Consider the following 41,737-nt stretch of genomic DNA (forward strand, 5'->3'; position numbering starts at 1 on the left):
CGGTCATCGCGGCCGTCGTCGTCGGCATCGTGGTCGGTCTCGTCGCACCTGAGGTCGGTAAGAGCGTCGGTGTACTCGGCACCATGTTCGTCAGCCTGATCAAGATGATGATCGGCCCCATCATCTTCTGCACGATCGTGTTGGGCATCGGCTCGGTGCGCAAGGCCGCGACCGTCGGGAAGGTCGGTGGGCTGGCCTTCGGCTACTTCCTGGTGATGTCCACGATCGCGCTGACCATCGGGCTCGTGGTCGGCAACCTGATCCACCCCGGCAGCGGCATGCACCTGACCGAAAGTTCGGCAGGAAAGGGCGCCGAACTCGCGGAGAAAGCCCACGAGTCCGGCGGACTGATGGACTTCGTCCAGGGCATCATCCCGGAGACGCTGTTCTCCTCGCTGACTGCCGGAAGCGTGCTTCAGGCGTTGTTCGTGGCGCTGCTGGTCGGATTCGCGCTGCAGGGCATGGGCAGCGCCGGGGAACCGATCCTGCGCGGCATCGAGCACCTGCAGAAGCTCGTGTTCAAGGTGTTGATCATGATCCTGTGGCTGGCGCCGATCGGTGCCTTCGGCGCGATCGCCAACGTCGTCGGACAGACCGGCTGGACGGCCGTCACGCAGCTGCTGACCCTGATGCTGGGCTTCTACGTGACCTGTGTGCTGTTCGTGTTCGGCGTGCTCGGTGTATTGCTGCGTGCGGTGTCTGGTGTGTCCATCTTCAAACTGGTGCGGTACCTGGCCCGCGAATATCTGCTGATCTTCTCGACATCGTCGTCGGAGTCGGCGCTGCCGCGCCTCATCGCCAAGATGGAGCACCTGGGCGTCGACCGCAGCACTGTCGGTGTCGTTGTGCCGACCGGGTATTCGTTCAATCTCGACGGCACCGCGATCTACCTGACCATGGCTGCGCTGTTCATCGCCGACGCGCTGAGCGCCCCGATGTCCGTCGGGCAGCAGATCGGCCTGCTGGTGTTCATGATCGTTGCGTCGAAAGGAGCCGCCGGTGTGACGGGTGCCGGACTGGCCACGCTGGCCGGCGGCCTGCAGGCGCACCGCCCGGATCTGCTCGACGGGGTCGGACTGATCGTCGGAATCGACCGCTTCATGTCCGAGGCCCGCGCGGTGACCAACTTCTCCGGTAACGCGGTGGCCACCCTGCTCGTCGGCTCGTGGACGCACACCGTGGACAAGGCCAAGGTCGATGCGGTGCTGCGTGGGGACGACCCGTTCGACGAGCTCACCATGGTCGATGACCACTCCGCGGCGGCCGCCGAACCTGCGCGCGTCTAGCCTCACGGCAAAAGGCCCGGCCGGTACATCCGGCCGGGCCTCTCGCGTTGAACCGGCGCCGAGCCTGGCCCGTAACAACGGGCAGGACATCACCGAAAAGGTGTATGCGACAAGAAAGAAGACACGACCATGCGAGCATCAATCATCATGCTCGCCGCGTCGGGGGCGGCAGTAAGCACGATTCTGGCGCCGGCAGTGCCGGCATATGCCGATTCCGCGGTCGAGACGATCGGTCTGCTGGAAGCCGAGGGCTTCTACGTCAACATCGACCGGGTGGGCAGTGCGCCACTCGACCAGTGCACCGTCACGAGCATCCGCAATCCACAGACCCAGACCAGGCTCATTCGGGTCGAACGGTTCGGCAAGAACGGTGCGAAGGATTTCGATCTCGTACCCGTGGTGGTGCGCCGAACCATCACGGTGTCACTGGACTGCTCCAGGTGAGCGTCAGCGCTGGCAGTTGAGCGACACCGACACGGTCCGGCTGGTGACCGACGGCACCAGGATCCGATCGCCGCCCAGCCCCGGCCCGACGTAGGGCACCAACTGGCTGACCTGTTGAGGGTTGCGCACGCTGGTGACCGTGCACTGGTCCAGCGGCGCGGTCCCGATCTTGTCGATGGTGACGGTGTAGCCCTCGGACTGCAGCCGGTTGATCGTGTCCTGCGCCGTCTCCTCGGCCGAGGCCACCGCGGACGACGCGCCCACCACGCCCAACACAGCCAGCCCGACTGCCGCCGGCAGCGACTTCGTGCGCATCGGACACGTCCTTCCGTTGTGGTCAGTCCATCTTCCCCTACATACATCGTTCGGGAAATTCGAAACGTTCCCGCCGGCGTCGATGAAAGACCGCATAGCATCGCGCCCGTGAAGAGCACGATGCAGAACTGGCCGTTGACGATCACCGCGATCCTCCGACACGCCTGCGGGGTCAATGGCGACCGGACGGTGACCACCGCGTGCGGTGAGGGTCGCTATCGCACGATCAACTACCGTGAGCTGGGCGGGCAGGCGGCCCAACTGGCGCATGGTCTGCGCAGGCTCGGGATCGACGGAGACCAGCGCGTCGGCACCTTCATGTGGAACAACACCGAGCACCTCGCCGCCTACCTCGCCGTGCCCGCGATGGGCGCCGTGCTGCACACCCTGAACATCCGGTTGTCGGCCGAACAGATCGCCTACATCGCCAACGAGGCGGCCGATCAGGTCGTCATCGCCGACGCCTCCGTGGTGCCGTTGCTCGCCCCGGTCCTGCCCCTGCTGGAGACCGTGCACACCGTGGTCATGGTGGGCGAGGGCGACGTGGAGGCGTTGAAGGGTGTGACGGTCGTGCGCTGGGATGATCTGCTGGCCGGGCAGCCAGAAGAATTCGACTGGCCGGAGATCGACGAAAACTCCGCGGCGGCAATGTGTTACACCAGCGGCACGACTGGAAATCCGAAAGGCGTGGTGTACAGCCACCGTTCGAGCTACCTGCATGCGCTGAACACCTGCACCGCCAATGCGCTCGACGTCAGCTGTGGTGACACCGTGCTGCCGATCGTCCCGATGTTCCACGCCAACGCGTGGGGCCTGCCGTATGCGGCGCTCATGGCCGGCGCGAACGTGGTGATGCCCGACCGGTTCATGGACGGCGCCTCGTTGATCAATCTGATCGAAACGCAGCGTCCGACCGTGGCCGGTGCGGTTCCGACCATCTGGAACGACGTCATGCACTGTCTGGAAAAGAATCCCGGACATGACATTTCGTCGCTGCGACTGGTCGCCTGCGGCGGTTCGGCCGTGCCGCTCTCCCTGATGAAGACCTTCCAGGAGACCTACGGCGTACACATCCAGCAGGCCTGGGGGATGACCGAGACCTCGCCGCTGGCCACGGTGGCCAAGCCGCTGCCCGGGGTGTCCGAGGAACGGCAGTGGGAGATGCGGGTCAGCCAGGGCAGGCCGATGTGCGGCGTGGAGGTGCGCGTCGTCGACGACGAGGGTGCCGCGCTGCCCAGCGACGGTTCCGCGGTCGGCGAACTGGAGGTACGCGGCCCGTGGATCACCGGGTCCTACTACCTGGGCCGTGACGCCGAGAAGTTCGACACCGGTTGGCTGCGCACCGGAGACGTCGGCGTCATCGATCCGCAGGGCTACGTGACGCTGACCGACCGCGCCAAGGACGTCATCAAGTCCGGCGGCGAGTGGATCTCCTCGGTGGAGTTGGAGAACCATCTCATCGCCCACCCCGCGGTGCTGGAGGCGGCCGTGGTCGGGGTGCCCGACGAGCGCTGGCAGGAACGCCCGCTGGCCGTCGTGGTGTTGAACGAGGGCGCTTCGGCGGAAGCGGCTGAACTGCGGGAGTTCCTGGCAGACAAGGTGGTTCGCTGGTGGCTGCCCGAGCGGTGGACATTCATCGAGCAGGTTCCGCGCACCAGCGTCGGCAAGTACGACAAGAAGACCATCCGGGCCCGTCACGCCGACGGTGGCTATGAAGTGGTCACGCTGTAGTTCTCCGTTGGTCCGTCGTCCCCGCCATTGTCACGCTGGAGTGGCTCTCGAGCCCGAGCGTCACGCTGGAGTGACTAACCGCGCTGGCCCGACCCCGCCCTGTCACGCCAGAGTGGCTATCGACGTCGACAGCCACTCCAGCGTGACAACGGGGCAACGTGACAACGGGGCAACGGGGCAGGAGGGGCGACGGGGGCGCGTCGGACGGGACCGCTAGGCCCGCACTGCGATGGTCGACAGCAGATCGGCCAGCCGGTCCGGTCGGTCGACCATCGAGAACGTGCGGGCGCCGTCGATGACCTCGAGGCGGGCCCCCGGGATGATCGTCGCGAGGCGTTCACCGTCGCCGAGTTCGAAGAACACGTCGTCGGCCGACCACGCGATGAGTGTCGGCTTGTCGAATTCGGGCAGCCGCTCGGCCACCTTCGTGGTGACCTCGGTGCGCAACGACAGCGTGAACTGCCGGAGGTCCTCGGCGATCGCGGGATTCGACAGCGCGGTACGCACCCACTCGTGGGTGAGCGCGTCGATGTTCGAGTGCGCCAGCCCGGCGTATGCCCGCTTGCGCACGGCCGGGATCCGCACGGCCTGGGTGCCGACCCGGAACAGTGCCTTGGATTTCGCCGCCGCGATGAGCGGTTTGAGGATCGCCGGCGGAAAATGTTCGAACGCATCGCAACTCGTCAATACGAGAGCGCCGATCCGCTCCGGATGATGCACCGCGACCAGTTGCGTGACCACGCCGCCCGTGTCATTGCCGACCAGCACGACGTCGTCGAGATTCAGCGCGGTCAGGGTGTCGGCGACGATGTTCGCCACACCTGTGATGCTCCGGTCGGCGCCGGGCCGCAGCGGTTCGGGGTGGGCACCCAGTGGCCAGGTCGGGACGATGCAGCGGAGGCCCTGCGAAGCCAGTCGGGCGCTGACCTGCCGCCACAGCTGACCGCCCATCATGTAGCCGTGCACGAAGACGACCGGCCTGCCGTCGGTTGGTCCGAATTCCTCGTAATGGATGGTTCCGGCGTTAATCTCAATGGTCGACATGGATGACTCCCAGCTCGATACACATTTACAAACAGCGTGTCCGTAACTTACCAACAGGGTGTATGGAAAACAAGAGACGTACCCAGGAAGAGCGTTCCGCGGCGACCCGCGAGGCGCTGATCGCTGCCGCCAGGAGACTGTGGGGCGAACGTGGGTATGCCGAGGTCGGCACGCCGGAGATCGCCACGGCCGCCGGCGTTACCCGTGGGGCGATGTATCACCAATTCGCTGACAAGGCAGCGCTTTTCCTCGCGGTGGTGGAGGTGGTGGAGCAGGACGTGATGGGCCGTCTGGCGGCCGAGGTGGCGGCATCGGGTGCGACGACGCCGGCCGACGCGATCCGGGCCGCAGTCGACGGCTGGCTGGAGGTGTCCGGTGATCCCGAGGTGCGGCAGTTGGTCTTGCTGGACGCCCCGAGTGTGCTCGGTTGGGCGGGCTTCCGCGACGTCGCGCAGCGCTACAGCCTCGGGATGACGGAGCAGCTGCTGGCCGAGGCGATCAAGGCAGGCCAGCTCGCCAAGCAGCCGGTGCGGGCGTTGGCTCATGTGCTGATCGGTGCGCTCGACGAGGCGGCCATGGCCATCGCCACCGCCGAGGATCCGAAGAAGGCCCGCCGCGAGATCCGGCAGGTGTTGCGCCGTCTGGTCGACGCGATGTTCACCCCCTGAGCGCCGAAACGGCATTCCAGCAGGAAAAGTCCGAGTAGGAACCTGCTGGAATGCCGTTTCGCGGGAAAGCGGGAGGAGCCCTAGCGCTCGGCGCGTTGGTAGGCCGTCACGACGGCTGCGCCACCGAGGCCGATGTTGTGCTGCAGTGCGGCGGTGACGCCGTCGACCTGGCGCTTGTCGGCAGTGCCGCGCAACTGCCAGGTCAGCTCGGAGCACTGGGCCAGGCCCGTCGCACCGAGCGGGTGGCCCTTGGAGATCAGCCCGCCGGACGGGTTGACGACCCAGCGACCGCCGTAGGTGGTGTCGTTGTTGTCGATCAGCCGCGGGGCCTCGCCCTCACCGCACAGGCCCAGGGCTTCGTACAGCAGCAGCTCGTTGGCGGAGAAGCAGTCGTGCAGCTCGATGACCTGGAAGTCCTCGGGCCCGAGACCGGACTGCGCGTAAACCTGCTGTGCGGCTTGGACATTCATGTCGTAGCCGATGATGTTGGCGGCGCTGCCGTCGAAGGTCGACGCGAAGTCGGTGGTCATCGCCTGCCCGACGATCTCGACGGCCTGGCCGGCCAGGCCGTGCTTGTCGACGAAGGCCTCGCTGGCGACGATCGCCGCACCCGACCCGTCGGAGGTGGGGGAGCACTGCAGCTTGGTCAACGGATCAGAGATCATCTTGGCGGCCAGGATGTCGTCGAGGGTGTACTCGTCCTGGAACTGCGCGTACGGGTTGTTCACCGAATGCTTGTGGTTCTTGTAGCCGATCTTCGCGAAATGCTCGGCGGTGGTGCCGTACTTCTTCATGTGCTCACGGCCGGCGGCGCCGAACATCCACGGTGCGACAGGGAAGGCGAACTCGTCGATCTCGGCCAGCGCCTTGACGTGCTTGCCGAGCGGGGACTCGCGGTCCTGCGCACCCGCCTGAAGCGAGCCGGGCTGCATCTTCTCGAAGCCCAGCGCCATGGTGCAATCGGCCAGGCCGCCGCGAATCGCCTGTGCGGCAAGGTAAAGCGCAGTCGAGCCGGTGGAACAGTTGTTGTTGACGTTGACGATCGGGATGCCGGTCATGCCGAGCTCGTAGAGCGCGCGCTGGCCCGAGGTCGAATCACCCGAGCAGTACCCGACGTAGCCCTGCTGAACCTGGTCGTAGGAGATGCCGGCATCCTCGAGCGCCTTCGTGCCCGACTCGCGCGCCATGTCGGGGTAATCCCAACCCTCGCGCCGACCTGGTTTCTCGAACTTCGTCATCCCCACACCGACGACGAACACTTTGTTAGCCATGCAACGGAACATACTTCATCGCGAAACCGGGTCAACCGTCTTCAACTGGAGCTGTCGCAGCCGCACCACCAGCGCTGCCCCGGCCAGCACAGAGAACACCCCGAGCTGCCACCAGTTGGCCGGATTGCCGCCGTCGCGGTCCAAGAAATGATTGACCGCGTGCAGGGTGTTGGCCACCAGGAATCCCGTCAACACCACGGCGATCACGTCGCGCCACCAGAGCGCGAACAGCATGGTCACCGCGATGCCGATCTGGAAGACGCCGGCATCGTGCAGGAAGTGGACGTGGTTGGGCCAGTTCGCCCACTGCGCGAACGACGCCGGGTCGATACGCATCCACACCCCGGTCACCAGCATGCTCAACGCCGCGAGGACCACCACGATCTGAATGAATTTCATCTGCATCACCATCAGACGGCACAGGCCGCCGAGATGTGACAGTCACGTTTGGCCGGGCTGTCTCGTCCACGGAGCATGACCTACCTCGCGGACCATTCCCTGCTGCTGACCGTGCCGGCATTTCTCCCCGCGGTCCTGGTGGTGCTCGCCGTCTCGTACGCCGCGCGGCGGGGACGTACTTCCGCTGACGACGAGGGTGGTGTAGACCAGTAGAACGTGTTCTAGTTTCGCCGAGGAGGGGTCTTGACGCTCAAAGTCGTGCAGTGGGCAACCGGTGGCGTCGGCGTGGCCGCGATCAACGGCGTGCTGGAACACCCTGACCTGGAGCTGGTCGGCTGTTGGGTGCACTCGGACGCCAAGAACGGCAAGGATGTCGGCGAGCTCATCGGTACCGAGCCGATCGGGATCACCGCGACCAACAGCACCGAGGAGATCCTGGCACTCGACGCGGACGCGGTGATTTACTCGCCGCTGATCCCGAACCCCGAGGAGGTGGCCGCGCTGCTGCGCTCGGGCAAGAACGTGATCACCCCGGTCGGCTGGCTGTACCCGAGCGAGAAGCAGGCCGCACCGATGCGGGCCGCGGCACTGGAAGGCAATGCCACACTGCACGGCACCGGCATCGCGCCCGGCGGGATCAGCGAGAAGTTCCCGCTGGTGTTCTCGGCGATGGCGACGGGGGTGAACTTCGTTCGTGCCGAAGAGTTCTCCGACCTGCGCACCTATGACGCGCCCGACGTGGTGCGTCATGTCATGGGATTCGGCGGTACCCCCGACACCGCGCTGAGCGGGCCGATGCAGAAGATGCTCGACGGCGGCTTCATCCAGGCCGTCAAGATGGTCGTCGACCAGATCGGGTTCAAGATCGATCCACGGATCCGCGCCACCCAGGAGATCGCGGTGGCCACCGCGCCCATCGATTCGCCGATCGGCGTGATCGAACCCGGCCAGGTGGCAGGCCGCAAGTTCCACTGGGAGGCTCTCGTCGACGGCGAACCCGTCGTGCGGGTCACCGTGAACTGGCTGATGGGGGAGGAAAACCTCGACCCCGCATGGGATTTCGGGCCGGCTGGGCAGCGCTACGAGATGGAGGTCCGCGGCAACCCGGACTTCACCGTCATCATCAAGGGCTTCCAGTCCGAGGCCGGTGAGGAGGGCCCGGAGTCCGGCGTCGTCGCGACCGCCGCGCACTGCGTCAACTCGGTGCCCGCGGTGTGTGAGGCCGAGCCCGGCGTCGTCACCTACCCCGATCTGCCGCTCATCACGGGTAAAGCCCGCCGAACCTGAGCTTGTGTGCGAGATTTTCGCGAAAACTCGCACATGTCTCCAGATTCGGCGCGTAACCCCTCAGGGCCGCACCAGGATCCGGATCGGATTGCCCTCCTGGCGCTCCAGCTTGTCGATGCCCAGAGCAATATCCTCCAGCGACACGATCTCGCTGATCGAGCGGGAGAGGTCCAGACGGCCCAGCGACACCAGCGTCGCCAACGTGGAGATGTCGACGTTCTGATAGCCCAGGTGGCCGAGCACCTGCTTCTGGGTAAGGCCGAACAACGACGTCGGACCGATCGTCGGCTCCTGGGCACTCATCCCGACCGCGACCAGTCGGCCGCCGACGGTCAGTTGGCTCAGCGCCTGCTCGAACGTCGACTTGAGTCCCACCGCGTCGAACGCCACGTCCAGACCACGGCCGCCGGTGACGTCGGCGATCTTCTCGCCCAGTCGCTCGTCGGCGGCGTCGAATGCATAATCGGCGCCGAGTTCCAGCGCGCGCTCCAGCACCTCGGGCTTGATGTCGATGGCCACCACCGGCACCGCGCCCACCAACCGCGCCAGCTGCGCGATGTGCGTACCGACACCACCCAGTCCCCACACCCCGACCGACTCACCGATCCCGACCTTGCCGGTGCGCACCACCGCGCCGTACGGCGTCGATACCGCGTCGGCGAGGATCGCGGCCTGCTCCAGTGGCACGTTGTCCGGAACTCGCGTCAGCCCGACCGCCTGCGCCAACGTGTATTCGGCCCATGCCCCGTCATAAGCGAAGGCCATCAACCGGATTCGCATGCAATCGGCGATGTCGCCGCGAGCACAGTTCGGACATTCCATGCAGGGCCGGCCCGCCGCCACGATGACGCGGTCGCCCTCGGCCCAACCGGTGACGCCGGGGCCGAGCCGGGCGATGGTGCCCGACGCCTCGTGGCCCTGCGTCACCACCGGGGCCTGCGCCGGGAAGGTGCCGTTGATCAGGCTCAGGTCGGAATGGCAGATCCCGCAGAACGCCACCTTGACCAGAACCTCGCCCGGCCCCGGTTCCGGGATCGGAACATCCTCCACCACAACTCTTTTGGTGTCAGCGTAGAAGCGCTCGGCTCGCATGGTCGGCCCAAGATCGGATGTCATGGCGTCCCCTTCTACTACCCGGCTACTATCGGAAATCATGGCACTTCATCGGGTGGGCTGAGGGCATGTGCCGATTGTTCGGTCTGCACGCCGGGCGCCGGCTCGTGCCGGCGACCTTCTGGCTGCTGGACGCGCCCGACAACCTTGCCGAGCAGAGCAGGCACAACCCCGACGGTACCGGCCTGGGCGTATTCGGGGCCGACGGCGTCGGAGTTCTGCACAAGGAGCCCGTCGCGGCCTGGCAGGATTCCGAATTCGCCACGGAGGCGCACGATGTCACCGCTACGACGTTCATCGCGCACGTCCGTTACGCGTCGACCGGGGCGCTCGACGTTGCGAACACCCATCCCTTCCTCCAGGACGGCCGGATCTTCGCGCACAACGGCGTCGTCGAAGGATTGCCGGCCCTCGATGAGCGGCTGAAAGAACTGGGAGCCGCAGACCTGGTCAAAGGCCAGACCGACTCCGAACGCGTCTTCGCGCTCATCACCGCAGCCGTCCGGGCGAACGACGGTGACGTCGGCGCGGGCGTCGTCGAGGCCATCGGCTGGCTGGCCGACAACGTGCCGATCTACGCCGTCAACCTCCTGCTCAGCACGGCAACCGACATGTGGGCCCTGCGCTACCCCGATACCCACGACCTGTACGTGCTCGACCGCAGAAACCCGGCACAGCGCCGTCTCCGCCTGCGCAGTGCTCGGATCCGTGCCGAATCCGAGCACCTGACCTCCCAGCCCTCGGTGGTGTTCGCCAGCGAACCGATGGACGGTGAGGACTGGCAGCTCATCGCCCCCGGCGAGTTGGTTCATGTCGACGCGGACCTGCGGATCGACCGGCAGCCGGCATTTCCGGACCCGCCGCGTCACGTGCTGCACCGCGACGACCTGTCCGCGAAGGCGGCCGCGTCGCAACACGCGTAGCTGCCCCTCGAGGAGCCCTGGCACACTCGACTGTCGTGACTTCCAAACGCGCACTGGTCCTCGCCGGTGGCGGTATCGCAGGCATCGCCTGGGAAACCGGCATCCTGCAGGGCATCGCCGACGAATCCCCCGAAACAGCCGATGCATTGCTGGCCGCCGATGTGCTGGTCGGAACGTCGGCGGGTTCGACGGTGTCCGCGCAGATCAGCAGCGGGCTGCCTCTGGAGGAGCTGTTCGAGCGCCAGATCGGCGCGGAATCGGCCGAACTCGATCCCGGCGTGAGTATCGACACCGTCACCGACCTGTTCGTCAAGGCCGTGCTGACACCCAACACCACCAAGGCGCAGAAGCTGCAGCAGATCGGTGCCGTGGCACTGAGCGCCGCGACGGTCGATCCGGCCGTGCGGCGCAAGGTCATCGAAGCGCGCCTCCCGTCGCATGACTGGCCCTCTCGGGTGCTGCGGATCTCGGCCGTCGACATCGATACCGGCGAACTGGTGACGCTGGACCGGGACTCGGGAGTGTCGCTGGTCGACGCGGTGGAGGCCAGTTGCGCGGTGCCCGCGGTGTGGCCGATCGTGACGATAGCCGGCCGCCGGTTCATGGACGGCGGCATCGGCAGTGCGGTCAACATGGTGCTGGCCGCCGACTGCGACACCGTGGTGGCCCTGGTGCCGCAGGGCCGCTCGACACCGTCGCCATTCGGGACTGGCGCCGCGCAGGAGATCGACCTTTTCGCCGGACGATCGCTCGGGATCTTCGCCGACGACGAGTCCCTGGCCGCCTTCGGGGAGAACCCGCTCGACCCCGCCTGCCGGGTGCCCTCAGCACAGGCCGGACGGGCACAGGGACGGCGTCTGGCGGCCGAGGTCGCGAAGTTCCTCGCGGACTGATCAGCCGTCGAGTGCGCGCGCGGTCAACTCGCGGCCGACATCGATGACCTCTGCGGCACGGTGGAACTCCAGGCTGCGGCACACCGTGCGCGGCACCTCGATGAGCAGGTCGGGCGGATAGGCCGCCAACGTGTGCCGGGCCAGCGCGGCCTGGGCGATGTCGACGGCACGGTTCAGCACCTCGAAGCTGCCGAGACGCGGAACCTCGACCGGATCGGGGGCTTCGACAGGGGCGCTGGTGTCTTCGGCGGCGACAGGTTCGACAGCATCGGCCGCCTCATCGGACTCAACACCGTCCTCGGGTGGAAGCGAGGCCCCGAAACGGCTCAGCACCGCGCGGGCGGTCGGCCGGTCCAACACCGACCGCACCGAGGCAGTATCCAGCACAGCTGAAGTGCTGCGCATCATGCGGTTGAGCCACTCGGCGGTGGGACGTCGTTCCGGGTCATCGGGGGTGGCCGCGGCGGTGCCCGGGTCGCCACCGGACAGGCTGACCGCGATCGTCAGGTCGGCGTTGACCGCGGCGATCGGCGCCATCGGAAGAGGGTCGAGGATGCCGCCATCGCCGAGCAGACGACCGTTGAGGACGTGCGGCGCGATCACGCCGGGGATGGCGATCGATGCCCGGATCGCCGAATCCACCGGGCCGCGTTGCAGCCACACCGACTTGCCCGCGATGAGATCGGTGGCAACCGCGGTGTAGGGGATCGGCAGATCCTCGATGGTGGCCTCGCCGAGGATGTCGCGGACCGCGTCGAGGATCTTCTCGGCACGCAGGATGCCGGACGCGGTGATCGACGGGTCCAGCAGCCGCAACACCGCCCGCTGGGTCAAAGTCCGTGCCCAGTCGGAGAAATCGTCGAGCTTTCCCGCCGCGTGCAGGCCGCCGACCAGCGCGCCCATCGATGATCCGGACACCCCGATGACCTCGTAACCACGATCGCAGAGCTCGTTGATCACTCCGATGTGCGCGTAGCCACGGGCACCACCACTGCCGAGGGCCAGAGCAACACGCATATGACCATTCTGAAGCACCTGAGGGGGATGGTCACCACCTCGACCCGGATCCGCGGCGCCGCTACCGAAAGTCTTAGAACATGGTTTGAGACGAGTTCTCGCTGCGCCGTACGCAGGCGATGCCAATTAACATCAGTACGAGGATATTTCGGCCTGTCCTGTGCCGCTGAACGGGCAGGATGGCCATATTCGTGGGCTGGCATGATTGCACAGTCAGCCATTTCGAAGATGTGCAGATCGGCACTGCTGGGCCAGGCCCCGGATGCCTACCGTTCTGGCATCAGGTCAACCGACAACAGGAGAAGGCGTGACCACGATCGAACACACTGCGGCCGACCCCGCCCAGCTGGCCACCCCGGGAAATCCGTTCGACGACGCGCGTGCTCAGTTGCACGACGCTGTCACGATCCTCGGCTACGACGACGGCACGTACGAGCTGCTGGCCAACCCGCGACGTGAGCTCACCGTGGCAGTACCGCTGCATCGGGACTCCGGTGAGATGGAGCTCCTCATCGGACATCGGGTGCAACACAACGTCTCTCGCGGTCCGGCGAAAGGCGGGTTGCGCTATTCCCCCGACGTGACACTCGACGAAGTCCGTGCCCTGGCGATGTGGATGACGTGGAAGTGTGCGCTGCTCGACGTGCCCTATGGCGGCGCGAAAGGCGGCATCCGCATCGATCCGCGTCAGTACAGCCGCTCGGAACTGGAGCGGGTCACCCGTCGCTACACCAGTGAGATCAGTCCGCTGATCGGGCCGGACCATGACATCCCCGCACCCGATGTCGGCACCGACGAGCAGACCATGGCCTGGATGATGGATACCTATTCCGTCCAGAAGGGGCACACTGTTCTCGGTGTCAGCACCGGAAAACCGGTGAGCCTCGGCGGTTCTCTGGGCCGCGCCACGGCGACGTCGCGCGGGGTCGTTCATGTCGCGCTGGCCGCCCTGCGGTCCCGAGGCATCCGCGCCGACGGTGCCACCGCGGCGGTGCAGGGCTTCGGGAAGGTCGGCCGGCACGCAGCACGCTTCCTGGCGGATGCGGGCATGCGCGTGGTCGCCGTATCCGACCAGTACGGCGCCATCAGAGCAGATTCCGGCCTCGACGTCGCCTCGCTGGCCAGCCATGTCGACGCGACCGGTTCGGTGATCGGTTTTGCGGATGCCGACGCGACCACCAACGAGGATCTGCTCGGCGCCGACGTCGACCTGTTGGTTCCGGCTGCGGTCGAAGGGGTCATCCACGCGGGTAATGCAGCGCAGATCAAGGCGTCGATCGTCGTCGAGGGTGCCAACGGCCCCACGACGCCCGAGGCCGATCGGCTACTCGATGAGGCTGGAACACTGGTGGTTCCCGATATTCTCGCCAATGCCGGCGGTGTCATCGTGTCGTATTTCGAGTGGGTGCAAGCCAATCAGGCCTATTGGTGGGGCGCCGACGAAGTCGAGGCCCGGCTGGCCGAACGCATGCTGACCGCCTGGGAGCACGTCAGCGCCCACGCCGAGAAACTGCGCCTACCACTTCGAGCCGCCGCGACCTGCCTGGCCGTCGAACGTGTTGCCCAGGCCGGACAACTCCGCGGGCTCTACCCGTAGCGCCGATTCGGCCAGACCTGCCGCCACACGGAATGCATCCGTGGCAGGGTTGACCCGTGGCTGCGCCAACATTCGCGCGAAAACTGGGCCGTCCCAAGCCCCGTGATGTCATCGCCGGCCTGGTAACCGGTCTGTTCTCCATTCCGGAAGGCATGGCCTACGCCAGCATCGGCGGTTTCAACCCGGTCACCGGTATCTATGCCGGTGTCATGCCCGGCATCATCGGATCACTGTTCGCCCGCACGGTGCTGATGGTGACGACGTTGACCAGTGCGATCGCCCTGACGTCGCGCAGTGTGCTCAAGGAAGCCGGTCTCGACCCGGCAGACCCGGCCAACGTCGCCGCACTGGCCCTCGTGGTCGGTGTCGTGATGCTGTTGTTCGGTCTCCTACGGTTCGGCTCGATCATGAACTTCGTCTCCAACGCGGTGATGACAGGCTTCTCCACCGGCATTGCCTTGCAGATCATCGCCGGTGTACTCGGCGACTCGACGGGGTACAAGCCGCAGAGTGGCAACACCATCGGCAAGTTCATCGACTCGCTCGCACACATCGGGCTGTGGCACCCTGCGGCGGTAGGCGTGGCGCTGGGCACCGTGGCGGTATGGGCGGTGTTCCACTTCATCAAGCCGTTCGAATCCTTCGCGACGTTGCTCGCGCTCGTGGTGGTCACCGCGGTGGTGGCCGTCGCGCACATCGACGTCGAAACCGTCGGCGACATCGCATCGATCGCGAATGCGCTTCCGCCCGTGACCGTTCCGAACTTCGCTGCCATGCCCGAACTGATCGTCGGCGGCGTGGCAGTGGCACTCGTCGCGCTGGCCCAGGCCGCCGGAATCTCGGCGGCGGTGCCGAACCCGGATGGCAGCCGCACCAACATGAACGGGGATTTCCTGGCCCAGGGCGCGGCCAATGTGGCCGGCGGGCTGTTCGGCGCGCTGCCTGCCGGCGGCTCACTGTCGCGGACCGGGGTGGCGACCTCGGCGGGGGCTCAGACCCGGTGGGCCGGCATCTTCGCCGGGCTGTGGCTGGCCGTGCTGGTGCTGGTCGCGGGGTCGGCCGCCGAGATCATCCCGATGCCGGTGATCGGCGGGCTGATCCTGGTGATCGGCGCCGAACTGGTGGTCGGCCGGCTGCCCGACATCAAGCTGGTGCTGCGGGTCGCCCCGTTGTCGGCGGTGGCGATGCTGGTGACGTTCGCGGCCACCACCCAGCTGCCGCTGCACACCGCGATCCTGATCGGCGTGATCACCTCGCTGGTGCTCTACTGCGCCAAGGCGGCCGAGACCGCGCAGCTGATGGCGCTGACTCCGGACCCGGACGGCGGCTGGCAGCAGTCACCCGTACCCGAGCAGTGCGCGAGCAACGACGTCACCGTGCTGCACTACGCCGGGGTCGGGCTCTTCGCCGAAGTGGCCCGCATCGACGAAACCTGGCCGCGCGCCGAAGGCACCACCAATGCCGTCGTGGTGCTCAGCCTCCGGGCGCTGCCCGACGTGCCGTCGTCGGTGACGATCAAAGCCTTGCGGCGCTGGGCTGGCCAGCTGACGGCCAACAACGGCAAGCTCATCATCTCCGGAGTCAACCCCGGCACCGCCGAGGTGCTGCGGCGCGGGGGACTCGACGACTTGCTGGGCGATGACGGCATCGTCCCGGCCGACGACCGGATCTTCGGTGCGCTCGACACCGCCGTCGAGCATGGCCGGGCCTGGGTGGCTGCCCAGGGTAGTCAGGGGGATTTACCGCAGCGTGATTCGAACTGACGGCGCCTAGCTGCAGAGCTCGTCGGCCGCCGCCTGCGCCGCGACGATCACCGCGGCCTGACGGCCCGGCTCCAGCTCGGGCCACGCCACGTTGTAGGTGCCCGGACCAGGTACGGCTCCCGGAGCCTGCAGGCTTGCCAGGTAGGGCTCGATCTGTGCCTTGAGGTCCCCGCCCTTGCCCTCCATCCAGATCTTGGCGGCGTGACAGGCCTGGAAATACTCCTCTTCGGTGGACTGGGCGTCGGCGCCGACCGCCGTCGTGACCCCGCCGGGGGACGTCGCGATCTCGCCGGGCCTGACCGTCGGGGCCGCTGCCTCGGTGGTTGCGGTGGCTTGCGACGACGGTGCCGCCGACTCCCCGGACTGATCCTTGTCGGCCTGTGTCGAGCATCCGATGAGCAGGCTCAGACCGGCGGCTGCGACGGTTCCGGCGGTCAAGCGGGTGGTCCACGTGTAACGGCGCATCCCGCCAATCTATGCAACACTGGCGGCCATGACGGAAGGGACCGGATTCCAGGAGTGTTGTCGGGCTCGCTAGCGCGCCTGTCTGCCCTGTTCCGCCGTCATTCTTGGAGTTTCTCTGATGCTGTCCACGCTCGCGCCCGTTCCTGCCGTCTCGGCGCCCACCCGGCTGCGATTGCCCGACCTGCTGCACACCACCGACCGCGCTGCCGACGATGTGCTGTCGGGCCGCTACGACCGGTTGCTGCGCGGGCTGCCGAAGGACGACCGCTGGTACACCCGCTTGTCGGGTGATGACGAAGTCGAGGTCTGGCTGATCAGCTGGGTGCCCGACAAATCGACCGAAATGCACGACCACGGTGGCTCGCTGGGGGCATTGACCGTGGTGTCCGGTGCGCTGCGCGAAACCCGTTGGGATGGTGAGCTGCTCCGGAGGCGTCGTCTCACCGCCGGCGATCAGGCGGCGTTCCCGTTGGGGTGGGTGCATGACGTGGTGCATGCACCGGCGGCTATTTCCGGACCGACGCTGAGCGTGCACGCCTACTCGCCGCCGCTGACGGCGATGTCCTACTACGAGGTGACGCCGCAGAACACGTTGCGCCGCAACCGTACCGAGCTCACCGACGCGCCGGAGTGAATACCATGAGCCGCATCGACACCGTGCTGGAGCAGGCTCGTACCCGGCTGCACCGGCTGCCCGCTGCCGACCTTCCCGAGGCGCTCGACGCCGGTGCCGTCCTGGTCGACATCCGTCCGGCCGCCCAGCGTGCCGCCGAGGGGTCGGTACCCGGGGCGCTGATCATCGAACGCAACGTGCTCGAGTGGCGCTGCGACCCGACCAGTGACGCGCGGATACCGGAGGCCGTCGACGACGACGTCTACTGGGTGATCCTGTGCTCGGAGGGCTACACGTCAAGCCTGGCCGCGGCCGCGCTCGTCAACCTCGGACTGCATCGTTCGACCGACGTCGTCGGCGGCTATCACGCGTTGGTCGCGGCCGGCCAGGTGTAAACGCCCGGCGCTCAGGCGTTCTCGTTGCTGCTCAGCATGGGCCGCAGTTTCGCGGTCATCTCCGGTGTCCACCCCGGCGGCTGCAGAATCGCCGCCCAGGCGTCGGCCACATTCTGGACGTATACGTGGCCGTGCCCGTCGGGAACGTCGACGGCCACTGCCATGTCCGCCGAGACCTGAAGGAACGTCACCACCGGAATCCATTCCATCCGTCGGGATACGTCGTACCCACGGGGTTCCCGCAGCCAGTCCGGCTTGGCGAACAGCAGGTCGGGTGTCCACCACGAGATCGGGTCGGACGCGTGTTGCAGGTACACCGCGCGGGGGTGACCCCACGGCGCATCGGGGCGGTTCAGATTCTCGGCCTTCGCAACGAACCGGGCGTTCTCGCCGTTGTCATAGATCGGCAACCACTCCGGCGACCCGGCGTCGCGGTCGCGGGTCAGCGTCGTCCAGATCGTGTTCTTGAACGTCGGGCCGGAGAACAGCGCGCCGTCGGTGCGGGCGACGAGATTGTTCAGCGACAGGAACGGTGCCTCACCGCCGAATGATCCCAGGCTCTCCCCGAACACCACCAGCTTGGGCCGCTTGGTCTCGGGCATGGCCCGAACCAGGGCGTCGACCGCCTCGAACAACGCCTGCCCGGCCTGCCGCGCGTTCTCCTGGTCGACCAGGAACGACAACCAACTCGGCAGGAACGAGTACTGCATCGACACGATCGCGGTGTTGCCGTTGTACATGTACTCCAGGGCAGAGGCCTCGGCCTCGTTGATCCAGCCGGTGCCCGTCGTGGTCGCCACGGCGACCACCGCCCGGTCCAGGCCGCCGGTGCGCTGCAACTCTCGGGCCGCCAGGGCCGCGGTGGCCTTGATGCCGTCAGCGGAATGCAGACCCGCATAGGCGCGGATCGGTTCGATCGCGGGCTTGCCGGTGAACCGCGAAAGTTGTTGCACCGTAGGGCCTGCCGAGACGAACACCCGCCCCTGATGGCCGAGCGACTCCCAATCGGCCAATGACTGCGGGCCGCCTGAGCGCAGGGGCGACATCGGGGCGGCGAAGTCAGGATCGCTCTCGTCGTTGACCGCCGCGAAGGTCCGGTTGATGGTGTCCATCGCCACCCGGACCACGACACCGTTCAGCAGCGCGATGCTCAACGCCAGCAGCAACGCCACCACGACAACGGCCGAAACTCGTGGCGGCAGAAAGCGATCCAGCTTGAGATCCAGGAACCGCACCAGCTTACGGATCAACTGTCCGATCTCGACGAACGCGAACAGGACCACGAGCGACAGCACCGCGGTCAGCGGGTGATCCCAGAATGTCAGCCGGGGCACCCCCATGAAGTCGCGGATCTCGTCCTGCCAGACGTGGAAGTAGACGATCATCAGGATCTGGCCGACGATGCCGACGGTCAGCAGGGACAACCATGTCCACTTCGGTGCCCGCGGGCTGGTTTCCGCCGAACGCATGTAGCGGACCAGCCACACCCCGAACACGCCCAGCCCATAACCAGTGGCGCCGGCCGCGCCGCTGACCAGACCCTGGAACAGCGGCCCGCGGGGCAGCAGCGACGGAGTGAGCGAGAACCAGACGAAGACCAGACCGACCGCCGTCCCGAAGAACGTGTAATGACGAGCCCACCAGACAGGTTTGTCTGCCTCACCTGACTGGACTTCGGGTGCGTCGGCCTCGGGTTCGGCGGTCTCGGTCACCCGTCGACTTTAGCGATGGGTGAAGTTGGCGGCGCGCTTCTCCGAGAACGCTGCCATGCCTTCCTTCTGGTCTGCGGTGGCGAAGGCCGAGTGGAACAGCCTGCGCTCGTAGAGCAGTCCCTCGGCCAGGCTGACCTCGAAGGCGCGGTTGACCGCTTCCTTGGCCATCCGGGAGGCGGACAGGGACATCCCGGCGATGGTCGCGGCCACGGCCAGGGCCTCGTCGATCAGCGAGTCCGCCGGCACCAGACGGGAAACCAGGCCGGCACGCTCGGCCTCGACGGCGTCGATGGTGCGGCCGGTCAGGATCAGGTCCATCGCCTTGGCCTTGCCGATCGCCCGCGTCAGCCGCTGGCTGCCACCCATGCCCGGCAGCACACCCAGCTTGATCTCGGGCTGACCGAACTTCGCCGAATCAGCGGCGATCAGGATGTCGCACATCATCGCCAGCTCACAGCCGCCGCCGAGTGCGTAACCGGCGACCGCGGCGATCGTCGGGGTGCGGGTGGCCGCGAACTTCGACCAGAGCTCGAAGAAGTCGGCCGAATACACGTCGGCGAACGACAGCTCGGCCATCTCCTTGATGTCCGCGCCGGCGGCGAACGCCTTCTCGTTGCCGGTGACGATGATGGCGCCGACACTGGGGTCGCGGTCGAGTTCGGCTGCGGCCGTGGTCACTTCGGTCATCACCTGGGTGTTGAGCGCGTTGAGCGCCTTCGGCCGGTTCAGCGTGATGGTGGCGACCCGGTCGGTACGGGTCACCAGGATCGTCTCGAACTCACTCATTGGTTGTCCTCCTGGAAGGTCAGATCGGGGTCGGCCGGAACGAAATACGCTTCGACATCGGCGGGGGTGACCGCTGCGATCGAGGCGGGGGACCACTGCGGGTTGCGGTCCTTGTCGACGAGCTGAGCGCGGATGCCCTCGACGAAGTCATGCGATTTCACCGACGCGCACGAGGTCCGGTACTCCTGCTGCAGCACGTCCTCCAGTGTCTCCAGCTTGGCGGCCCGGCGCACCGCTTCCAGCGTGACGGCCAGGGAAACGGGGGAGCGGGTCTCGATGAGGTTGGCGGCATCTTTGGCGGCGGTGCCACCAATGTGGCCGGCCGGCCCTGCGCCGTGGCCGCGCAGCGCGGTGAGGATGTCGGCCACGGTGTCGCCGGCGTAGCACTCGTCGATCCAGCCGCGCTGCTCGACCAGCGGGCTGGCGGGCGGTTCGACGGCGTAGGCCGCGAGGGCCTTCTCCACGCCGTCGCTGACCACGGCCGCGGTGAACTCGGCGACCTGGTCGTGCGGCACATAGTGATCGGCGAAGCCCATGGCGATCGCGTCGGCCCCGGAGAACGGGGCCCCGGTGAGCGCGGCGTGCAGCCCGAGGGCGCCCGGGGCGCGCGAGAGCAGATAGGTCCCGCCCACATCAGGGATGAAGCCGATGCCGACCTCGGGCATCGCCATCTTCGTGGTGTCAGTCGCGACGCGGATGTTGCCGTGGGATGCGACGCCGACGCCACCGCCCATGACGATGCCGTCCATCACCGCCACATACGGCTTCGGGTAACGGCCGATATAGGCGTTGAGCAGGTATTCGTCGTACCAGAACTGTCGCGCGGCCTCGCCGCCCTCACGGGCGCTGTGATAGAGCGCCACCACGTCACCGCCTGCGCACAGGCCGCGTTCGCCGGCGCCGGTCAGCAGAACTGTGTGAACCGCATCGTCGTTCTCCCACGCATGCAGCGCTTCGGAGATGCCCGCGACCATCGCATCGTTGAGCGAGTTGATCGCCTTGGGCCGGTTCAGCGTGAGGATCCCGACGCCGTTGCGGACACTTACTAGGACGTCCTCGTTTTCTGTCACGAGATGCAATCTAGTTCGGTCCCCCAGTTGTGGTGCGCTACGGGTAGGGTTTGCCCCAAGATCAAACCTGTCAGTTTCCTGGGAGTCATTTCGCCTCCACGGGAACCCGCCCGGAACATTGATCGTTGAGCTACTAGTTCGTACTCGAACACATCTCATCAGAGAGGACCCGACGGTGCGCGAAACCAGCAACCCGGTATTCCGCAGCCTGCCCAAGACGCAGGGCGGATACGCACAATTCGGTACCGGAGCCAGCGGCTTCGGTGCACAGCAGGTGCATGCGCAGCCCTACGCGCAGGAGTACCTGGAACAGCCGCAGACCGGCGTTTCCCGTCCGCTGACCATCGATGACGTCGTCACCAAGACCGGCATCACGCTGGCCGTCGTGTCGGCCGTCGCGGTCGTGTCCTACTTCCTCGTGGCCGGAAACACGGCCCTGATGATGCCGTTCACCCTGATCGGCGGCCTCGGCGGTCTGGTGATGGTGCTCATCGCCACCTTCGGTCGTAAGCAGGACAACCCGGCCATCGTGCTGACCTACGCGGCGCTGGAGGGTCTGTTCCTCGGCGCGGCGTCGTTCCTGTTCGCCAACCTGGTGTCCAGCGGTGGACCGAGCATGATCTTCCAGGCCGTGGTGGCCTCGATCGGTGTGTTCATCGGCATGCTCGTGGTCTACAAGACCGGCGCCATCCGCGTGACGCCCAAGTTCACCCGGATGATCGTCGCCGCGATGTTCGGTGTCCTTGCGCTGATTCTGGTGAACTTCGTACTCGCGATGTTCGGTGTGGGCGGCGGCGAAGGCCTGGGCCTGCGTTCCGGCGGCGGCCTGTCCATCGCGTTCTCGCTGTTCGTGATCGCCCTGGCGGCGTTCAGCTTCCTGATCGACTTCGACGCTGCCGACCAGATGATCCGCGCCGGTGCTCCGGAGAAGGCCGCATGGGGCATCGCCCTGGGCCTGACCGTCACCCTGGTCTGGCTGTACATCGAGATCCTCCGGTTGCTGTCGTACTTCAACAACGACTAGCAACCCTGCCCCGAGAAAGGCGTCCGCGATTGCGGGCGCCTTTTTCTTTTGCGCTGTGGTCAGGTTGGCTCTGCGCTGAGGGCGTTGGCTACTCGTACTTTTGCGCCGTGGATGCAGAGTGAATTGTGTGCCTGGTCGTGGCGGGCTTGACTCTGCGCTGAGGGCGTTCGCTACTCGCACTTTTGCGCCGTGAGCGCAGGGTGAACCAGCACTGGGTCAACCAGCGCGGGTTATCCCCACAGCGAGCTTCATGCACAAGGTCAGGCCATGGCGTGGCCTGGGCTGAGTCGGGTGTCGGCAGCTCAAACCAGCCTGGCGCCACGGACATCGGCAGCGATCCCTTCGTCGGCAGCGAGGCTCTGGCAGGTGGCGCACTGAACCGCCATGAATTGCGCCGCTACTACCGGCCGCTGATGCCAAATGTGTACCTGGACAAACGGATTGCTCCGAATCTGCGGCGCCGAACGCAGGCAGCATGGTTGTGGTCACATCGAGAAGCGGTGGTCGCGGGGCTCACGGCATCCGCCTGGCATCGGGCCAAGTGGGTCGATGACGACATTCCCGTCGAGTTGATCTGGGCGAACGCGCGGGCGCCGAAACGGGTGATCACCCGTGCTGACCTGCTGCTACCGGGGGAGTCGCAACGGCGCGACGGGCTGAATGTGACCACACCGGAGCGGACGGCCTTCGACATAGGCCGGCGCGGACCCCTGAGGGAGGCGGTGGCTCGGCTCGACGCGCTGGGCAATGCGACGGAGATAAAAGCAGCTGATGTGTTGGCACTGGCGGATTGTCACGCCCATGTACGTGGTCTACGCCAGCTCGAGACGGCCCTGGACCTCTACGACCCAGGGGCACAGTCGCCGCAGGAAACCTGGCTTCGGTTGATGATCATCAACGAGGGATATCCGCGGCCGCAGACGCAGATACCGGTGCTCGGTCAGAATGGCCGACCGCGCTACTACCTCGACATGGGCTGGGAGGAGCACACGCTCGCGGTGGAGTACGACGGAATCCAGCATGCCGATGCGCTCGGCTACGACATCGTCCGTCACGAGTACATCAGCCAGGCCGGCTGGACCACGATCCGAGTGGCGGCGGGCCATCGTCGGCCGGAAATCATGTGGCGGCTGCGCCGTGCATGGGATCAGGTTGCGCCGCCATTGGCTCTGCGGTGAGGGCGCGAGTTACTCGCACTTCTGCGCCCTCAGCGCAGAGCCAAAGCTGAAACTAGGAGAGACGCTCCACGACCATCGCCATACCCTGGCCGCCACCGACACACATGGACTCGATGCCGAAGGTCTTGTCGTGGGTCGACAGGTTGTTCAGCAGCGTGGCGGTGATGCGGGCACCGGTCATGCCGAACGGGTGGCCCAGCGCGATCGCGCCGCCCGAGACGTTCAGCTTGTCCTCGTCGATGCCGAGCTCACGAGCCGAACCGAGCACCTGCACGGCGAACGCCTCGTTGATCTCGACCAGGTCGATGTCCGAGATCTTCTTGCCGGCCTTGGCCAGCGCCTTCTTGATGGCCTCGATCGGGCCCAGGCCCATGATCTCCGGCGACAGGCCGGACACCCCGGTGGAGACGATGCGGGCCAGCGGGGTCAGGCCCAGCTCCTTGGCCTTGGTGTCGCTCATGATGACGACCGCGGCCGCGCCGTCGTTCAGCGGACACGCATTGCCCGCGGTGATGGTGCCGTTGGGCCGGAACACCGGCTTGAGCTGGCTGATCTTCTCGTAGGTGGTGCCGGCGCGCGGGCCGTCATCGGTGGAAACCACGGTGCCGTCGGGCAGCGTGACGGGAACGATCTCGCGCTCGAAGAACCCGCTCTTGATGGCCTCCTCCGCGCGGTTCTGCGAACGCACGCCCCAATGATCCTGGTCCTCACGGCTGATGCCGGTGAAGGTGGCGACGTTCTCGGCGGTCTGGCCCATGGCGATGTAGACGTCCGGGATCAGGCCGTCTTCGCGCGGGTCATGCCACTTGATGTCGCCCTCGGCCTGCGTGAGCGTACGGGCCTGGGCCTCTTCGAACAGCGCGTTCTTCGAATTCGGGGCGCCGTCGGCGGCACCGACGCCGAAGCGCGACACCGTCTCGACACCGGCGGAGATGAACACGTCACCCTCGCCGGCCTTGATGGCGTGGAAGGCCATCCGGGTGGTCTGCAGCGACGACGAGCAGTACCGGTTGACGGTGGTGCCGGGCAGGAAGTCGTAGCCGAGCTCGACGGCCACGGCGCGGGCGATGTTGTAGCCGGCCTCACCGGCGGGCTGGGCGCAGCCCATCATCAGGTCGTCGATGTCGCGGGGATCCAGCGAGGGCACCTTGTCCAGAACGGCCTTCACCATCTGCGCGGCGAGGTCGTCGGGGCGCATGGTGGCCAGCGACCCCTTGACGGCGCGGCCGATGGGCGAGCGGGCGGTGGCAACGATGACGGCTTCAGGCATGACGGCTCCTGCTGATCGAATGGCTTAGAAAACTCAGTTGAAACTAGCCCGCGTGCATCACGATGGGTGCGGGCACCCCGGTTGAGCGGCGCCAAAGCCTGCTGACACCGCCCAGGCGGGTCAGCAGTGTCCTCGTGTCGGCGGCTCCCGATTCCAGCGCCTCGTCGCCGTCCCAGTCGCCGAGAGCAGTGCACACCGCCGGCAGCAACTGCTTGGCGGCCAGTGCGTACCCGGCTGCCGACGGATGGAACATGTCCTCGGAGAACAGCAGGTCAGGGGCCTTGTAAAACTCTGGAGCCAGCAGATCCGAGAACGGCACCGGAACGCCGCCGGCGGCGCGTACCGCGGCGGCCTGGGCGCGGGCCAGTCGCAGGCCTTGACGGCGGGCGAACGCGCGCAGTGGCTGGGGGATCGCGCTGATCACCCCGAAGTCGGGGCAGGTGCCGACCACGACGACGGCACCTGCCGCGCGTAGCCGGCGCACCGCGTCGCCGACCCGGCGGGCCGACGGACCGATGCCGTTGGGTTTGGTGATGTCGTTGGCGCCGATCATGATCACGGCGGCATCCGGCGGTGGGCCCGCGACGAACATGGCGTCGATCTGACCGGACAGCCCTTTCGAGGTGGCGCCGACGATTGCCTTGGTGCTCAAGCGAATCCGCTTGTCGAATTGCTCCGCCACGCCGCGGGCGATGAGCACCCCGGGTACTTCGTCGGGCACTCGGCAGCCGTATCCGGTGGCGGTGGAGTCGCCGAAGATCATCAGATGCAGGTCGAAGGGGACTCCGCGTTCCCATTTCTCGACGGGCCCGCCGCCGGGCAGATACACGCCGTCGGCGCGGGGAGGGATGTCCCAGGACTTGGGGATGACCTGACGCGCCTGGTTGGCCTGCCCGCTCAACAGGTTGCGGGCTCCGATATAGGCCGATCCCGTAGAAGCCAGCGTCGCCGCAGCGGCGAGGGCGATGGTCGACCGGCGCGGGACGCGCACGTGAGGAGCACTTCGGCTTGGACCCACGAGATCAGTTTAGGCGGATGAGACAGGTTGTCCGCGTGGCGGCGCAGCGTGCCGATCACAGTGCTGTATCAAGTCCGGTATCAATTCAGTTTATTTGACTGTTGAACTGTTTACGGATGTCAAGCTAAGTTACCCGGGTTGTCTGAGTGACGAAGCTCACCTAGCACTACAAAGACGTAGGAAGTGGTGACGATGACTGCACCGAGCAAGGTATCCAGGTCGCATCATGCTGGCATAAGCCCAGCTAGGGCCCACCGCGGGCGTAGGTTCCCGATCAGTGACGGCGCGCCCGTCGAGGTGGTCGAGGACGGACCGAGCCTGGCGGGCCGATTGGCTTCGCTGGCGGCCACGCTGACAATCAAGCCGACCTTGGCGATTGGTAGCCATGTACCGCATCTGCCGTGGCCATTCGGGTTGGTCAATTTCGCCGCCCGGCTGATCCGGCCGGTGCCCGGGACCATCAAGGCCACCATCGCGCTGCCCCATTGCACCGCGCAGCTGGTGCGGGCCGACGGCGTACTTCCCGCCGACGGGAAGCGCAGCGTCATCCTGTACCTGCACGGCGGTGCGTTCCTCGCCTGCGGGGCCAACACACACTCGGGGATCGTCACGGCGCTGTCGGAGTACGCCGACAGCCCGGTGCTCGTGGTCGATTACCGGATGGTTCCCAAGCACTCGGTGGGCACTGCGATCGAGGACTGTTACGACGCCTATCAGTGGCTGCGGCTACGTGGATATGAGCCGGACCAGATCGTCCTGGCCGGCGACTCGGCGGGCGGCTACCTGTCGTTGGCACTGGCCGAGCGCCTGGTCGACGAGGGCGAGATGCCTGCCGCGTTGGTGACCATGTCGCCGCTGTTCGAGATCGACAACGAGTCACGGGCCAACCACCCGAACATCCACACCGACGCGATGTTCCCCGCCAAGGCGTTCGACGCGCTCGTGGAGCTCATCGAGCGCGCCGCCGGGCGCAAGGGCGAGGAAGTCTACGAACCCCTCGACCACATCGAGCCCGGCCTGCCGCGCACGCTGATCCACGCATCGGGCTCGGAGGCTCTGCTCAGCGATGCGCGAAAGGCCGCGCACATGCTGGCCGCTGCCGGGGTTCCCGTCGAGCTGCGGATCTGGCCCGGTCAGATGCACGTTTTCCAGCTCGCGTCGCCGATGGTGTCCGAAGCGAAGCGCTCGTTGCGCCAGATCGGCGAATACATTCGAGAGGCCACCTGGTAAGCGTTTCGCGGGCCTGAGACCATTGACGTATGCGCATCGCCAGGCACATCAGTGAGCTCATCGGCAATACCCCGCTGGTAGAGCTGAACTCAGTTGTCCCCGAAGGCTCGGGCAAGGTCCTGGCCAAGATCGAGTACCTGAACCCCGGCGGCAGCTCCAAGGACCGCATCGCGGCCAAGATGATCGACGCCGCCGAGGCCAGCGGCGAGCTCAAGCCGGGCGGCACCATCGTCGAACCCACGTCCGGCAACACCGGCGTCGGGCTGGCGATAGTCGCCCAGACTCGCGGCTACAAGTGCATCTTCGTCTGCCCCGACAAGGTCAGCGAGGACAAGCAGAATGTGTTGCGCGCCTATGGCGCCGAGGTCGTGGTGTGCCCGACGGCGGTGCCGCCGGATCATCCGGACAGCTACTACAGCGTCTCCAACCGCCTCGTCGAGGAGATCGACGGCGCCTGGAAACCCGACCAGTACTCCAACCCGATGGGGCCGGAGAGCCACTACGAGACGACCGGTCCAGAGATCTGGGCCGACACCGACGGCAGCGTGACGCACTTCGTGGCCGGGGTCGGTACCGGCGGCACGATCACCGGAACGGGCCGCTACCTCAAAGAGGTGTCGGACGGCAATGTTCAGGTGATCGGTGCCGATCCGGAGGGCTCGGTGTACTCCGGCGGGACCGGACGGCCCTATCTGGTGGAAGGCGTCGGCGAGGACTTCTGGCCGTCCGCCTACGATCCGTCGGTTCCCGACGGGATCATCGCCGTCTCCGACGCCGACTCGTTCGACATGACCCGGCGGCTGGCCCGCGAAGAGGCGCTGCTGGTCGGTGGATCCTGCGGCATGGCGGTTGTCGCCGCACTCGAGGTGGCCCGCACGGCCGGACCAGACTCGGTCGTCGTGGTGCTGCTGCCCGACGGTGGACGCGGTTACCTCTCAAAGATTTTCAACGACGCATGGATGTCGTCGTACGGATTCCTGCGCAACCGGCTCGACGGTTCGATCGAGCAGTCGACGGTCGGCGATGTCCTGCGCGGCAAATCCGGGGCGCTGCCCGACCTGGTACACACGCACCCTTCCGAGACGGTGCGCGATGCGATCGGCATCCTGCGCGAATACGGCGTCTCGCAGATGCCGGTGGTCGGGGCCGAACCTCCCGTGATGGCGGGCGAGGTGGCCGGCAGCGTGTCCGAGCGGGAGCTGCTGTCGGCGGTGTTCGAGGGCCGGGCGAAGCTGGCCGACGCAGTGGCCGAACACATGAGCCCGCCGTTGCCGTTGATCGGCGCGGGAGAGTTGGTCTCCACGGCGGCGAAATCGCTGCGGGACTGCGACGCGGTGATGGTCGTCGAGGAGGGCAAGCCCGTCGGTGTGATCACCCGCCACGATCTCCTCGGATTCCTGTCCGAGGGCAGCGGCCGACACTAGTCCTCGATCCAGCGTATTCAGCGAATTGCCAGGGTAAGGTTGCCTCGCTCTTGTCCAGCAACCTGTTCCAGGAAGGCGTCAATGACTGAATACCCGCCCCCACCTCCTGGTGGCTATCCGCCTCCGCCTCCTGGTGGCTATCCGCCACCTCCCCAGGGTGGTTTCCCACCGCCTGGAGGGCCCCAAGGCGTTCCGCCGGACAACAATCTGGTCTGGGCGATACTTGCGACTGTTTTCTGTTGTCTTCCGCTGGGCATCGTTGCCATTGTGAAATCGGTGTCGGTGTCGGGACTCTGGGCGCAGGGCCAGTACCAAGCCGCGCAGCAGGCCGCCGATGACGCCAAGAAGTTCGCCATGTGGGGCGCCATCGCCGGCGTCGCATTTAGCGTGGTCTGGATCCTCTTCCTGGTAGCGACAGGTGCGTTCTCGGCATCGGTGTCGTCGTACTGATCTCGATCGGTGTCTGAACTCCACGTTGCACCCCGCCTCGGTGCGCCGCTCGGTGTGGCTGCCTTGGCGGGGTGCGCGTGTCTGGCCGTGTGGGTAGCGGATCCCACGACACCCGGTGGATTGCTACCTACATGTCCCACAAAGCTATTGCTGGGCATCGACTGCCCGGGCTGCGGCAGTCTCAGGATGATCTACTCAATGCTTCATGGGGATCTTCTTGCAGCGCTTCGGTTTAACGCTGTCGGAGTGATCGCTCTCGGGTTGATTTTGTGGGCTTACCTGGCGTGGACATATGGCCGAATTCGCGGACGGCAGATCGCCAGTTGGCAACATCACCGGTGGTCGGCGATGGTGGCGCTGGTGGTGACCATGGTGTGGTTCGTTATTCGCAATTTGCCATTTGAACCGTTTAGCGCGCTGCATGTCTGACGCTTCCGATGCGCCGCCGCGACGACCGGTCCTCTGTGCCCGGCGAATACGCTCGTGTTGTTCTGCCAAAGGGCGTTGGCGATGCGTAATCTGCCTGTGGAGCAGTCTGTCTGTATAGGTGCTGGCAGAACGTAGCGTCCGCCCGCGGAGCGCTATCCGAGATGAGGAGAGCTTTCGACGTGACCGATCAACCGCCCCCGCCCGGGAACTACCCGCCGCCGCCGGAGGGTGGCTATCCGCCTCCGCCCCAGCACGGCGGTTTCGCACCGCCGCCTCCGCCGCAGGGTGGTGCCTATCCGCCGCCGCCTCCGCCGCAGGGTGGCGGCTACCCGCCCCCACCACCGCCACAGCAGGGTGGCTATCCACCGCCTCCCGGTGGCTACCCGCCTCCGGGCGGCTACCCATCGCCGGGCGGTTACCCGCCGCCCAGTTACGGGGCCCCTGGCTACCCGCCTGCGGGCGCACCCGGATTCGGCGGTGCGCCGTACAGCGTCGGTGACGCCTTCTCGTGGGCCTGGAACAAGTTCCTCAAGCATCCGGCCGAGCTGATCGTGCCGACGGTGGTGTACGCCTTGATCGCTGGCGCCGTCTACGGCGTCTTCTACGGCATCGCCTATGCGATGTCGCCGGACTCGACCAGTAGCTACGAGTCCTATCAAGATGGCTTCAGCTACTCGGCCTCGAGCGACTTCGGGACCGGGGGCAGCATCGTCATGTTCATCGGCTCGATCGTGCTCTTGGTAGTCAGCGGCTGGATCGCAGCGGGGTACACCGCCGGTCTGCTCGACATCGCCAACGGCCAGCCGGTCACCATCGGTTCGTTCTTCAAACCGCGCAACGTCGGCAACGTGATCCTCGCGACCGTGATCGTCGGTGTGATCTCGTTCCTGGTCAACCTGGTGCTGTTTGCTCCCACATTCCTACTGGGCGCATGGGCGTTCGTGGCCTTCCCGTTGTCGTTCGTCGCTTCGATAGTCCTCGCCGTCCTGTTTCTGTTCACCACGGTCGCAGCGGTGGACCGCAATCTCAGCGGCGTCGATGCGGTCAAGGCGAGCTTCGACCTCGCGAAGGCCAATTTCGGCACGGTGCTGCTGACGGCGCTCGTGATGGGTGTCATCGCCTTCATCGGCGCGATTCCCTGTGGCCTCGGCCTCATCGTGGCGGTTCCGTTGATCCTCCTCATCGAGGTGTACGCCTGGCGTCGGCTCAGCGGCGGCCCGGTGGCACCGCTGACCCCATAGGCAGAACAACCGACCTCAGCGCCCACGGCGCGTACGGCAGAAATGCCTGCGCCGTGGGCGCTTTGGCGCATGACATCATTTGCGCATGACATTTCAGCCGCCGCCCGGCCCCGGATACATCGCCGGCCCCAATACCCCGGGGATGAATCCGTACCCGAGCCCGTACCCCAGTGCGGCGCAGGGCAGTCCGCACAGTGCCGGGCCCACCGGCTATCCGCCGGTCGGCCCGTCGCCCTACCCGGCACCGGGACCGTCGTCGCAGTGGAACTACGGCCAGCCGGCGACGAATCCGAATGCCTACACGCCCTGGTTGGACCGGGTGCTGGCCTCGGTGATCGATCAGATTCCGTTCCTGGTGATTTTTTTCGTGGGATACGGCGTCCTCATGGGTATCGCGGCGGCGGTCGCGTCGTCGGTGGATTCATCCGGTGAGCCGTCCGGCGGTGCCGTCGCATTTCTGGTGCTGGGAATGTTCGTGCTGTTCGCGGTGACGTTGGCCTTTCCGGTGTGGAACTTCGGGTACCGCCAGGGCAAGACCGGGCAGAGCCTCGGGAAGCAGGTCATGAAGTTCAAGGTGGTCAGCGAGAAGACCGGCCAGCCGATCGGTTTCGGCATGTCGCTGGTGCGCCAGCTCGCCCATGTCCTCGACAGCTTCTTCTACATCGGCTACCTGATGCCGTTGTGGGACGGCAAGCGTCAGACCATCGCCGACAAGGCGCTCACGACGGTGTGTGTCCCTGCCCCGGTGTCTGCTCCACCTCCTTCTCCGACGGCGTTTCCCGGCCCGCAGGGCGGTCCCAACCCGTACGCGTACCCGCCCCGATAGGCTCGACACGTTATGAGTGAACAGCGCAGGTGGCACGGTCTGGCCACAAAAGCCATCCACGCCGGTTACCGACCCGACCCGGGCACCGGAGCCGTCAACACCCCGATCTACGCCAGCTCGACCTTCGCCCAGGACGGCGTCGGCGGTCTGCGCGGAGGATTCGAGTACGCCCGCACCGGCAACCCGACCCGGCAGGCTCTGGAAGCGGCGCTGGCGGCGGTCGAGGAAGCCGCCTACGGGCGGGCCTTCGCCTCGGGCATGGCCGCCACGGACTGTGCACTGCGCGCGGTGCTGCGGCCGGGCGACCACGTGGTAATTCCCGACGATGCCTACGGCGGCACGTTCCGCCTCATCGACAAGGTGTTCTCCCAGTGGAACGTCACCCACACCCCGGTCCCGCTGAGCGATCTGGACGCTGTGCGTTCGGCCCTCACCCCGCGGACCCGGCTGATCTGGGTCGAGACACCCACCAACCCGCTGTTGAGCGTGGCAGACATCCCCGGAATCGTCCAGCTCGCGTCGTCCTCCGGGGTCAAGGTGTTGGTGGACAACACGTTTGCCTCGCCTGCGCTGCAGCAGCCGCTGCTGCTCGGGGCCGACATCGTGCTCCACTCGACCACCAAGTACATCGGTGGGCACTCGGATGTGGTGGGCGGCGCGCTGCTGACCAACGACGAGGAACTCGACGCGGCATTCGCATTCCTGCAGAACGGTGCCGGTGCGGTGCCTGGGCCATTCGACGCGTACCTGACCATGCGCGGGCTCAAGACGCTGGTGCTGCGCATGCGTCAGCACAGTGAAAACGCTGCACTGATAGCCGAATTCCTCGACGGGCACCCAGCCGTCGAGACCGTGCTCTACCCAGGCCTGGCCAGCCACCCCAACCACGATGTGGCGGCGCGGCAGATGTCGGGCTTCGGTGGCATGGTGAGCCTGCAGCTACGTGGTGGGCCCCGAGCGGCACGTGAATTGTGCTCGCGCACTGAGCTTTTCATTCTCGCCGAGTCGCTCGGCGGCGTGGAGTCGCTGATCGAGTACCCAGGGGCCATGACGCATGCGTCGACCGCGGGCTCGCAGCTGGAGGTGCCTGACAACCTGGTGCGGCTGTCGGTGGGAATCGAGCATGCCGCCGATCTGCTGGCCGATCTTGAGCAGGCCCTCGGCAAGTAACGCCGCGGTTAGGACATCAGGGCCGGACGTAACGCAGACGTCGTCACTGCCAGATTCATCTCCGGCAGTGCCGACGCGGTCTCGTCCACCCAGATGCCCGTCGCGATTTCGGTGGACCGGGCATGCACCCAGCGCCAGCCCCGGTCGTTGAGGCTGAGGATCGCGCCAAGGCCGTCGACTGCATGCAACAGGCAGATGATCGCGGCGATCGCGGGTACCGGGTTGTGCCCGTCGAACAGCGCCGCCAGCAGCGCTGCCCGCGCCTGGCTGACCCGCTCCCGGCTGGTCAACGGCCAGCAGTACGCCGGCTTACCCGGGAAGCCTTTACCGGGCATGCGGACCCGGCGGACCAGACCCATCCGTTCGAGATGCTGTTCCAGGTTGGTCTGGGAGTGCCTGCTCAGCTTGGCCAGTGCGGTGTCGGCCGGAAGCGGCCGGCGTTGCAGAAGTTCGAATGCTGGGTCACCGACCGGATCGACGGGCCAATCGCCGGCCAGCGCGACCAGGTGGCCGGCCTCGATCGGTTCATCCGCCATGGCAGGGCGGATCCGGCAGGCATACGCCAGATCCAGCAGTACGGCCGCGCTGAGTACTTTCTCCCTGCGATGCCGATCAAGTGCGGGTTGCGCGGCTGCGTTGTCCAGCAACAGCAGGAACAGGTCTTCGGCGATTTGCGCCATTTCCCCGACTGTACTGCTTGCCCCGTGCCGACCCGTCAGTCGTGATAGGGCTCGGCGCTGACCAGCGTGACCTTGACGGTGTTGCCGTTCGGCACGGTGTAGGTGCGCGACTCGCCGACCTTGGCGTCGATCAGTGCACTGCCCAGCGGAGAGTTGGGGGAGTACACCTCGAGCTTGCCGTCGCTGATGCCCTCCTGGCGGGTGGCGATCAGGAACGTCTCGGTGTCCTTCTTGTCGTCGTCGTAGTACACCTTGACGACCGAACCGGGCAGCGCGACACCCGACTGCTTGGGTGCCTCACCGACCTTGGCGTTGTTGAGCAGCTCCTGCAGCTGGCGGATGCGGGCCTCCTGCTGGCCCTGCTCCTCGCGGGCGGCGTGGTAGCCACCGTTCTCGCGCAGGTCGCCCTCTTCGCGACGGTCGTTGATCTCGGCGGCGATCACCGGCCGGTTGGCGATCAGCTGATCGAGCTCCGCCTTCAACCGGTCGAATGCGTCCTGAGTGAGCCAGGTGACCTGTGTATCGGTCATGTTCTTGTGCTCCTTCTGTCTTGCTTGCCCTCGCGGCGCTCTTGCGCCTTCCCTCGCGTACGAAGTCCGTCGTTTCCGGGCCGGGGCATGCGCATGTATTGCCGCGGACGTACGCACCTAACTGAGTGCTAATGCAGCAATACACGGCCCCAGCGAGGAACCGTGTATCGCACAATCGTACCACCGAGTAGCCGGCGAATCTTCATGTAATGGCTGTTCGACGTTTGTTGCGAACGTCAAATTCAGGGCGCTACCAGGTAGGACGGCACATCCGTCCCGCAACCGTAGACATCGCCGATCACGGGGGGTCGGCTGGATTTCACTTCGGCCGTCACCTGCACCACCCGCTGATCGGACGGACCCACCAGGATTTCGCGTCGCCCGGTTTCGCTCCCGTCGATCGAGCGGGCCCGAACGATGCACACCACCGGCGTCGACGGATCAGGCCGGGTCACCCCGATCGTCACGGACACAGTCTGGTTGTCGATCAGCTCGTAGGCCGAGAGCTCGCCTTTCACCTCGCCGGTGCCCAACCGCTGGAAGGCCACGACCGCCAGGATCACACCGGCCACCACCACCACGCCGACCAGCGCGAACGTGATCCATCGCCGGGTCCGGCGGGACAATTGGCGGGATCCGTAGCGGGCGGCGGGGCGTTCGATCATCAGAACTGGAACTATAGGGCCAGACGAAACCGTCACCGCAGCCCAGGGACCGGGCTGAAGGTTTGGGTACAGGGATTAGGTAAGAGGACGCCGTAGTTAGATGAAAGCGAAATGAGTGAACTGCGGTTGATGGCGGTGCATGCCCACCCGGACGACGAGTCCAGCAAGGGTGCGGCTACCACCGCGCGCTATGCGGCCGAAGGTGTGCGCGTCATGGTCGTGACGCTCACCGGCGGCGAGCGCGGAGACATACTCAATCCGGCGATGGACCTGCCCGAGGTGCACGGCCGGATCAGCGAGGTGCGCCGTGACGAGATGGCCAAGGCCGCCGAGATCCTCGGCGTCGAGCACCACTGGCTGGGATTCGTCGACTCGGGTCTGCCCGAGGGCGATCCGTTGCCGCCGCTTCCGGACGGCTGTTTCGCGCGTGTGCCGCTTGCCGAGCCGGTCAGCCGCCTGGTCCGGGTGATCCGCGAGTTCCAGCCGCACGTGCTGACCACCTACGACGAGAACGGCGGCTACCCGCACCCCGACCACATCCGGTGCCACGAGGTCTCGGTGGCGGCCTACGAGGCGGCCGCCGACTACCGGCTGTACCCCGACGCCGGGACCCCATGGAACGTCTCGAAGCTGTACTACAACCACGGCTTCCTGCGTGAGCGCATGCAACTGCTGCAGGACGAGTTCGCCAAGTACGGTCGGCAGGGCCCCTTCGGCAAATGGCTGGAACACTGGGACCCGGACCACGACCCGTTCGCCAACCGGGTCACCACCCGTGTTGAATGCTCGGAGTACTTCAGTCAGCGCGACGACGCGCTGCGCGCGCACGCGACCCAGATCGACCCGAAAGGCGATTTCTTCCATGCGCCGATCGAGTGGCAGCAGCGGCTCTGGCCGACTGAGGAGTTCGAGTTGGCGCGGTCGCGTGTCCCGGTGAATCTGCCGGAAGACGACCTGTTCACCGGGATTGAGAAATGATCGACACTTTGACCGCAGTGATCACACTGCTCGCCGACGAGCCGCGAAATACCGGGCCGGAGTTCGGTAAGGCAACTCCGCTCGGCTTGCTCGTCACGGTCGCGCTGCTGATCGGCACCTTCGCGCTGGTCTGGTCGATGAACCGCCACCTGCGCAAGCTGCCCGAGTCCTTCGACAGGGAACACCCCGAACCCGACCAGGCCGCCGACGAGGGCACTGCCGACGGTGCCGGTGACGGCGACACGGTCGAGAACATCGCCGATGACCACCAGAGTCAGCCCCGTGAGCCGGGTAGCGGGTAACACGCTCGGCGGGTCCACCAGCCCGTACCTTCGCCAGCACGCCGACAACCCGGTGCACTGGCGAGAATGGACGCCCGAGGCGCTCGCAGAAGCGGCCTCCCGGGACGTCCCCATCCTGCTGTCCATCGGATACGCGGCCTGCCATTGGTGCCATGTGATGGCGCATGAATCGTTCGAAGATGCAGAGGTCGCAGCGGCCGCGAACGACGGGTTCGTCTGCATCAAGGTCGACCGCGAAGAACGTCCCGACCTGGACGCGGTCTACATGAACGCCACCGTCGCCCTGACCGGGCAGGGCGGCTGGCCCATGACCTGCTTCCTCACCCCGGATGGTCGGCCGTTCTTCTGCGGCACCTACTACCCGAAGCTCGGATTTCTCCAGCTGTTGGACGCCGTCGCCGAAACCTGGCGGGACCGGCGCGACGAGGTCGAGCGCGCCTCCGATCAGATCGCCACCGAGCTGCGCTCGATGTCGGCCGGGTTGCCCGGCGGCGGGGCGCCGGTGGGGCCCGAGTTGTGCGATCACGCGGTGGCGGCCGTGCTGAATGACGAGGACGTGTCTCACGGCGGCTTTGGCGGTGCGCCCAAGTTCCCGCCCTCGGCCTTGTTGGAAGGGCTGCTGCGCCACCACGAACGCACGGGGTCGGTGGCGGCGTTGTCGGCTGTCGAGCGTACGTGCGCGGCGATGGCCCGCGGTGGCATCTACGACCAGCTGGCCGGAGGATTCGCCCGCTACAGTGTCGACCCGCACTGGGTGGTGCCGCACTTCGAGAAGATGCTGTACGACAATGCGCTGCTGTTACGGGCCTATGCGCATCTGGCCCGGCGGACCGATGATCCGTTGGCGCGCAGGGTGACTGCCGAGACAGCTGGGTTCCTCATCGCGGATCTGGGTGCCGGTGCCATGTTCACCTCCTCGCTCGACGCCGACGCCGGTGGGCGCGAAGGGCTGACCTACGTGTGGAGGCCGGCCGAACTGCGCTCCGTCCTGGGTGAGGACGACGGAGCTTGGGCGACTTCACTTTTCGGGGTCACCGAGCGTGGCACCTTCGAACACGGCGCCTCGGTGCTGCAACTGCACCGCGATCCGGACGACACTGCACGCTTCGAGTCGGTGCGCACGACGCTGTTGGCGGCCCGCGCGTCGCGTCCTCGGCCGGCCCGCGACGACAAGGTGGTGACCGCCTGGAACGGCCTGGCCATCACCGCGCTGGCCGAAGCCTCGGTGGCGCTCGAAAGCCCGGAATTGCTTTCTGCGGCAGTCGAATGTGCGCGCAGGCTGCTGGATCTGCACGTGGTGAACGGCCGGTTGCGCCGGGCCAGTCTTGGGGGTGTCGTCGGGGAGAGTGCGGCGATCCTGGAGGATCACGCGGCGCTGGCCACCGCATTGCTGACCCTGCACCAACTCACGGGATTCGGACTGGACGAGGCAGTGCGGCTCCTGGATGTCGCACTCGAACATTTCGCCGACCCCGATCAGCCGGGCCGCTGGTTCGACACCGCCGACGACGCCGAGCAGCTGATGGTGCGTCCCGCCGACCCGATCGACGGCGCGACACCGTCGGGCGCGTCGCTGATCGCCGAGGCCCTGCAGGCGGCGGGATACCTGACCGGCTCGCAGCGCTATGTCGATGCGGCGCAAGCGACTTTGTCTTCGGCCACGCCGATCCTGGCCCGCGCGGCCCGCTCCGGCGGGCACTGGCTGGCCGTGGCCGAAGCCCAGGTACGCGGACCGATCCAGATCGCGGTGGCCGGGGATCCGTCGTCGCCGCTGTTGTACGCTGCGCGCCGGTTGGCGCCCGGTGGGGCGCTGGTGGTCGGCGGTGCCCCAGGGACGGCCGACTCGTCGCCGTTGCTTCGAGGACGCGACCGGGTGGACGGCGCCGACGCCGCGTACGTGTGCCGCGGGACGGTCTGCGACCTGCCCGTCACCACGGTCGAAGCTCTGGCTGTCTCGCTGGGCGGTCAACCGCCGGACGGCGGAAGTGGCGCCGTGTAGCCTCGCGGCCATGAGCCACGATGCTGCAGCCCTGGAGTCCTTCGTCAAGCGCTATCTCGACACCGTTGCGGGCGGGTCCGCTGCCGAGGTCGCCGCGCTGTACACCGATGACGCGACGCTGGAGGATCCGGTGGGCAGCGGTGAAGTGCACATCGGCCGTCAGGCGATCGAGGGCTTCTACAAGAACCTGACCGCGGCGGGAGCCGAGATCACGACCGAGCTGCTCAAGTTCCGTCCCGGCGGACACGAGGCGGCCTTCCTGTTCGCGATCGTCGTCGGCGGGGCGATGCGTATCGAGCCCATGGAGGTCATGACGTTCGACGCGGAGGGCAAGATCACCGGCATGAAGGCCTACTGGTCGGCGGCTGACATCACGCAGCTTTAGCAGTGTCTGCGGAGCCCCGCACCGCTTCGGTGGTGCGGGGCTTTTTCGTGGGCTCAGAAGACCGCGAACCACATGGCGATGTAGTGGCAGATCGCCGCTACCGCCGTGCAGGCGTGGAAGAACTCGTGATGGCCGAATGTCGTCGGCCACGGGTTGGGCCACTTGAGCGCGTAGAGCACGCCGCCGATGCTGTACAGCGCGCCGCCGACGATCAGCAGCACCACCGCGGCCACGCCGGCACCGTTCATGATCGGCCCGATGAACCAGGCCGCGACCCAGCCCAACAGGATGTAGAGCGGCACGCCCAGCCAGCGTGGTGCCGACGGCCAGAACATCTTGAGCAGCACGCCGGCGATCGCCCCACCCCAGACGATCCAGAACAGCACCATGCCTTTGGATTCGGGCAGTGCCAGCAATGCGAACGGGGTGTAGCTGCCCGCGATGAAGATGAAGATCATCGAGTGGTCGGCGCGTTTCATCCATTTGCGCGCGTTCGGCGACTTCCACGTCACCCGGTGATACGTACCGCTCACGGCGAACATCGCCACGATCGTGAACGTGTAGAGCAGCGTGGCCAGACCTGCGCGGGTGGACTCCAGCGACCACGACACCGAAACCAGGGCCGCCCCGGCGATGAACGCGATGACCGCCGAATACACATGGATCCAGCCCCGTGCACGCGGCCTACCGAGGAACTGGGCGACGCCTTCGGCGACCGCTTCCGGAAGATCTTCAGCCGGCCGGTTCAGCGCGGCCGCAGAGCGGTAGGGCTTGGTGCTACCCGTCGGCGCAGTCATGTCACCTCCATTGAGAACCGTGGTGTACCCCGACGCTCACAGTAGTCTGGACTCTCGTGGACATCATTCCCCCGCGGCTCAAGGAACCGGCCTATCGGCTCTACGAGATGCGGTTGCGTCAGGAACTGGCGCAGTCCAGATCCGAACTGCCACGCCATATCGCGGTGCTGTGTGACGGGAATCGCCGCTGGGCGCGTGACGCAGGTTACGACGATGTCAGCATCGGCTACCGGATGGGTGCCGCCAAGATCGCCGAGATGCTGCGCTGGTGTCAGGCCGCAGGCATCGAGATGACGACGGTCTACCTGCTCTCGACCGAGAATCTGCAGCGCGATCCGGAAGAGCTGTCGGCCCTGCTCGAGATCATCACCGACGTGGTCGAGGAGATCTGCGCCCCGACGAACACCTGGACGGTGCGTACCGTCGGTGACCTGGAGTTGTTGGGGGAGGAGCCGGCCCGGCGACTGCGCGAGGCCGTAGAAAGCACGGCATCGAACGCGCCCGGTTCATTCCATGTGAACGTCGCCGTCGCCTACGGCGGCCGCCAGGAGATCGTCGACGCCGTGCGCTCGCTGCTGTCGAAGGAACTGGCCAATGGAGCCACCGCCGAGCAACTCGTCGAAGCTGTCACCGTCGAGGGCATCTCGGAGAACCTCTATACATCGGGCCAACCCGACCCGGACCTCGTCATCCGCACCTCAGGTGAGCAACGGCTCAGCGGATTCCTGTTGTGGCAGAGCGCATATTCGGAGATGTGGTTCACCGAGGCGTATTGGCCGGCCTTCCGGCGCGTCGACTTCCTGCGGGCCCTGCGCGATTACACCGCCCGCCACCGCAGATTCGGCAAGTAGTGCCAAACTGAACCTATGGCTGCGCTGTCGGCAGTGGTTTTCACGCTCAGCTGGTGGCTGGGTCTCTACCTGCTCGCCCGCGACCCGCGTAAGCCCGTCCTGGTTCTCGCCGCGCTCGGGCTGACCAGCTTCGCTCTCGTGGTCGCGCTCGACGCGGTCCGGTTGGTTACCGGCTCGGAAATGCTCAGCCGCATCGAGATCTACCTGGTGGCGTTGCCCGGCATCGCCTGGTTCGCGGTCATGGTGGAACTCGCGCGCCCGGCCGACACGTTCCGATCGCGCGCCGGTGAGATCGCGGCGATCTTCGCCGTGGCCGTCCTGGCCTTCGCCGGGGCGGGGTTGGCCGGCAGCGTCGACGGGCCGTTGCGGACCGGCCACTGGGTGATGTTCGCGGTGATCTCGCTGTCCTCGCTGGGCGCCATGGTCAAGGCCGTCCTCGGCGGCGCCAAGCCCGGGTCGGTGGTGGGGTTCATCATCGTCGCGACACTGTTCTTCGCCCTCGGCAACGCGATCCTGGTGATCCCGCTCGGGTTGGTGCCGAGCTGGCTCGCGCTGGCATCGACCGGATTCGATGTCGCCCTGCTCGGCGTCGCGGTCGCGATCTGGGATGCCTTCGACGAGGGCCAGGCGCTACGCGCGGACATGCGCCGCTCGATCATCGGCACGTTGGTGATCGCAGTTCCGTTCGCCGCCCAGGCCCTGATCGGCATGGTCGTGCTCGACGCCGGGACCGGCCGCACCGTCATGACCATCCTGCTGTTCACCAGCCTGGCCGTCGCCGTCGCGGTGGAGGTGCTGGCCGGTCCGCTGGCCGGCCTGCTCGACCGGCTCGCCTTCTCCAGGTCTCCGGACCTGCGCGCCGATCGTGAAGCCCTGCGCCAGACGGAGGCCGCGCTCCCGCTGCGATCTCCTCACCCGTTGGGCGGTATCGACGACGACGCCTTCGCCCGGCTCACCCGACGCGCACTCGGCCATTACGGCGATCTGTCCAAGCTGGTCGCCAGCCCGCTGACGTCTCTGCCCGCCATCGACGACCGTCTGGCTCGACGCGGGGCACCGGATCAGCCGCTGGAACGCGCCAACGAACTCAAGGCGCTGCTGGCCGATCGCATCGCCGCGCTCAAGCCGCGCGACAGCGGCGACTTCGGCACCACCGAGCAGTGGCGCCACTACAACTCGCTCTACTTCCCATATGTCGTCGGGGTCCGCGCCTATGCGCAGAACGCCACCGCCGCCGGGCTCGACCCGGTGGCTCGGCAGGCCTGGCAGTGGTTGGTCACCGAGGTGCCGCAGCGCTCCCTGCACAACTGGCAGAACGCGGCGGCACGCGTGATCGCGGCGGATCTGCGCGGCGATCTGGTCACTGCCAACGACTGACGCCCGCACCGCGCTGACCTGGGCTTGGCAGTGCTTGGCAGTGTTTGGTGTCGATCTGGCAGCGGCTGGTGAGCAGTGTCGGAGGTGTTCCACCAATCGACACCCTCATCGCCGAGGAGCCCGACATGACCGCCACCCTGAACCAACCATTGGCCGACCCCACCGCCGGATCGGCCATCCACGATTCCCTGCTGCGGTTCGCCCTGCGCGCCGATGCCACCGTCTGCGCCGGCGTCGGACTGCTGGTGGCCATGGCTGCCGATCAGCTGGCCCGCATCGCGGGCGTGTCGGCAACCGCCGGCTGGTTCGTCGGCGCGGCGCTGGTCGGCTACGGCGCCCTGTTGTACGTGCTCGCCGCCGCCCCGCGCGTGCGGCGGGTGGGCATCGGCGTCCTCGCCGGCAACGTGGCCTTCGCAATCACCACGGTCGTCGCCATCGTGGCGGGCTGGTTGGCGTTGACCGGTGCCGGAATCGAACTGGTTCTCGGATTTGTCGGTGCCACCGCAGTACTGGCGTGGCTGCAATACCGCGGAGTGCGCCGTCTGGCGTGACTCCCTCCCGAGCCGGTGCGGGGTGCCCGCCGGAAGAGGTTACGGCGTGTATCCCCGCACCGTGCTCCACCGCTCGAAGTGAATGCACGACAAGTAATCACCATCAGAGAAGGAGAATCATGTCCGCCATCACCTCCGCCGGATACGCAGGCACGACGAAGGCAACCGATTCGCTACTGCGGCTGGCCATGCGGCTCGACGCAGTCCTCGTCGGTATCAGCGGGATCGCTCTGCTGGCTGCGGCCGGATATTTCGCCGATCTCACCGGGCTGCCGAAATCCGTCGAGTACGGCGTCGGCATCTTCTCGGTGGTCTACGGAATCGCCGTGTTCGCCCTCGCCGGCATCGAACGGGTGCGCCCCGCCGGTATCGGCACCGTGATCGCCAACGCGGCCTGCACCGTCATCGCTCTGGTGGCCGTCTTCACGATGGCGCTGACCACCGCGGGCGTCGTGGTCGTCATCGGCGCCGGCCTCTACACGCTGGCGATGGCCGAGCTGCAGTACGTCGGGGTCCGGCGGATCCCGGCCTGACCGTAAGCCGGTACAGCGCCCAGAGCCTGGGCTCTCG

The 41,737-nt window shown here is 66.6% G+C and carries 45 protein-coding genes; 29 read left to right on the forward strand and 16 right to left on the reverse strand.

Annotation, left to right across the window (positions count from 1 at the left end; translation table 11 throughout):
- Both A5779_RS30615 and A5779_RS30620 read left to right on the forward strand, forming a co-directional pair.
- The coding region (locus tag A5779_RS30615; protein WP_064887527.1) for a cation:dicarboxylate symporter family transporter at positions 1-1,286 on the forward strand (1,286 nt) is incomplete at its 5' end.
- Between the two features lie 129 nt (positions 1,287-1,415).
- On the forward strand, positions 1,416-1,730 hold the full coding sequence (locus A5779_RS30620; protein ID WP_064887530.1) for a hypothetical protein: 315 nt from the start codon (positions 1,416-1,418) through the stop codon (positions 1,728-1,730).
- Between the two features lie 3 nt (positions 1,731-1,733).
- Here A5779_RS30620 and A5779_RS30625 read toward each other — a convergent pair whose 3' ends face one another.
- Positions 1,734-2,045, reverse strand: a complete 312-nt coding sequence (locus tag A5779_RS30625; RefSeq protein WP_064887532.1) for a hypothetical protein — start codon at positions 2,043-2,045, stop codon at positions 1,734-1,736.
- Between the two features lie 108 nt (positions 2,046-2,153).
- On the opposite strand from A5779_RS30625, the gene A5779_RS30630 reads away from it, so the two are divergent.
- Complete coding sequence (locus A5779_RS30630) at positions 2,154-3,776, forward strand: long-chain fatty acid--CoA ligase (protein WP_064887534.1); 1,623 nt, start codon at positions 2,154-2,156, stop codon at positions 3,774-3,776.
- Positions 3,777-3,989: 213 nt separating this feature from the next.
- On the opposite strand, the gene A5779_RS30635 is transcribed toward A5779_RS30630, so the two are convergent.
- A complete protein-coding gene (locus tag A5779_RS30635; RefSeq protein ID WP_064887536.1) occupies positions 3,990-4,820 on the reverse strand; it encodes an alpha/beta fold hydrolase in 831 nt (276 codons plus the stop codon).
- Between the two features lie 62 nt (positions 4,821-4,882).
- On the opposite strand from A5779_RS30635, the gene A5779_RS30640 reads away from it, so the two are divergent.
- On the forward strand, positions 4,883-5,488 hold the full coding sequence (locus tag A5779_RS30640; RefSeq protein ID WP_064887538.1) for a TetR/AcrR family transcriptional regulator: 606 nt from the start codon (positions 4,883-4,885) through the stop codon (positions 5,486-5,488).
- An 80-nt stretch (positions 5,489-5,568) separates the two neighbouring features.
- Here the strand turns inward: A5779_RS30640 and A5779_RS30645 are convergent, their stop codons facing one another.
- Together A5779_RS30645 and A5779_RS30650 are read right to left on the reverse strand one after the other, a co-directional pair.
- The gene (locus A5779_RS30645) at positions 5,569-6,759 is read right to left on the reverse strand and encodes a lipid-transfer protein (RefSeq protein ID WP_064887540.1); all 1,191 of its coding nucleotides are present in this window, start codon (positions 6,757-6,759) and stop codon (positions 5,569-5,571) included.
- A gap of 15 nt (positions 6,760-6,774) precedes the next feature.
- Complete coding sequence (locus tag A5779_RS30650) at positions 6,775-7,158, reverse strand: hypothetical protein (RefSeq protein ID WP_236734934.1); 384 nt, start codon at positions 7,156-7,158, stop codon at positions 6,775-6,777.
- Between the two features lie 75 nt (positions 7,159-7,233).
- On the opposite strand from A5779_RS30650, the gene A5779_RS34175 reads away from it, so the two are divergent.
- Together A5779_RS34175 and A5779_RS30655 are read left to right on the forward strand one after the other, a co-directional pair.
- Positions 7,234-7,371, forward strand: coding sequence for a hypothetical protein (locus tag A5779_RS34175; RefSeq protein ID WP_165609848.1), 138 nt, complete (start codon positions 7,234-7,236; stop codon positions 7,369-7,371).
- A 30-nt stretch (positions 7,372-7,401) separates the two neighbouring features.
- Positions 7,402-8,445: an NAD(P)H-dependent amine dehydrogenase family protein gene (locus A5779_RS30655; protein ID WP_064887542.1), complete on the forward strand. Its 1,044-nt coding sequence runs from the start codon at positions 7,402-7,404 to the stop codon at positions 8,443-8,445.
- A 60-nt stretch (positions 8,446-8,505) separates the two neighbouring features.
- On the opposite strand, the gene A5779_RS30660 is transcribed toward A5779_RS30655, so the two are convergent.
- Positions 8,506-9,561 (reverse strand): zinc-binding dehydrogenase, encoded by a 1,056-nt coding sequence (locus A5779_RS30660; protein WP_064887544.1) that lies wholly within the window; start codon positions 9,559-9,561, stop codon positions 8,506-8,508.
- A gap of 65 nt (positions 9,562-9,626) precedes the next feature.
- Here A5779_RS30660 and A5779_RS30665 point away from each other — a divergent pair, with 65 nt between their 5' ends.
- Positions 9,627-10,481, forward strand: coding sequence for a class II glutamine amidotransferase (locus tag A5779_RS30665; protein ID WP_064887546.1), 855 nt, complete (start codon positions 9,627-9,629; stop codon positions 10,479-10,481).
- Between the two features lie 35 nt (positions 10,482-10,516).
- The gene (locus A5779_RS30670) at positions 10,517-11,374 is read left to right on the forward strand and encodes a patatin-like phospholipase family protein (protein ID WP_064887548.1); all 858 of its coding nucleotides are present in this window, start codon (positions 10,517-10,519) and stop codon (positions 11,372-11,374) included.
- Here A5779_RS30670 and A5779_RS30675 read toward each other — a convergent pair whose 3' ends face one another.
- A complete protein-coding gene (locus tag A5779_RS30675; RefSeq protein WP_064887550.1) occupies positions 11,375-12,391 on the reverse strand; it encodes a patatin-like phospholipase family protein in 1,017 nt (338 codons plus the stop codon).
- A 307-nt stretch (positions 12,392-12,698) separates the two neighbouring features.
- Between A5779_RS30675 and A5779_RS30680 the strand changes: the two genes are divergently transcribed.
- Both A5779_RS30680 and A5779_RS30685 read left to right on the forward strand, forming a co-directional pair.
- A complete protein-coding gene (locus tag A5779_RS30680) occupies positions 12,699-13,988 on the forward strand; it encodes a Glu/Leu/Phe/Val family dehydrogenase (protein WP_082941920.1) in 1,290 nt (429 codons plus the stop codon).
- A gap of 56 nt (positions 13,989-14,044) precedes the next feature.
- On the forward strand, positions 14,045-15,751 hold the full coding sequence (locus A5779_RS30685) for a SulP family inorganic anion transporter (RefSeq protein ID WP_064887552.1): 1,707 nt from the start codon (positions 14,045-14,047) through the stop codon (positions 15,749-15,751).
- Positions 15,752-15,757: 6 nt separating this feature from the next.
- Here the strand turns inward: A5779_RS30685 and lpqV are convergent, their stop codons facing one another.
- The gene (gene lpqV / locus A5779_RS30690) at positions 15,758-16,216 is read right to left on the reverse strand and encodes a lipoprotein LpqV (protein WP_064887554.1); all 459 of its coding nucleotides are present in this window, start codon (positions 16,214-16,216) and stop codon (positions 15,758-15,760) included.
- Positions 16,217-16,334: 118 nt separating this feature from the next.
- On the opposite strand from lpqV, the gene A5779_RS30695 reads away from it, so the two are divergent.
- Both A5779_RS30695 and A5779_RS30700 read left to right on the forward strand, forming a co-directional pair.
- On the forward strand, positions 16,335-16,850 hold the full coding sequence (locus A5779_RS30695; RefSeq protein WP_064887557.1) for a cysteine dioxygenase: 516 nt from the start codon (positions 16,335-16,337) through the stop codon (positions 16,848-16,850).
- Between the two features lie 5 nt (positions 16,851-16,855).
- Positions 16,856-17,224 (forward strand): rhodanese-like domain-containing protein, encoded by a 369-nt coding sequence (locus A5779_RS30700; protein WP_064887559.1) that lies wholly within the window; start codon positions 16,856-16,858, stop codon positions 17,222-17,224.
- A gap of 11 nt (positions 17,225-17,235) precedes the next feature.
- On the opposite strand, the gene A5779_RS30705 is transcribed toward A5779_RS30700, so the two are convergent.
- From A5779_RS30705 to A5779_RS30715, 3 genes are read right to left on the reverse strand one after another with little or no spacing between them, the layout of a single operon-like run.
- Complete coding sequence (locus A5779_RS30705) at positions 17,236-18,936, reverse strand: alpha/beta hydrolase (RefSeq protein WP_064887561.1); 1,701 nt, start codon at positions 18,934-18,936, stop codon at positions 17,236-17,238.
- A 9-nt stretch (positions 18,937-18,945) separates the two neighbouring features.
- Positions 18,946-19,722, reverse strand: a complete 777-nt coding sequence (locus A5779_RS30710; protein ID WP_064887563.1) for an enoyl-CoA hydratase — start codon at positions 19,720-19,722, stop codon at positions 18,946-18,948.
- Positions 19,719-20,792, reverse strand: a complete 1,074-nt coding sequence (locus A5779_RS30715; RefSeq protein ID WP_064887564.1) for an enoyl-CoA hydratase/isomerase family protein — start codon at positions 20,790-20,792, stop codon at positions 19,719-19,721. Before A5779_RS30715 ends, A5779_RS30710 begins: the two co-directional genes overlap by 4 nt.
- A 175-nt stretch (positions 20,793-20,967) precedes the next feature.
- Between A5779_RS30715 and A5779_RS30720 the strand changes: the two genes are divergently transcribed.
- Entirely contained in the window at positions 20,968-21,816 is an 849-nt protein-coding gene (locus tag A5779_RS30720; protein WP_064887567.1) for a Bax inhibitor-1/YccA family protein, read from the forward strand.
- A 326-nt stretch (positions 21,817-22,142) separates the two neighbouring features.
- Positions 22,143-22,994: a DUF559 domain-containing protein gene (locus tag A5779_RS30725; protein ID WP_064887605.1), complete on the forward strand. Its 852-nt coding sequence runs from the start codon at positions 22,143-22,145 to the stop codon at positions 22,992-22,994.
- Between the two features lie 52 nt (positions 22,995-23,046).
- Here A5779_RS30725 and A5779_RS30730 read toward each other — a convergent pair whose 3' ends face one another.
- Both A5779_RS30730 and A5779_RS30735 read right to left on the reverse strand, forming a co-directional pair.
- Positions 23,047-24,264, reverse strand: a complete 1,218-nt coding sequence (locus A5779_RS30730) for an acetyl-CoA C-acetyltransferase (protein ID WP_064887569.1) — start codon at positions 24,262-24,264, stop codon at positions 23,047-23,049.
- 43 nt (positions 24,265-24,307) lie between these two features.
- On the reverse strand, positions 24,308-25,255 hold the full coding sequence (locus A5779_RS30735; protein WP_064887571.1) for an SGNH/GDSL hydrolase family protein: 948 nt from the start codon (positions 25,253-25,255) through the stop codon (positions 24,308-24,310).
- A 219-nt stretch (positions 25,256-25,474) separates the two neighbouring features.
- On the opposite strand from A5779_RS30735, the gene A5779_RS30740 reads away from it, so the two are divergent.
- The 7 genes from A5779_RS30740 (at position 25,475) to A5779_RS30770 (ending at position 32,052) form a co-directional block, all read left to right on the forward strand.
- Positions 25,475-26,512 (forward strand): alpha/beta hydrolase, encoded by a 1,038-nt coding sequence (locus A5779_RS30740; protein WP_064887607.1) that lies wholly within the window; start codon positions 25,475-25,477, stop codon positions 26,510-26,512.
- A gap of 29 nt (positions 26,513-26,541) precedes the next feature.
- Positions 26,542-27,936, forward strand: a complete 1,395-nt coding sequence (locus A5779_RS30745) for a cystathionine beta-synthase (protein ID WP_064887573.1) — start codon at positions 26,542-26,544, stop codon at positions 27,934-27,936.
- An 81-nt stretch (positions 27,937-28,017) separates the two neighbouring features.
- Positions 28,018-28,386, forward strand: a complete 369-nt coding sequence (locus A5779_RS30750) for a CD225/dispanin family protein (protein ID WP_064887575.1) — start codon at positions 28,018-28,020, stop codon at positions 28,384-28,386.
- A gap of 9 nt (positions 28,387-28,395) precedes the next feature.
- Positions 28,396-28,815, forward strand: a complete 420-nt coding sequence (locus A5779_RS30755; RefSeq protein ID WP_082941922.1) for a DUF2752 domain-containing protein — start codon at positions 28,396-28,398, stop codon at positions 28,813-28,815.
- A gap of 179 nt (positions 28,816-28,994) precedes the next feature.
- The gene (locus tag A5779_RS30760) at positions 28,995-30,056 is read left to right on the forward strand and encodes a DUF2189 domain-containing protein (RefSeq protein WP_064887577.1); all 1,062 of its coding nucleotides are present in this window, start codon (positions 28,995-28,997) and stop codon (positions 30,054-30,056) included.
- An 85-nt stretch (positions 30,057-30,141) separates the two neighbouring features.
- Positions 30,142-30,882 (forward strand): Rv1078 family RDD domain-containing protein, encoded by a 741-nt coding sequence (locus A5779_RS30765; RefSeq protein WP_082941923.1) that lies wholly within the window; start codon positions 30,142-30,144, stop codon positions 30,880-30,882.
- 12 nt (positions 30,883-30,894) lie between these two features.
- The gene (locus A5779_RS30770) at positions 30,895-32,052 is read left to right on the forward strand and encodes a cystathionine gamma-synthase (RefSeq protein WP_064887581.1); all 1,158 of its coding nucleotides are present in this window, start codon (positions 30,895-30,897) and stop codon (positions 32,050-32,052) included.
- An 8-nt stretch (positions 32,053-32,060) separates the two neighbouring features.
- On the opposite strand, the gene A5779_RS30775 is transcribed toward A5779_RS30770, so the two are convergent.
- The 3 genes from A5779_RS30775 to A5779_RS30785 form a co-directional block, all read right to left on the reverse strand.
- Complete coding sequence (locus tag A5779_RS30775) at positions 32,061-32,732, reverse strand: GOLPH3/VPS74 family protein (protein WP_064887583.1); 672 nt, start codon at positions 32,730-32,732, stop codon at positions 32,061-32,063.
- Positions 32,733-32,767: 35 nt separating this feature from the next.
- On the reverse strand, positions 32,768-33,262 hold the full coding sequence (gene greA, locus A5779_RS30780) for a transcription elongation factor GreA (protein WP_055116762.1): 495 nt from the start codon (positions 33,260-33,262) through the stop codon (positions 32,768-32,770).
- Positions 33,263-33,504: 242 nt separating this feature from the next.
- Positions 33,505-33,927: a DUF4307 domain-containing protein gene (locus A5779_RS30785; RefSeq protein ID WP_064887585.1), complete on the reverse strand. Its 423-nt coding sequence runs from the start codon at positions 33,925-33,927 to the stop codon at positions 33,505-33,507.
- Positions 33,928-34,038: 111 nt separating this feature from the next.
- Here A5779_RS30785 and mca point away from each other — a divergent pair, with 111 nt between their 5' ends.
- The 4 genes from mca to A5779_RS30805 are packed head-to-tail and all read left to right on the forward strand — an operon-like array spanning position 34,039 to position 37,591.
- The gene (gene mca / locus A5779_RS30790; RefSeq protein ID WP_064887586.1) at positions 34,039-34,905 is read left to right on the forward strand and encodes a mycothiol conjugate amidase Mca; all 867 of its coding nucleotides are present in this window, start codon (positions 34,039-34,041) and stop codon (positions 34,903-34,905) included.
- Complete coding sequence (locus tag A5779_RS30795) at positions 34,902-35,207, forward strand: hypothetical protein (RefSeq protein WP_064887588.1); 306 nt, start codon at positions 34,902-34,904, stop codon at positions 35,205-35,207. Before mca ends, A5779_RS30795 begins: the two co-directional genes overlap by 4 nt.
- The gene (locus A5779_RS30800) at positions 35,167-37,206 is read left to right on the forward strand and encodes a thioredoxin domain-containing protein (RefSeq protein ID WP_064887590.1); all 2,040 of its coding nucleotides are present in this window, start codon (positions 35,167-35,169) and stop codon (positions 37,204-37,206) included. Before A5779_RS30795 ends, A5779_RS30800 begins: the two co-directional genes overlap by 41 nt.
- Positions 37,207-37,216: 10 nt before the next feature.
- Entirely contained in the window at positions 37,217-37,591 is a 375-nt protein-coding gene (locus tag A5779_RS30805; protein ID WP_064887592.1) for a nuclear transport factor 2 family protein, read from the forward strand.
- Positions 37,592-37,644: 53 nt separating this feature from the next.
- On the opposite strand, the gene trhA is transcribed toward A5779_RS30805, so the two are convergent.
- A complete protein-coding gene (gene trhA / locus A5779_RS30810) occupies positions 37,645-38,388 on the reverse strand; it encodes a PAQR family membrane homeostasis protein TrhA (RefSeq protein ID WP_064887594.1) in 744 nt (247 codons plus the stop codon).
- Positions 38,389-38,444: 56 nt separating this feature from the next.
- Here trhA and A5779_RS30815 point away from each other — a divergent pair, with 56 nt between their 5' ends.
- The 4 genes from A5779_RS30815 (at position 38,445) to A5779_RS30830 (ending at position 41,700) form a co-directional block, all read left to right on the forward strand.
- Positions 38,445-39,239 carry a (2Z,6E)-farnesyl diphosphate synthase gene (locus A5779_RS30815; RefSeq protein WP_064887596.1) on the forward strand — a complete coding sequence of 265 codons (795 nt, stop codon included), beginning with the start codon at positions 38,445-38,447 and terminating at the stop codon, positions 39,237-39,239.
- Positions 39,240-39,254: 15 nt separating this feature from the next.
- Entirely contained in the window at positions 39,255-40,616 is a 1,362-nt protein-coding gene (locus A5779_RS30820) for a hypothetical protein (protein WP_064887598.1), read from the forward strand.
- 125 nt (positions 40,617-40,741) lie between these two features.
- Entirely contained in the window at positions 40,742-41,167 is a 426-nt protein-coding gene (locus tag A5779_RS30825) for a hypothetical protein (protein ID WP_064887611.1), read from the forward strand.
- A gap of 119 nt (positions 41,168-41,286) precedes the next feature.
- Positions 41,287-41,700, forward strand: coding sequence for a hypothetical protein (locus tag A5779_RS30830; protein WP_064887599.1), 414 nt, complete (start codon positions 41,287-41,289; stop codon positions 41,698-41,700).
- Positions 41,701-41,737 lie beyond the last annotated feature (37 nt).

This window comes from Mycolicibacterium peregrinum (genome assembly GCF_001665625.1).
Classification (GTDB): domain Bacteria; phylum Actinomycetota; class Actinomycetes; order Mycobacteriales; family Mycobacteriaceae; genus Mycobacterium; species Mycobacterium peregrinum_B.

Bases quoted from the DNA above. Each gene is read 5' to 3' on its own strand.
- A5779_RS30695 (WP_064887557.1), top strand. From the start codon at position 16,335: ATGCTGTCCACGCTCGCGCCCGTTCCTGCCGTCTCGGCGCCCACCCGG.
- A5779_RS30700 (WP_064887559.1), top strand. From the start codon at position 16,856: ATGAGCCGCATCGACACCGTGCTGGAGCAGGCTCGTACCCGGCTGCAC.
- A5779_RS30795 (WP_064887588.1), top strand. From the start codon at position 34,902: ATGATCGACACTTTGACCGCAGTGATCACACTGCTCGCCGACGAGCCG.
- A5779_RS30820 (WP_064887598.1), top strand. From the start codon at position 39,255: ATGGCTGCGCTGTCGGCAGTGGTTTTCACGCTCAGCTGGTGGCTGGGT.
- A5779_RS34175 (WP_165609848.1), top strand. From the start codon at position 7,234: ATGACCTACCTCGCGGACCATTCCCTGCTGCTGACCGTGCCGGCATTT.
- A5779_RS30635 (WP_064887536.1), bottom strand. From the start codon at position 4,820: ATGTCGACCATTGAGATTAACGCCGGAACCATCCATTACGAGGAATTC.
- A5779_RS30640 (WP_064887538.1), top strand. From the start codon at position 4,883: ATGGAAAACAAGAGACGTACCCAGGAAGAGCGTTCCGCGGCGACCCGC.
- A5779_RS30775 (WP_064887583.1), bottom strand. From the start codon at position 32,732: ATGGCGCAAATCGCCGAAGACCTGTTCCTGCTGTTGCTGGACAACGCA.
- A5779_RS30785 (WP_064887585.1), bottom strand. From the start codon at position 33,927: ATGATCGAACGCCCCGCCGCCCGCTACGGATCCCGCCAATTGTCCCGC.
- greA (WP_055116762.1), bottom strand. From the start codon at position 33,262: ATGACCGATACACAGGTCACCTGGCTCACTCAGGACGCATTCGACCGG.
- A5779_RS30750 (WP_064887575.1), top strand. From the start codon at position 28,018: ATGACTGAATACCCGCCCCCACCTCCTGGTGGCTATCCGCCTCCGCCT.
- A5779_RS30740 (WP_064887607.1), top strand. From the start codon at position 25,475: ATGACTGCACCGAGCAAGGTATCCAGGTCGCATCATGCTGGCATAAGC.
- A5779_RS30745 (WP_064887573.1), top strand. From the start codon at position 26,542: ATGCGCATCGCCAGGCACATCAGTGAGCTCATCGGCAATACCCCGCTG.
- mca (WP_064887586.1), top strand. From the start codon at position 34,039: ATGAGTGAACTGCGGTTGATGGCGGTGCATGCCCACCCGGACGACGAG.
- A5779_RS30800 (WP_064887590.1), top strand. From the start codon at position 35,167: ATGACCACCAGAGTCAGCCCCGTGAGCCGGGTAGCGGGTAACACGCTC.
- A5779_RS30710 (WP_064887563.1), bottom strand. From the start codon at position 19,722: ATGAGTGAGTTCGAGACGATCCTGGTGACCCGTACCGACCGGGTCGCC.
- A5779_RS30660 (WP_064887544.1), bottom strand. From the start codon at position 9,561: ATGACATCCGATCTTGGGCCGACCATGCGAGCCGAGCGCTTCTACGCT.
- A5779_RS30620 (WP_064887530.1), top strand. From the start codon at position 1,416: ATGCGAGCATCAATCATCATGCTCGCCGCGTCGGGGGCGGCAGTAAGC.
- A5779_RS30765 (WP_082941923.1), top strand. From the start codon at position 30,142: ATGACATTTCAGCCGCCGCCCGGCCCCGGATACATCGCCGGCCCCAAT.
- lpqV (WP_064887554.1), bottom strand. From the start codon at position 16,216: ATGCGCCGTTACACGTGGACCACCCGCTTGACCGCCGGAACCGTCGCA.
- A5779_RS30830 (WP_064887599.1), top strand. From the start codon at position 41,287: ATGTCCGCCATCACCTCCGCCGGATACGCAGGCACGACGAAGGCAACC.
- A5779_RS30645 (WP_064887540.1), bottom strand. From the start codon at position 6,759: ATGGCTAACAAAGTGTTCGTCGTCGGTGTGGGGATGACGAAGTTCGAG.
- A5779_RS30665 (WP_064887546.1), top strand. From the start codon at position 9,627: ATGTGCCGATTGTTCGGTCTGCACGCCGGGCGCCGGCTCGTGCCGGCG.
- A5779_RS30650 (WP_236734934.1), bottom strand. From the start codon at position 7,158: ATGAAATTCATTCAGATCGTGGTGGTCCTCGCGGCGTTGAGCATGCTG.
- A5779_RS30625 (WP_064887532.1), bottom strand. From the start codon at position 2,045: ATGCGCACGAAGTCGCTGCCGGCGGCAGTCGGGCTGGCTGTGTTGGGC.
- A5779_RS30805 (WP_064887592.1), top strand. From the start codon at position 37,217: ATGAGCCACGATGCTGCAGCCCTGGAGTCCTTCGTCAAGCGCTATCTC.
- A5779_RS30675 (WP_064887550.1), bottom strand. From the start codon at position 12,391: ATGCGTGTTGCTCTGGCCCTCGGCAGTGGTGGTGCCCGTGGCTACGCG.
- A5779_RS30825 (WP_064887611.1), top strand. From the start codon at position 40,742: ATGACCGCCACCCTGAACCAACCATTGGCCGACCCCACCGCCGGATCG.
- trhA (WP_064887594.1), bottom strand. From the start codon at position 38,388: ATGACTGCGCCGACGGGTAGCACCAAGCCCTACCGCTCTGCGGCCGCG.
- A5779_RS30770 (WP_064887581.1), top strand. From the start codon at position 30,895: ATGAGTGAACAGCGCAGGTGGCACGGTCTGGCCACAAAAGCCATCCAC.
- A5779_RS30730 (WP_064887569.1), bottom strand. From the start codon at position 24,264: ATGCCTGAAGCCGTCATCGTTGCCACCGCCCGCTCGCCCATCGGCCGC.